This window comes from Cytobacillus sp. FSL R5-0377 (genome assembly GCF_038004385.1).
Taxonomy (GTDB): Bacteria; Bacillota; Bacilli; order Bacillales; family Cytobacillaceae; genus Cytobacillus.
Genome location: NZ_JBBORA010000001.1, coordinates 1,860,368 through 1,916,936, shown reverse-complemented (window position 1 = coordinate 1,916,936; position 56,569 = coordinate 1,860,368). Strand labels below are relative to the sequence as shown.

Sequence of the window (56,569 nt, the reverse complement as noted above, 5' to 3'; positions counted from 1 at the left end):
CAATCCCTCCCTTCTCACCGGTTTATCAGGATATCAAAGTCTGTCATAGCAAATCTTTACGCTATGAGTCACTTTGAGCCATCCTTTAACGGGACACTCTGTGTTCACTTTAAATCGGGAGAGAAGGAATATGCTTCACGCCATTATGTTGGACGGATAAAAGAAATTTTAAAAATGAACAGGAGGGAGAAGAAGTGAGGACATTTTTGTACAGAAGCATGCTTGGTATATTTTTTGGGGGATTCATCTCTACAGCCTCAGCTATAGCCTTAATTGGTTTCGGTGGCCAGACGACTTTGGACGGGCAGGCATTTATCCTAAACGCATTAGGTTTTATTATCAGCGGCTGGCTGTTTACGGTTACTCCGCTTTATTTTGAAATTCGCTCACTCCGTCTGCCCATGCAGACAGCCCTGCACTATCTTACCGTCACGATTGTTTATTTCACTTTAGGGCGTTGGATTGGCTGGATTCCGATTGGAACGAAAAACTTCATTATATATCTCGCAATCTCATTATTTATTTACGCGATTGCCTGGATCGGCTTTTATCTTTACTTCAAAAACGAATCGAAGAAGCTGAATAAGGATCTCGAATGTCTGGAGTAAGAATCGTCCGTGGTATACCGTCACGAGCGGATATAAAGACGGAATCTGCATATCATGGCTGTTTTGCAAATAGACATTAGGGAAAACTATTTAGGAGGTGAGAAATCATGAAGATGAAGACAATTTGTATCGCGGCTTTACTGATTGTTCTTACAGGATGCACCAGTGAACCGCCCGTTAAGGAACAAACAGATGAAGGAAAAGTCGAAAACAGCGATCAGGAAAATGAAAACGCGGAGGCTGAAAAGGAGGAGCCAGCTCAAGAGGAAGCATCAACTCCAGAGGAAGTAATAGCTGAAATAGAAAAGCAATTGAGCACAGATGTTCCAATTAAACTCCCTGAAACACTGAAGTTGAACGAGGGATATCATTTAACAGCCAAAACTGATTCTGATCAGGATTCTTATCAGGCTATCTTTTTCCAGACAGAAGAAGTAATTCCGATAAACGATGCTAAATTAGACCAGTTAAGTGATGACTCCATCCTTGCGGTTCTGACCGGACAGAATTATGAAAGTAAGGAAGCGGCCTCTGAACAAATTTCATACCAGAATTTTGAGCAAATTGGAGGAGAGCCGGTTGATCTTGGGTATTCCATCACAGGTTACCAGGATGCAGGGGCGGGTTCCGTTTTCCTTAGCTGGAATGAGGGAAGATGGGCATTTACATCGCGGGCACGGACAGAGGATTCTGATATCCTGCTGACCGAATCCAAGAAAATTGTAGAATTCTTAGAAAGCAACATGCTGCCGCCTCCTAAAATGTATGGATCCGGCAAATTTGACACAATCAGCGAGCATTCCCGCGATCAAATTCTTGCCTGGCAGGAGGATCAAACTGTCTATAAGATTGAAAAAGCTGAAGGAGCCCTCAAAACCCTGGAAATTGCAGTATCCATCAAATAGTAATAATGCCTGTTCACTTTATCATAAGTGATGCAGGCATTTTTTTTACACCATCACTGTCTGATTAAGAAATTGCAAGTCGGAAGCTGAAAAATGCATCTTACCATACTCATCCTGCGTGTCGTCAATTAGTTGGAGACAATTGGAAATATTGCCCCTATACTGAATATATAAAGATGAATGGAGGGTTCAGATGGAAAGTGTTATTACTGTAAACAATTTATCAAAAAATTTTGGCGCCACCCGGGCAGTAAGGAATCTTTCCTTCACCGTTTACAAAGGTGAAATCTTCGGGATTATCGGGCCGAACGGTGCAGGCAAAACGACAACACTTGAAATACTTGAGGGAATTACGACCCCGAGCGGAGGGGAGGTTGAAGTGCTTGGGCTGGTTCCAAGCAAGCAGCTTCGTGAGTTAAATAAAAGGATTGGCGTTCAATTCCAGGCCACTTCCATTCAGAAGAAAATGAAAGTGAAAGAAGCGCTGGATCTCTTTTCCTCCTTCTACGAAGGTCCAACCCAAAAAGACTATTTAATAGACTTACTTGGTTTAAGCGAAAAAATGAATGTAAGGTTCGACGACCTGTCCGGCGGCTGGCAGCAGCGGGTGACACTCGCTTTGGCGACCCTGCATGAACCGGAGATTCTTTTTCTTGATGAACCGAGCATGGGGCTGGATCCTTCAGCAAGGAGAGAAATGTGGTCATTGATCCGGCTGTTAAGGGAGCGGGGCAGCACCATTGTGGTAACCACACACTATATGGAAGAAGCTGAGCAGCTTTGTGATCGGGTCGCCATGATCTACAGCGGACAATTGAAAGCGCTGAATACACCACATGAACTGCTGAATGAAGGGACGGCAGACTGTCTGGCCTTTAAGAGTGCGGGCCTTAGCCGTGAATATTTATACTCCCTCCCTGGTGTTGAACGAGTGGAAAACAATATGGAGGAATTCAAAATATACTGTGAGGACCAGCAGACAACGGCTTATCACATTTTTACTCACTGCCAGGAAAAGGGGATCACTCTTTCTGAGTTCAAATTCGAGAAGGGATCCCTAGATGATTTGTTTGTCCAGTACTTAGAAAAGGAGAAAATCGGATGAATGCAATCGTAAAACTTGCCAATCTTGAGACGAAAATGTTTTTTAGAGACCGTCTGAGCGTGTTTTGGACGTTCCTTTTCCCGGTTGTGATGATTTGGCTGTTCGGTTCCATGTTTGTCGGGGACAACATGAGTCAAAAGACTTTCGCAGAATACTTTGTTCCTTCATGGATCGGCGTCAACATAGTGACCACTTCCTTTTTTACACTGGGAACCGTATTGACCAATTACCGGGAAACGGGTGTTTTAAGGAGATATCAGTCAACGCCGCTTCAGCCATGGAAAATCCTCGCCGCCCACACCTTTCAAGGGACTGTCATCTTTGCCATATCCGCCTTGCTTCTTATGGTCTTTGGCATGCTTCTGTATGATCTTACTCTGCCGGTTTATATGGGCAGTACGCTGTTATCCTTACTGATTAGCATCCTTGCCTTTTTTCCGTTTGCATTATTCCTGACATCTTTAGCTAAAAATGCTCAAGCTGCAGCAGCAATCAGTTCTCTTTTTCTGAATCTGATGCTTTTCCTCTCAGGAGCGACCTTTCCGCTTGAAATGATGCCGACAGTTCTTCAATACGCAGCAAAAGCTCTTCCACTTTATTACGTAATTCAACTACTGAGGGGAACTTGGACTGAAGCGCCTATTACGGAATATGGGTTTGAAGTGGCTATTTTGCTTGGAATTGCAATGGTGTCTGTATTCCTTGCAGTGCGGTTCTTTCGTTGGAGCGGAAAGTAAGCCCTAATATCTCAGGGCTTTTTTTATACATGAACACATTTTATTTACAAATATTTTTTAATATTTATATAATTGTTTCATCAAAGAGATAAAGGTGGCTATGAAAATGGAGATTTATCAAGCATCAATGGAGGATTTAGCAGGAGTTTCGGCATTATTTAATTTATACCGTGTATTTTACAGCCAGGCATCCGATTTGGAAGCTGCAGCAGGTTACATAAGAGAACGCTTAGAGAAGGAGGATTCTGTCATATTTGTGGTGAGAGAGGAAGGTAAATATCTTGGTTTCACTCAGCTGTACCCGACTTTTTCTTCCGTATCTATGAAAAAGGCATGGATACTAAATGACCTGTACGTGGACGCAGCAGCAAGGAAGGGGGGGATAGGGGAAAAACTTATAGATAAAGCGAAAGAGCTTGCAGCCGAAACAGGAGCGGTGAGCATCAGCCTCAGCACGGCTTCGGATAATTTTACTGCTCAGAGGCTGTATGAAAAAATGGGCTTTAAGCGTGATGAGCAATTTTATCATTATGAATTGGTAATTGGTTAATCTAGATACAATCGCACTCTTACACTCCGGTTTATCCGGAGTATTTTTATTAGGAATTCGGTTTAAGTGATCTAAAAAGTTAGAAGTGATATTGACTTTTTGAACTGTAAATATTATTATTACAGTATAAACAATCACAAATTATATTTTTTGCATAAACTGTAATCATTATTATTACATTTCATAAAATTAAACACAATAGAAGGAGTGTTCTAAATGGTGAATCTATTCTTATCATCCAGCTGCGGTTCCTGCAGGAAAGCCCGTGCATGGCTGGAGGAGCATCAAATTGAGTATGTGGAACGAAATATTGTAACCGATCCGCTTACCGTCGATGAAATCAAATCGATTCTTCGCCTGACTGAAAATGGAACTGAAGAGATTATCTCTACTAAATCAAAAGCATATCAGGAACTAAACGTGAATATTGATTCCATGCCGCTGAAAGAGTTATATCAATTAATCATTGATAACCCTCAAATGTTGAAGAGACCGATTATGGTGGATGAAAAAAGGCTTCAGGTCGGCTTTAACGAGGATGAAATCCGCAGCTTCCTTCCGCGAAAATTCCGTACGTTTTCGTTCAATGAACTGCAAAGATTGGCTAACTAGGAACTGCTTTGATTTCTTGACAAGCTAATCTGTAAATCATAACATGACAGTATACAGCACAATATAGGAGGCCGGCCATGAATAGCGATTTTACTCTTGCCATTCACAGTTTAACGTATCTCGCTCTGCAGCTGGATCGCATGTCAACAAGCGATGCAATTTCTGAAAGCGCATGTGTCCATCCGGTCCGCATCCGAAAAGTCCTGAGTCTATTAAAAAAACATGGATTTATTAAATCGAAAGAAGGAACGGGCGGCGGATTTATTTTTGCCCGGGATTTAAGTGAAGTGAATCTTTGGGATATTTATAAGATTACATCTGAAGGTGCTCTACAGCCCAAGTGTCCGGATTCAAATGAGGCGTGTGTAGTGGGTGCCAATATGCAAAGAGTCCTGATCAGCATTTTCTTAGGCGCAGAGGAACATCTCGGTGAATATTTGAAGCACTATACCATAAAAGATATCGTTGACTTAATCTATAAAGAAAATTAATTGGGAGCTAACAAGCTTTCCATCATTAAAATGTAACAAAAAATATTACAGATTAAAAAAGAGGTGGGAGAATATGATGTCCAGCCAGAATGCTATTTTAAAAGCAGGGGATTGGGTTAAAGGCAAATCCCGTGAAGGGGAGCTAATCATTGGCTATATCGAAAACCTGGAAGAAGGTATTATTAAGACAAAGGTGATTTCGAGTGATAATAAAACCATTGAAGGCAAAATTATTCCGCTGCAGAGCAAGCAGGTTAAAAAAATGCCGGCGGCGAAAGTAGCCAACAAGGAACAGATTCATTTCCTGATTGACCTTGCTCTTTCCACGGGAGATGAAGAATGGTTCTTTGAGCTGACCTCGAAGCTAAACTCAATGAGAGAGCTTGTGAAGGATGTTAATTAAATTCGGATAGGTGCCTGTGTCAGTCTGCTTAACAGCAGACAGATGCAGGCACTTTGTTTTGTTGTGCAGGCGGAATCAAATCAAGGAGACATTAAAGAGCCTGTCAATGGGAAAGCGGATTATCTATAGAAAATCCGCTTTCCTGGTGATGTCACCGAGGTCATTAGCGAAATTGTTAATATTTTCAAAAACGATCAAACGTGATATATATGAAGGAAAGGTAAATAGCGATAAAGGAAATTTTGTATTATGGCAGATTGGGAGGATAGCTGTTGCATTTTTTATGGTCTTTATAGTTTTTAATATTTGGTGAAAAGGTCACATGTATTATCCATGCAAATTCATAACGGGGAGTGATCTCTTATCAAACACAATATCAGTAAAATGCTTGCAAGAAAGATAATAGCTGCATCTATAACAGGATCGCTGTTCGCCGTTATGTTAGGCCTGATTATAGTGGATCCGTTTGGCGGAGAAGTTAATTCAGCCGGAGAGTACTTTCAGGGGGTGTTACTGTCTACTCCCTTCTATCTTATGTACAGCATTCCGATCATCCTGGTTTATGGCACAGTAACTTCTATCATTAGTGACTGCATAGCTTTATTTATTTCGAATCATACCAACAGGAAACTGGAATTTTCTATTTCATTACTACTTCACCTGCTTTTTGGATTAATTCTGCTTGGATACAGTTTAGCTGCAGCTTTATTATTTTTTGTTACGGATAATGTTTTACAGCGAAAACAAATCGGAGGCTGGAGGAATGCTTTGAAATCTTTCGGTTTGCCGGTTCTCATCTGGATAATGTTTATGGGTGGCGTATATGTTATGGATACCTTTATATGAAATGATCAGAATTAGCCGTTCTTCGGACAAGGGCGGCTTTTTTTAATAATGGGGTTACTTTCCAAAGTAATACATGATACCATTTGAAAAAGAGGTGGGAAAATGTACCTTTTTCTTTTTGTTATTATTCACATCGCAGTAGGGTGTGCGCTTATTTATACATATGGTAAATTACCAAAAATGTTATCCACATTTGCAGTCGTTTTTCTGGCTATAAGTTTTCTTTATTGGGGAGCAGTGTTAATCCATTTTATCAATTAGTTCAGCTGCCGGATGGCGGCTCTTTATTTTTGTAAAGGAAGTTACGGAGGAGGATCAAATGAAGAAAAGGAATATGAAAAAGTATCTTAAGAGAATGCTAATAACATTATTAGTCTCCTATTTTATATATAGTATTTTTATAAATCTCGGTTACAGAAATCATATTAAGCAAAGTCAGGAAAAAAATTATGAGCATTTGCGGACTATATCTGTAATTGGGGATAATTTGGCTCACCGGCTGGAGATATTTATGCAGATACCTATTGAACAAGAAGATGAAAAGAAAGACCAATTGTTTGACTCATGGAGGGTTGTCAGAGGTGAGAGCAGGAGTATTAAATCCTATTTGTCCAGTATGTACACAATACATATGGAGGATAAGATAAAGGAATGGAATTTGCTTCAATATAGCTTGTTTCACGCTGATATGTTTTTAGATGACATGACTAATAAGTTTCTGAAGAACAAGTCATATAGGATTAGCGATGAAGATAAAGAAAAAATGGAAGCAGTAATTTCTGTGTATCGAAATGTCAGCAAAGAAGCGGAACAGGAATCTGTCGATATAGAAAGGCTCCTGGAATCTATACAGGAACCCATGCTGGTTATAGATGATTATTATTCAGATGCCCTTCAAAAAACATATAATAAGGAAAAAGATCCCCCAATAATGGGGGTCTTGTTCACCAAGTATAGGCTCCTTCACATGTATTTGCTTTTGGTTCATAGTAGCAATGCTTTTTGAATTGTCCTGAGAAAGGCTGGTCGTACCAGGTTGGCGGACATGCAGCGTACGGATTGAAATACCAGAGAGCAAACTTGGAAGGATGCTGTCTCCAATAATCTAAGGTTTGTCTGGCCAATCTTTTTTCCACGCCTCTTGCTCTGTTATAAAAGACATTTCCTTTCTGAACAGCTTCAAAAGAATAATTCCCGCCCTGCACCTGGAAGATGACCTGTGGGATGGTCCTTAGGCCTTCAAAGTCGAGGCAATTCGCTTTCCGCCTATTGACGATTACATTTCCAACCATCAGCATCCCCAGTTTTCCTTCACCTTCGGCCTCAGCTCTCATCATCCTTGCCATTAATGCCACATCGCTGTCGGTATATTGTACTCTTGGCACTTTTTATCACCTCTAAAGGAATTGTATTAAGCTATTCTGTAAACATGTTAACAGGTTCAATATAAGTCGGGAAAATATCAATTGGGGGTGCATACCGCATCGCGTTGAGCACCCCCTTATCAGGTATAAGAATGTTGGTGTTAATGAGTTTGCTAATTTATATGCTATGTCCGTTAAGGAAATGCAGAAAAGTAAACATTTGGTGAAACTTTCTTATTGGGAGTTCGTACCATTAGTAAAAGAGGTGGATGTCTTGAAAACTCAAAAGGAAGTAAGCCTGAAAAAGTTATTATATGGTTTTGGCCTATTTATTTTCGGAGGTATGGTTTTAACCAATATGACAAATCCGCTGCCTTCAATGGATAAAACCATGGAATTCCTGTTGTTTATTTTTGGGAGTTTTCTAATCTATTATTTTTTAGTGCATGTCTATTTCAGGGGAGGATTATGGAGAAAAATATTTTACCTGATTTTAATTCTGCTATGGGGGATTAGCATCTGTATGGCTATTTATCTTGCAGGAAACTTAACAGCTCACTAAATGGTTAAGAAAGGCTGGGATGGCTTGAGAAGACTAATAAAAGTCAGCAACATTGTATTTTTGCTGTTTTTAATGGCTGGCTGCAGCGTGCCGAAACCTAATGTGGACAACTTCCAGGAACTGCATACTGTTTACGGAAAAACATTACAGCAGCTTGAAGATGAGTGGAGAGAGTTTGTTCAAGAGAAACCCGTCCCAAATGAAGAATTGCTTCATAGCAATAACTCTCAGCTTCCTGGGATTATTAATCACTTAGCAGTGAATAAAAGTTCCTTATTAAATGAATTTTATTGAGGCAAATGCCTAGTTGCACTGCCCATAGTACATAATATAAAGTATGCAAAGTGCCTGCCCCATTTATGGAACAGGCACTATTTTTTATCTTTGCTTAACTGGCTCCCTTAGGAACACAGGTGAAGATATCCCCATTTTTGTTTTTCCAGGCCTCTTTTTAAGTGCGGAGAATAAGAAACAACCCGCAATGACAATGATGCTTCCAATGGCTTGCAGCCAGTTCATGACTTCTCCTAAGAAGATAAAAGCCAATAGGGCTGTGAAAATGGGATTGAAGTTTAAAAACAGGCCGGAAGTGCTCGCTCCCACCTTGGAAATCCCAATGTTCCAAAGCACCATGCAAAGAACGGTTGAGATCAGTCCTGTATACAGAATGGATAATAGAAAGGAAACACTGACATCTGTAACGGTGAAGTCAGCCATGCCGAACGGAAGAAGCACAAGAAGGCCAAAGAAGCCTGAATATAAGATGGACATCATTGGTGAAACGAAAGACATGGCCCATTTACTGCAGACGGAATAGATGCCCCACATGCCCACCGCGGCCATCATGTACAGATCCCCGCTATTAAACTGCAGCGAAATCAGCAATTCCAGGTTTCCTTTTGAAAGAACCAGCAGGACGCCAAACAATGAAACAAACATGGAGAGGAGCTGCAGGGTGTTTAGTTTTTCTTTAAGAAAAATAAAAGAGAAGGCAGCAATGGAGAACATATTTAAAGTAGAGATTAAGCCAACGCTGGTGGCTGATGTTTTCTCCAGTGCCATGAATTGCAGTGCCTGAAACAAAGCTACGCCCGTAATGCCCATCAGCCATAATGGCAGAATGGCTTTTTTAGGCGGCAGCAGCCGTTTCTCTTTATGCCAGACAAGAGGAACGAGACAGATAATGGCGATGGCCCATCTCAAAATGGTCAGGGTAGTAGGAGATGCATGATCTACAAGCGTTTTTCCAACAATAAAATTTCCGCCCCAAAGTAAGCTGGTTAATAGAAGAAGCAGGTAATATTTCACGTCATTTAGCTCCTTTTCAGAGCCATTGTGCACAATGACATTGTTTATATGAATAATTTTAACATTTTTTATTAAAACCTAAAGATAATTTTGTATAATGATATTAATTAGAAATAATTAAAAGTTTATCAGAGAAATAGAATAAAAAATTCAGTTTACGCATTTGGTTTGAACTTAATTTGGAATAATTGAAAAGGGCGGATGGACAGTGGAATCAATTGTAAGCAAGGTATTGGATCACCTGGATATAAAAATCTTGGATTTGCTCCAAAAGGACGCGCGGATCAGCAATCTGGAACTGTCGAAAAGGGTGAATCTGTCGGCTCCGGCTGTACATGCAAGAATTAAGAGGCTGGAAACGGAAGGGTATATCCAGGAGCATGTCGCTATTCTCAACCATGAGAAGCTAGGATTTGATTTATTATGCTTCGTGTTTATGAGCACGAATATGCACCAGGCTGATAAACTGGAGTCCCTTGAAAAGACGCTGGAATCCATGAAGGAAGTTTTAGAATGTCATTGTTTAACAGGAGAGTATGATTATTTGCTGAAGGTCGCCTGCAAGGATCGCAAAGGGCTTGAGATGTTTATCAGGAAGCTCAATGAATTGGGGATTACGAAGATTCAGACCAGCCTGGCTTTGAGAGAGATCAAGGATTCAACAGTGCTGCCGATAATGAAGTAGTCTTTTGAATCTATAAAAGTACGTTCAGGGGTGGAAACCAATATTATTTGCTTTTGGCATGTGTTTAAAACAAACCTTATCAGGAAAAATACCTATTAGAACATGTACAAGGGAGGAAGCAAATAATGCCATACGATAAACTAAGTGATCTGCCGGACTCTGTCAAAGATAATCTTCCTCATCACGCCCAGGAAATATTTAAGGAAGCGTTTAATTCTGCAAGGGAAGAGTATGATGAGGAAGAAACGGCCTTTAAGGTAGCCTGGAGTGCAGTGAAGAAGAAATATGAGAAAAATGATAATGATAAGTGGGTTGAAAAAGAAGAGTAGATTGGTAAAAGGTGTCCGTTCGAGGACACCTTTTTTCAATCTTCTTCCGCTTCATTCTCTACATATCTCTTTAAATTCTCGTATTGCTCTTCTAACACAAATTTAGCCGTCCAGCCTAAAAGTTTGGCTGTCAGCTTATAAAAGAGGCTGCTCGGAATCAGGCTTGCCTCCACAATCAGGCGCGTCCCATCATGCTCCCTTGATAAGAGATACCTTGAAATGCTTAATCCCTCTTTGGAATGGGAGTGCATAACCACTTTATAGGGAGCCTCATATTCAATTAACTCGGAATTGATTTTGATGATTTTTTTATCCATTTTCTGAACGGTGACAAACTTAGTCCCGGGATGCGGGACTGGTTTATTTTCCTCATTATCATAAATGTTTTCGATCAGCATGGTATTCCAGAGCTTTATCTTTTCATCTTCATCCACGTATTTAAAAACCAGATCAATGGGGGCGTGAATAACATCTTCATATCTATAAACCAGTATTTCTTTCATGTTAAAATCCTCATTTTCTATTTAATCAAAAGCATCTTACTAGTTTTTTCGGCAAAGCTTGCTGGAGATTAATAAAGTCTTTTATTTTGTAAATTTTCTGAAACTAAATAAGCCGTCATCCGTATATTCAGATAAGGGGTGATTAACATGTCAGGAATAATTATTATGGGTTTTTTACTTGTTATTTTGATTGGTATTAGTGGTTCCAAACCATCGAAACGTACTTATGACAGCGGGGATTTCTCTTCCCATCATTTTATAGGAGATTATAGCAGCAGCTCGGATAGTTGTAGTAATTTCGGAGGAGATGGCGGCGGCTGCGGTGGAGGCGGTGACTGAAAAAGATAGAAGTCCGGAACAGAGCTGTTGTTCATAGAGTGCCCCTGATTAAGGGGGCACTTTGATTATTCTAGGCAGGTTAAAGGAAATGGCTGAAAGGGAGAGTCTAATATGGTTAAAGCTCGAATAAGAAGACCAAAGCCAGCGGATATAGATGAGCTGAACCAATTCTTTAGAACAGTGATTACCGATACATTTCATAAAGAAGGTATAGGGGAGCTGCACGAAGACATAGAAAAAGAGATAGAAGCCAAGAATAGTTATCTGCAGCATGATCTGTTAAGCGGCGGCAATGATAGATTTTTTTTAATTGCCTTAGCTGAGGAGAAGATTATCGGAACTATTGAATACGGACCTGCAAGTGAGCTCATAGACAAATGTACAGAGGGGGCACTCAGTGGTCTTTATGAAGTGGGAACAGTATTTGTACATCCTGACTATCAGAATTCAGGCATAGCCAATCAATTGCTAAATGAAATGTATTTGACTCTAAAGAATAAAGGTGTGGAAGAGTTCTGTCTGGATTCGGGCTATAAACATTCACAAAAGATATGGGAAAAGAAGTTTGAAGAACCTGATTATTTGTTTAAGGATTATTGGGGGGACGGGGCTCATCATATGATTTGGCGAGTCAGGGTTAATGAGTTGTTTTCTGTATAATGAGCTTATGTAAAAAAAAGAGCCTCATCATGAAGGCTCTTCTGCTGTTTCGGCACTGTGAGATGAATTTAATACAATGATACCGCCAATAATCAGCATGATGCCGGCTATCTTGAGGCTGCTGAAAGCTTCTCCCCAAATAATGGCGCCTATCAAAGCAGTTAACGCAGTCCCTGCCCCGGACCAAATGGCGTAAGCCAGACTTAATGGAACGGTTTTAAGACATAATGATAAGGAATAAAATGAAAGTGCATAGCCAATGGCAACTCCTGCAGATGGAAGCTGCACAGTAAAACCTTCCGACAGTTTGAGCATGGTAGTAGCAAAAACCTCTCCTGCGATTGAAATGATTAAGAATACATATCCCCTCATATTTAATGGCCCCCGCCGCTATTTAATAAGATGACCCCTCCAACTATTAAAACCAAGCCCAGAAACTTTTTGCGGTTTACCTTCTCTTTGTAAATAAAGATCCCGACTAAGGATGTAAGCACAGTTCCAAGGCCTGCCCAGATTGCATAGGCTACGCCGAGAGGAAGTGTTTTTAATGCAAGTGATAAGGCATAGAAAGCAGCAGCATATCCAATTATTACGCCAAGTGAGGGCAGCACTTTTCTAAATCCGTCTGATGCTTTGAGCATGGAACTGCCAAACACCTCGGTTACAATGGCCAATCCTAAAAGTAAATACGCATACATATTGTTTCCGGTTCCTTTCTAAAATGGATTCAATTTATTTTACCTCTCTGGACGTGCCCATTGCCAAATACTTGAGAGGGAAAGTGAAACCAATTCAATATCTAAACCGCACCTTAGGTAAACTACACTTGGGAGGGGTGTTTATATGTATGATTACAAATTTATAAAAATTAACGTTGGGGCTTTTAGCGGCAAACCAAAGGAAGACTATGAGGAAATTATTATTCAGCAGGCACAGGAAGGATGGCGCCTGCATACCTTCACTCCGCTTCCGTTTGCTTCAGGGGGACAGGCATTGGAAATACAACTCATTTTTGAGAGGGAGCTTAAATGATAAAGAAGATGTGCCTATGAATTTCCAGTCAGGCAAAACGAGGTCTCTATGGATCGATCAAATAACCAGCAAAAGGTGTGAAATAAAGGATCCTTCAGATTTCTCCTGTATGGACTTATGTTTCAGGTAAAAGGATTGTTCTGCTGGGAGAGACATCCATGAAATCATGACGGTAATGGTTTTGTTAATCTGACTAGAAATGGAGAGTACTCGGCGATTGCAAGCTGTCTTAAGGTTGCTTTATTTTTCATCGGAACTTTATTTTTTATTAATGCAAGGTCTTTCTTTTCCGATAAGTGGGTGCCGGGACGTCAATCCGGGATGAATAATGTGCCTCCATTCAGGCATTCTAATTAAGAATGCTTTGGAAAAGGAGATTGATGATCTATGTACTTTTATAAAGAAGACTTAATCAATATGATTGTACCCGATAAACCCGATCCGCATGCGGCGAAAGTGCTGCAGGAGGCATTGGGCGGACAGTTTGGCGAAATGCGGACCTTGATGCAGTTCTCATTCCAGAGTGCAAATTTTAGAGGCAAGGCGAAGCAATATCGCGACCTGATTAGAGGCGTATTTTTAGAAGAGCTTAGCCATGTGGAGCTCGTCCAATCCACGATTAATCAGCTTCTGAACGAAGCCGGAGGGGATATGCCTGGCAACCAGGCAGCAGATGGGGCTCCTTTGGATGATGTTATCCAGGGAGGCGCGAATCCGCATCATTTCATAATGGGGGCGAAGGCATCGCTTCCAGTTGATGCCGGCGGCAACCCGTGGAACGGTTCCTGGGTTTATGACCATGGAAACCTGGTGGCGAACCTTATCAATAATGTGATGCTTGAATCGACGGGTGTTCTGCAGAAATCAAGGATTTACGAGATGAGCAGCAATAAGACGCTGAGAGAGACGATTGCCTTCCTGATAGTCCGCGATAATGCCCATCAAAATGCGTTCGCAAAAGCGCTGGAAACGTTGGGAGTGGATTGGGGCAAAATATTCCCGGTTCCTAATTACGATTTAAATAAATACCCTGAGTGCCGAAAATATGTGGAAATGGGCTTCCATAATGCACAATTTAATTTCAGGCTGGATGATACCCGGATAGGAGAGGTATTCCAGGGTAAAACTCCAAGCCGAAATGGCGGAGATCTTGCTGTTGTGGAACCACCAAAAGGCTATCCTGTTCCTGAAATGCCAGACATGCCAAATGAGCATGCGCCGGGGCTTTTTGATTTGAATAATTAGTTTCCTTCTTCTGGCGTCCTGAGTACAGGACGCCGTTTTTTTATATATTTTTTTAGGTTTCCTCTAGCATTTTTGGGGAATCTATAGTTATCTAAATAATGAAGAACTGGTTGTTTCTGAAAGGAGTGCAGCGAATGGAGTCTATCTGGCTCGAGTACGCATGGGCATTATTGATATTAATTGGACTCGAAGGATTGCTGTCGGCTGACAATGCACTTGTCTTAGCTGTCATAGCAAAGCATTTACCGGAAGATCAGAAGAAAAGAGCGATAAATTATGGAATCATTATGGCGTTCGTTTTCCGGTTTGGTGCGTTATTTGCCATCTCATTTATTGCAAACGTCTGGCAGATTCAGGCAATCGGAGCTGCCTACTTATTGTATCTTGGCTTAAAGCATGTGATTAAGGCCAGGTTTGGGAAAGAAAATAAAAATATTCGCGAGGATGTGAAGGAAGAAGCTGCCGGGAAAGGATTTTGGCCAACAGTAGGAAAGATTGCATTAGCCGATCTTGCCTTTGCCATCGATTCGATTTTGGCTGCTGTTGCACTTGCACTTGGTTTGCCGGATTCACCGCTTGCCGATTTCGGCGGCATGGACGGCGGGCAGTTTATCGTAGTCGTGCTTGGCGGGATCGCCGGACTGATCCTGATTAAGTTCGCGGCAACCTGGTTTGTGCAACTGCTTGGCAAACGGCCGGCATTGGAAACAACGGCTTATGCCATTGTTGCCTGGGTTGGTGTAAAGCTTGCTGTTATCACGCTTGCCCATGAGGATATTGGTGTTCTTGATCACCATTTTCCTCATAGTACTGGCTGGACAATCGTCTTCTATGGAGTATTGGTGGCCATTGCACTGCTTGGGTGGTTTGCTCCGGGCAAAAAACAAACGGAAGGTGAAGCTTTATAAATATAAATGCGCTGATCTAAGGATTAGCGCATTTTTTTGTTCCTGAATATATCAGAATTTCAAGAAAATACAGAGGTATTTCAGTTGCCCAATCGGCTACAGCTGTTAATGGCTCTGGTATGGAAGCCTCCTCACTTGCGGCAGCAGGGAATAAGGCGGTAGCCAGTACTATTGAACAAATCAATTCCATTCAAGAGACTGTCAATACAGCAGCTTTGAAACAATTAGCCAGGGGGACAGAAGGAATTGCCCGTTCCATCGAAAGTTTGGCTATGATATCAAAGGAACTATCTGCAGCGTCGCAAAGTGTGGCTGCATCATCTGTAGAACAGTTATCTTCTATAGAAGAAATTGCTGCATTGGCCGAACATATTAGCCTGAGGGCTGAACAGCTGCAAAAACTGGTTGGCAGGCTGAAATCTTAATAGGTCAATAGGCTTGCACAGAGCCTTTTTATACAGGCAGCCCTTTGAGGGCTGCCATTTTTTTGTCTTAACAGGAGGAAGGAGCTTTTGTCTGAAAAAAAGGGATCCGCCAGTCAGTATCCATAAGGATAAACAGCGGTGTCCAGGATTAGTTGAAGAATAAAAATTTACAGATAATATTAAAAGAGTGCTATTGATAACGCTTTCATAGTCTAGTAATAAAGATATAATTTTCATGTAGGCAAGTAATTTTTATCCATTATAAAGGGGGAAAAAGAATGAAAAGAAAGTGGAAAGTTATTTCTCTTATGCTGACTGTTTTGATGTTTGCATTTATTGCGGCAGGATGCAGTGAAGGCACTGGCGGCAGCAGCAGTGAAGTAAGTGTGGGAATTGTGCTGCCAACCAAGGATGAGCCTAGATGGGTTCAGGATGAGCAAAGATTTAAAGACGCTTTAAAAGGTACAGAATATACAACTGAAATTTTGTTTAGCCAGGGATCTTCCGCCAAGGAAAAAGAAAATGTTGAGACTTTGCTGAACAAAGGAATTGATGTGCTGATCATCTGTCCGCAGGATGGAGATGCAGCTGCTGCAGCGGTTGAAGCTGCAAAAAAAGATGGGGTAAAAGTCATTTCTTATGACCGTTTAATTACGAATACAGATGCAATTGATTATTATGTAACATTTGACAGCCTTGCTGTAGGAGCTGCTCAGGCGCAATACCTGATCGACAATGCAAAGGGCAAGGATACGCCTTTATATCTGTACGCAGGAGCTGCTTCTGATAACAATGCTTTCTTATTCTTCCAGGGAGCATGGAGTGTGCTTCAGCCAAAGATTGCAGATGGGACATTCAAAATTGCGAACTCAAGCGAAGCTGAGGCTTTAAAAGATACAGCTGATCTGTCCCGTGACCAGCTGAGCAAAATTATTGGCCAGGTGACAACAAACTGGGATCCGAACGAAGCAAAGAATAAGGCTCAAACGCATTTGACAGCTGCATCTGATGATATGAAAGGCGATGTGGCTATTCTTGCTCCGAACGACGGAACTGCCCGCTCCATCGCAGATGTTTTTGGAACTGACAGTGCAGTATCCAGCTACCTTGTTACAGGTCAGGATGCTGAGAAAGCATCTATTCAGTATGTGATAGATGAAAAACAATCTATGACAGTATTTAAGGATGTTCGTACTCTTGTACAAGATGCAATGGGCATGGCAATTGAAATCCTTGAAAACAAGGACCCTGAGACAACAGGTTCTTACGATAACGGAAAGATTGAAGTGAAAGCAAAGCAAACAGATGTAATTGTTGTAGACAAGGACAATGTGAAGAAAGAACTGATTGATTCTGAATATTATAAAGCAGATGAATTTACAGGGCTTTAATTAATAATGGACGAGAAATAGTGATAGAAGCGTCTATCACTATTTCTCCTTCTGAATAGCTTTTGGGCTAAGGAGTGAGTCATAATGAGCGAAAATATTTTGGAGATGCACGGAATTTCCAAAGAATTCACAGGTGTTAAAGCGCTCAGCAATGTCAATTTCAAGGTGGAGAAAGGTGAAATTCACTGCTTGATTGGTGAAAATGGAGCGGGCAAATCCACTTTAATGAAAGTACTCAGCGGCGTTTATCCTTATGGCACCTATCAGGGAGATATTGTATTTGAAGGCAGTGTGCAGCAATTCAATACAATCAGCGACAGCGTAAAATCAGGAATCGTTATTATCTATCAGGAGCTGGCCTTATTTCCTGATCTCACAGTCTATGAAAATATTTTTGCAGGCAATGAAATTAAGCAAGGCGGAATTGTCGATTGGAACCGGACGATTGCAGAAGCTAAAAAAATGCTGGATAAAGTTAAGCTTGATGTGAATCCTGAAACGCTTGTAAAAGATCTGAGCGTTGGAAAACAGCAATTAGTCGAAATTGCAAAAGCATTAAGCAAGGACGTGAAACTGCTTATTCTCGATGAGCCGACTGCAGCATTGAATGAAGATGACAGCGAAAATCTGCTGGATCTGTTAGGTGAGCTTAAAGAGCAGGGAATTACCTGCATCATGATCTCCCATAAATTGAAAGAAGTCATCTCCATTGCAGACAAGGCGACGGTGCTTCGTGATGGCCAAACCATTTGTACCCTGGACGCAGCAAAAGGCGAAATCTCTGAAAATCTCATTATTAAAAACATGGTCGGCAGGGAGATTGAAGATATTTATCCGAAGAGGCCGAACAAAACATTTGGCGATCCTGTCCTTGAGCTTCGCGACTGGTCTGCGTATGCGGTGCACCTGGGCAGACAGGTTGTAAAAGATGTTAACTTCCATGTTAAGAAAGGAGAAATCGTCGGGATTGCGGGCTTGATGGGGTCAGGCAGGACAGAACTTGCCCTGAGTATTTTCGGAAATCCAAAATCGTATAAAGTACAAGGCGAGCTATTGGTGGATGGCGTTCCTAAAACGCTGAAGCATCCGAGTGACGCCATCAGGTCGGGGATTGCATATGTGACAGAAGACCGGAAAGGGGATGGGCTGTTTTTAATACAGGATATTAAAAACAACATCTCTGCAGCTAACCTTAATCGTATTGCTGTCAATGGAATTATTAACGATAACGAAGAAGTGAAGGAAACAGCGGAATATAAAAAGTCCATGTACATTAAGGCATCTTCCCTTGAACAGGTTGTCGGCGACTTGAGCGGGGGGAATCAGCAGAAAGTGTCGCTGGGCAAATGGCTATTTGTCGGACCGAAATTGCTGATCCTGGACGAGCCGACGAGGGGCATTGATGTCGGGGCTAAATTCGAAATTTATACGATTATGAATAAATTGATCGAGGAAGGCATGAGCATCATAATGATTTCTTCAGAACTGGGTGAAGTCCTGGGGATGAGCGATCGTGTCTATGTCATGGCGGAAGGACAAATAAAAGGCGAGCTGTCGATTGAGGAAGCAAATCAGGAAAGCATTATGCAGCTTGCTACGCAATAGGAGGTTAAACTAATGGAATTTATTAATGAAGCAAAAACGCTATTTAAAGATAATATCCGTGATTATGGCATGTACATTGCCTTATTCGTTATTATGCTTACCTTCACCATTATGACTGACGGGTTATTTATGTCTTCACGGAATATCAGCAATCTCCTTGATTCAACAGGATATATCGCAGTCCTTGCAGTGGGAATGACGCTTGTGATCGTGATTCGGCATATTGACCTTTCAGTCGGATTCGTCGCCGGCTTTTTGGGAGCCATTGCAGCGATTCTGTTAACGGGAATGGGAATCCCTTTTTATATCACCATCCCCATCATCCTTGTGCTTGGCATTGTAGTCGGGCTGTTCAACGGGCTCCTGGTTGCAAAATTCGGCATCCCTTCTTTCGTAGCAACTCTTGCAGGAATGCTGATCTTTAGAGGAGCGCTTCTTCAGGTAACGGAGAAAACAGGAACGATTATTATCAAGGACGACGGATTTAACGCTATCGGCAATGGGTTCATCCCTTCCCTTATGCAAGTGAATGGGCTTCACCTGCTTACCTTGATACTGGGATTATTAGCTATATTAATGTATATATACAGTGAAATTTCCACCCGCAAAAATAAAATTAAATATCAGTTTGAGGTAGTATCAAAAGGGATTTTTATCCTAAAATTAGTGTTTGTTTCTGCTATCATATCCTATATTACCTGGATCCTTGCAGGATACAACGGTTTTTCCTGGACAGTTGTCATTATGCTTCTGGTGGTTGTCATTTATCACTTCCTGACAACCAAAACAGTGCTAGGCAGGCATGTATATGCAGTCGGAAGCAATCCGGAAGCTGCGCATTTAAGCGGAATCAATGTAAATAAAATAACGTATATTGTATTCGGTTCAATGGGGATGCTGGCTGCACTTTCAGGCATTTTATTCACTTCAAGGCTTCAATCAGCGACCACTACAGCAGGGACTTTATTTGAACTTGATGCCATTGCAGCTGCTTATGTCGGAGGGGTTTCTTCTGCCGGAGGCGTAGGAAAAATCACCGGTGCTATTATCGGAGCTGTTGTTATGGCCTCTTTATCAAGCGGGATGAATCTTCTCGGTGTAGGCGTTTCTCTCCAGTATATGATTCGTGGAGGCGTATTGGCCGGAGCTGTAATTTTTGATGTCATGACCCGGAAGAAAAGAGGATAGATTTTCAGTTTTCTGGAATCATAGTATGACAGAATGGTTTGGGGCATCTGTTGGATCAGGATGCCCCAGCTGTGTGTTCAGGCAGCTTATCAACCACCTTTCATCCTGCTATTCTATCGAAAGTAAAAAGGTGATATGATTAAAAATATTCAGTCATTTATACTGTGGAAACGGAGATACTGCCTTGCGTAAAATAAGTATTTTAATAATTTGCATCACATGCATCGCCCTTGGCTATTTTACATTGGCACTTGCTAAGAAAGCGTTTACAACAGTAGAGGATCTCCCTGCTATTGCAGACGGAAAGGATATGAAATACCGGCTGGTCCTGATTACTCAGGAATTAGACACTCCTTTCTGGGACAAGGCAGGCATCGCAGCAAAGGAACAGGCGCGGAAGGATGGAGCAAGTCTTGAAGTCTGGGGAAGCTATGGAAAGAACCAGGAAGATTTTCTGAAGAAGCTGGAGATCGCGATTCAGTCAAAAGTGGACGGCATTATTGTTCAGGGTTTGGATGCTCAGGAATTTAAAGATTTAGTTAAGGTAAAAGCTGCTTTTTATGGCATTCCGATTATTACAGTGGCCAATGATGTACCAAAAGCTGAAAGTCTGAGAAAAACATATGTAGGCTCTGACCAATATCTGGCCGGGCAGTTAATTGCAGAGCAGCTTATCGACGACATGGGTCATGAGGGGAAAGTCATACTCATGGGCGACAAGCATAAGGAGTATTATCTGCAGCAGCGCTTAAACGGCATTCATGATGTCCTGAAAGCTTATCCCGGCATCCGCACCGTCTATGCTGAAACGGGGGATGTCAGGGAGGAAATTATTGCTTCGACTCAGAACATGTTAAATCTAAATCCGGATACTGATAGTTTTATAGCGATTAAAGCTAATATAGCCGAAGCAATGATTCAGGAAATTGGAAGGCGATCACAGGTTGAGCCTTATTACATTTATTCATTCGATGATGGTCCGGATTCACTGTCTTTACTTACACAGGGAAAGCTTGATGGAATCATTGAACAATCTCCTGAGAAAATGGGAAGTCTCAGTGCTGAGCTGATCTTAAAATGGCTTAAAGATGAGGAAGTGCCGCTAAAATCTGACGGCTATCTCACCGATATCAGGATCTTAAAGGCAATGGAAGAGCAATGAATAAAATTCATAAGAAGATCTGGGCACTTACAACGGTCATTCTATTGATTATGGCAGCCATTTGGGTCACACTGACCTACTATAATCAGAAAACTCAGAATCAGTACAACGACATTCTTCAGCGATACCTCAGGATGAACGAGGTGACAACAACCAGCCAGCAGGTAATCGCAGACTTGAATAACTACTTTATTACACCAACTCCGGAAAATTTGGAAAAACTGAACAGCAGCAAGGAAAAAATGAAAAAGGTGCAAAAGGAAGTTATTTATCTTCGAAATTCGGAAAATGAGTTTGCTTTGACCAATTATATAAATCTGATTGACAGCCTGGCAGAGACCGCAGACCGCTCCCTTCTGTTCTTTAATGAACATGAGAAAGAGGATTCTGCTAAAGAGTTTGCGGAAGCGACGCGCATCTCGATGTATATTTCCGAGATGACGCTTACTTTAATTGATAGTGAATTGAATACCTATGAACGTTTTTACAGGGGAATCATTGATCAATCCGGGGAAATTAAAAAACTCGGGATTTGGGTTATGCTGATGATCACCTGCCTCTTGATGCTTTTAACTTATGGATTTTCATTAAGCATTACCAAGCCTGTACAGAAGCTGACTCAAGCTGCAAATGATTTATCAAGAGGAAGATTTCACCTGCCGATAAAGGTCGATTCAAATGATGAAATTGCCTTCCTTGCTCAAACCTTTGACCGTATGAGGATTAATATAAATAATCTGATATCAGAGATACAGCATAAAGCACAGCTGGAGCATGAGCTGCAGGAAAGCAAGCTGCTGCTGAAGGAAAGCCAGCTATTAAATCTGCAAAGCCAGATCAATCCCCACTTTCTATTTAACACACTTAATACTCTTTCAAAGAAAGCCTATCTGGAAGGCTCTCATGAAACCAGCGACCTGCTTGTAAGTGTTGCGGGCATACTGCGCTATAACTTAAAAAGGCTTGACCGCCCTGTCACACTCAGGGAAGAGGTAATGGTCCTGCAGCAGTATATGGATATTCAAAAAGCAAGATTTACAGATCGCCTGCAGTTAAAGATGTCAATCGATGAATCCTGTCTCCATGTGGACATCCCTGGCCTCACACTGCAGCCGATCATCGAGAATGCTGTTAACTATGCAGTTGAACCAAGGGAAGAAGGCGGAGTCATTTGGTTTCGCATTCAGGATGGAAATGACTGTGTGATTATAGAGGTGGAAGACGATGGTCCGGGCATTGAGGAATCCAAAATTAAACAAATTCTTCAAGGGCAATTCACCCAAACGGATGGAAAAACAACGGGCATCGGATTTACCAATGTCGTCAGGCGGCTCCGGCTCCTTTATGGATATGAAGATATCATGAATATCGAAAGCAGCGCAGCCGGAACAAAAGTGGTGATGAGAATACCGAAAGATAGGAGGGGGCAGCATGACAAAACTTCTGATTGCGGATGATGAGCAAATTGAAAGGGAAGGCCTTGAAGTGATTCTGCAGAAGGCATTTCCGGATGTTGAGATCAGCCAGGCGAAAAATGGAAAGATGGCGGTTCAAATGGCTGAAGAGCTTCATCCTGATTTAATTATGATGGACATTCAAATGCCGGGGATGAACGGCCTCGAAGCGATTAAGCTGATCAGTGAAGAAGATCCGGAAATTAAGTTTATCATGATTACTGCATTCGATACTTTCGATTATGCCCGCCAGGCGATAAAGCTTGGGGTTAAGGACTATCTGCTGAAGCCGAGCAAGATCACTGAAATTGAGACAACAGTCGGGAAGGTGCTTGAAGAGATTGAAGAAGAGCGGAAATGCCGCGCATTGACGAAGATTCAAAAGGATGCGCTGCAAAAGGCACTTCCGGTGATTGAGACGGATGTCGTAACACAGCTGCTGTTCGATCACGTCCATGAAGTTCATTTGGACATGCTGGTGGAAATGCTTGAAATTCCTTCAACCCATGAACAATTTGTTATGAGCATTTTGCTTCCCGAAGGACATGAGCATCTTTATACCCCGGTAAAAGAGAAGGTAAGACAAGCAGGCAGTGCATGGGTAGGTGCTCTATATGGACGCCAGCTGCCGATCATTGTCTTTCGGGAAAAGCAGCAATCATTCCGCTCTCAGGCGATATCCATTGCGGGTGAAATCCTGTCCCTTCCGAAAAAGGATTCATTAGAAGGCTGGTTCATAGGAATTGGGAATGTTTGCGGATCATTGCAGACCATTCGTCAATCCTATCAGGAATCTCTCATTGCGACCATGGACTCCACTCTTCCTGTTAAATTCCGATTTTACTCTGATGTGCCGGCTCTCAGAACCGGGGAAGATCTGCAGCTGACTAAAGAGCGAGAAAAACAGTTTTTCGATCAGGTCAGGCTTGGCAAATGGGATCAGGTCTCTCTTAGTGTAATGGATATGATCCAGCGGTGTGAAAGAGAAAAGGAAGGGGTTGTTCAGGCTCAGCAGCGTGTTCTGCAGATGCTCTGGATTGCATCACGGGTAATGAGTGAAATTGGGTCAGAGAGTCCTGCACCATTTTTTGCTTATCAAACCCGGGATTTCCGCCAATTGCGCACGGAAGCCGAACAATTGATAAAATTAATGAAAAAATCCTATGGGGAGCATTACAACCGTTTGGAAGCAGACACCATACAGCAGCTGAAACACTATATAACCGAACATTCGCATGAGGATATTTCTCTTGAAGCACTGGGAAGGAAAGTGGGGCTCAGCCCGATTTACATCAGTAAAATGTTCAAAGAAAAGCTTGGGGTAAACTATATCGACTTCCTGACTGAATGCCGTATTGAAAAAGCAAAGAAGCTGATGGCTGATGCAGGGAAAAGCCTGAAAGAAATCACCTTTGAGGTAGGCTATCATGAGCCGAATTATTTCAGCAAGGTTTTCAAAAAAATGTGCGGCCAGTCACCGACAGAGTTCCGCAAAGCCCTTTTGGGCAAATAGGATTTATGAAAGAAAAAGGGGCAAGGAAGATGTATAGAATCCACTGGAAACTCATTTTGACTGCGCTGTTTCTGGCATGCACCCTGTCAGCCTGTGAAATAGGTACAGTGCGTGATGGGAATCCCGTTCCTGCTGCTGGTGAACAAATGAATGGCGGCGGGGAGGAAAAGTCAATTAAGATTGGCTTTTCAATGGATACACTATTGGAAGAGCGCTGGCTGAAGGACAGAGATCTGTTCAAGGAGGCTGTTGAAGAGCTTGGAGCCGAAGTGGCGATCATGGCGGCTAATGGGGATGACGCCGTTCAAATATCGCAGGCAGAAACCTTAATTAAACAAGGGGTGGACCTGTTGGTTGTTGTTCCCCATAATGCTGAAGCGACTGCTTCAATTGTCAAAAAGGCACACGAAGCGGGCATTAAGGTGATCTCATATGACAGGCTCGTAAAAAATGCGGATATTGACTTATATATATCTTTTGATAATGAAAAAGTTGGCGAACTGCAGGCAGAAGCAATCACAAGGCTGGTACCTAAAGGAAAGTATGTATACATTGGGGGAGCAGTCACCGACCATAATGCTCATTTATTCAAACGAGGAGTCTTTAATGTGCTCCAGCCCTTTATTGAAAGAGGGGATATACAGGTTGTATATGATCAGTGGTCCAGAGATTGGACGCCGGCTAATGCATTTGTGAACATGGAAGAAGCACTTAACGCCAATCAGGGTCAAATAGACGCAGTGATTGCAGCTAACGATGCAACCGCGGGTGGAGCCATCCAGGCGCTCGCTGTGCAAGGGCTGGCAGGGAAGATCCCAGTAGCCGGACAGGATGCCGAGCTTGCTGCTGCCCAGCGGATCATCAGAGGCACGCAGACGATGACAGTATACAAACCTATCGGCACACTAACCAAAGAAGCTGCTGAACTTGCGGTCAGAATGGCAAAGGGAGAGTCTGTTGAAGCAAACCAAAAAATCAACAATGGCAAAATCGAGGTCCCTGCCGTCCTTCTTCCGCCAATTGCCGTAGATAAAGATAATATGGATCGGACTATTATTGCTGATGGGTTCCATTCCCGGGAAGATGTTTATAAGTAAGGACTTTACCTCTCCAGGTATTGCTTCAACCGGTCTTTACTGGTAAAATTAATGTAATTATAATGAAATGGAGGTTTTCCTTTTGACAGCATCAATGAGACTAAGAAGCCCGCTTTTCAATCGTTAACTGAATACGTTTGAAGGCTCTGCCTATGTTCAGAGCAAAGGGATTGGTCTGTCTATTTAAGGAAACCTATATTTAACGGTATCTTTTAAAGAGGGGATGAGTTTCCCCTCTTTTTTGCTGTCTTTAGAAATAGAATGTATTGGACGGAATTGATCAGCTGAATATAGGCAAAGCTTGTTTTTATTAAATGGCTTTTTCGTAAAGGTTGTTGCTATTCGGATTTTATTTACTGAGTTGATTGTAGTGGAAGGTGCGAGACTCCTGCAGGAGTAGCGGGACAGGTGAGACCCCGCAGATGCGCAGCATCGAGGAGGCTCAGCGCCCGGCCCGCGGAAAGCGAGCACCTGGAGCGGAAATCAACGGGCAGCATTTATAAGCGGAACATCATAATTTCTAGGAAAAGAGCCTATTAAATATAGAAATGAGTGGTTATTATATGAATACCGTAAATCCAAATCTGCAGGAAAATTGGCTGAAAAATATTATTCTATTTTTAAGCAGCCAGACGGTCTCCCTTTTTGGATCGTCGCTCGTTCAATACGCCATTATGTGGCATATTACTTTAACAACCGAATCCGGTTTGATGATGACTCTCTATATCATTTGCGGGTTCATTCCAACCTTCTTTTTATCACCGGTTGCGGGTGTCTGGGCAGACCGGTACAACCGGAAAATGCTGATTATTTTAGCGGATGGCCTCATTGCCTTTTCAACACTGATACTTGCCATTCTCTTTTTAATGGGATATGAATCCATCTGGCTGCTGTTTGTCATGGCTGGGATTCGTGCCCTGGGAACAGGGATTCAGACTCCTGCAGTCGGGGCTATTTTGCCGCAGATCGTTCCTAAGGATAAGCTCACAAAGGTGAATGGCGTAAATGGGAGCATACAGGCTGTCATTATGTTTGTTTCACCGATGGTCAGCGCCGCTTTAATCGCAATGGCGTCACTTGAAGTCATCTTCTTCATCGATGTCGCCACAGCAGCGATTGCCATAATAACTCTGATGGCTTTTGTTAAAGTCGCTGTGCACGAAAAAGCAGCAGCTGAACAGACAACGAGCTACTTCAGCGACTTTAAACAGGGGCTCCAATATGTCAATAGCAGCCCGTTTCTGAAAAAATTCTTTCTGTTCTTTGCGATCTTCTTCGTCCTAATGGCACCTGCTGCCTTCCTGACGCCGCTGCAGGTTACCCGGACCTTTGGCGGAGATGTGTGGCTTTTGACCGCCATTGAAATTGCCTTTTCAGTTGGCATGATGGCAGGAGGGGCAATCATTGCTTCCTGGGGCGGATATCCAAATAAAATTAAATCCATGACCCTTGCCAGTCTCATCATGGGGATCTGCACCCTGGCGCTTGGCATCGTGCCGGTTTTCTGGATTTATTTAGTGTTCATGGCCTTGTTCGGGATTGCCATGCCAATTTTCAATACACCTGTAACCGTATTGCTGCAGGAAAAAATTGAAGAGAATTATTTAGGCAGAGTGTTTGGTGTCATGGGGATGATTTCCACCTCTATGATGCCGATTGGCATGCTGATATTTGGCCCAATCGCAGACTTCATAGCCATCGAATGGCTTCTTGTGGGAACGGGGGCATTCATTATCCTGTTAGCTGTTATTTTAGGCCGGGATCAGGTGCTTCTTGAAGCAGGAAAGCCTGCGCTAAGTGAATAGTAAGAGGTCTTTGTAAAGTGGAGCTGTCAAAAGTGGCAGCTCCATTTTTTTATGTAAAAACAAGGAACAACAGTACTGAAGGAGAATATTTATACGTAATGTCATTTGAAGGGAAGTAGAAAGATGAGGCAAATTATTGCACTCGGAGGAGGAGGGTTCTCCATGGAGCCCGAGAATCCATTGCTGGATGAATATATTTTATCTCAGTCAGGTAAAGAAAATCCTAAAGTCTGTTATGTGCCTACTGCAACAGGTGATTCCGATATCTGCATTAAATGGTTTTATGACTTTTTTGAAAAACAGAAATGCCAGCCGTTCCACTTATCTTTATTTAAGCCGCCAACAAGGGATATAGAGGGGTTTATTTTAGATAAAGATATCATCTATGTTGGAGGCGGAAATACGAAGAATTTATTGGCATTATGGAAAGAATGGGAATTAGATAAGATTCTAAGAAAGGCATGGGATCAAGGGATCGTATTAGCCGGCATCAGCGCAGGATCCATTTGCTGGTTTGAAGAAGGGGTTACGGATTCTTATGGAGATAAATTGGAGCCTTTAACATGCCTGGGGTTCTTAAAAGGAAGCAATTGTCCTCATTACGATGGCGAAGCGGAAAGAAGGCCTGCCTACCATGAGCTTTTGGCTTCTGATAAAATAAAGCCTGGAATTGCAGCGGATGATGGAGTGGCTATCCACTTTATTGAGGAGGAGGTCAGCCGAATCGTAAGCTCTAGACCCGGCGCAAGGGCCTATAAGGTCTATTGCGATAAGGAAGTAAAAGAGATTGAACTGAAAACAGAATACTTGGGTTCTTGAGGCGCACAAGAGAACTTAACATTAATAATGGAAGGAAGTGCTTAAAGTGGATTTGCAGACGGTTATGCAGGAGCTCGAAGCTCTTGGCAAGGAACGGACCAAGAAAATGTACATATCAAATGGCGCGCATGAGCCGCTTTTTGGAGTGGCAACAGGTGCAATGAAGCCAATTGCTAAAAAAATAAAAAGGAATCAGCCTTTGGCAGAGGAGCTATACGCTACAGGAAACTACGATGCCATGTACTTTGCAGGTGTCATTGCAGATCCTGAAGCTATGACGGAAGCGGATTTTGACCGCTGGATGGATAAAGCCTATTTTTATATGCTGTCCGATTATGTGGTTGCTGTTACATTAGCTGAAAGTGATATTGCACAGGAAGTTGCAGATAAATGGATCGAAAGCGGGGAAGAACTGCGGATGTCTGGTGGCTGGAGCTGCTACTGCTGGCTTTTGGGAAATCGTCCGGACGCTGAATTTTCAGAAGAGAAGCTGGCTAAAATGCTTGATAAAGTGAAAGACACTATTCACGATTCTCCCGAGCGAACCAAATCCGCAATGAATAATTTCGTATATACTGTGGGTGTTTCATTTGTGCCGCTCCATGAAAAGGCAGTTGAAATTGCAAAAACCATTGGGCCGGTCGAAATGAAAAGGGGTAAGAAAAAAAGTGCCATCCTGAAGGCCTCAGATAATATCCAGAAGGAAGTAGACAGAGGAAAGATTGGCTTTAAACGGAAATATGTAAGATGCTAACTTATTGGACATGATAATGAACTTGCCCCTTTGTGTTATAATGAGGAACTTAAGAATTATAAATAAGCACTCATAGTGAAACGGATGCCGAGAAAGCCTCCGCTCTGAGTATAAATATGGAGGGTCATGTAATGAATAAACGATGGACCATCAGCAAAATTAACGAGTTCGTTGAGAAGAACTCGGATAGTAAACTGCTATCGACGGAATATCATGGTTTTTCTCAAAAGCTGCTTTTTCAATGTGCATGCGGAAGCCAGTTTGAAAAAACATTTACGAAATTCAAAAATAATCACCAGCGCAAATGTGACGTTTGCCAGCCGCCTAAAGCGTCGCGCTAAGGTAACAGGGGACAGGAATACTGTCCTTTTTTCAGTTCTTTATCTGAATATTTTCTGGAAAGCAGGTCATTAAATGAAAACAGAAAAAGAAAAAATGCTGGCCGGAGAAATGTATGATCCTGCCGATCCGGTATTATTAAAGGAACGCGGGGAAGCAAGACGAAAGGTCAGAATGTACAATCAGACTCTGGAGACAGAAGGAGAAAAGCGGACAAAGTTATTAAAGGAGCTGCTTGGGTCTACCGGGGAAAATGTATATATGGAGCCCAATATCCGATTTGATTACGGCTATAATACCCATGTAGGAGAAAACTTTTTTGCGAATTTTGACTGTACCATCCTGGATGTTTGTGAAGTGCGTTTTGGAGATAATTGCATGCTTGCACCCGGCGTACATATCTATACGGCAACTCATCCGCTTCACCCTGCTGAACGCAATTCAGGCAGGGAATATGCAAAACCGATTACGATTGGAAACAATGTATGGATTGGGGGAAGTGCTGTCATTAATCCAGGTGTAACAATTGGGGACAATGCAGTGATCGCGTCAGGTGCGGTCGTTAACAAAGACGTCCCGGCTAATACGGTAGTGGGCGGAAACCCGGCAAAAGTCATTAAGCAGATTGAGCTGTAGATCGATTCCAAGTGTTAGGCTTTTTTATGCTCAGCGTAAGGAGGGAGAGCTGTGCTGCGAAGTTACAGTATAACTCTGCAATACACATCCCAAGAATTCCTCTGCATGAATAACCTGAATCCTCTAAGAGAAAACTTCTTATAAAAAGGGCGGAGGTAAACTCATGAGAGAAAATAAAGAAGAGCAGGGTAAGGAATTAAGCAGCACCATACATGATCAGGGTTCTAAGGATATCAGCACTACAGAGTATGGCCTTGAATCAGTTGCAGAAGGCTGCGATTTTGCTGAAGGAGAAAAGGAAAAACCTCCTGAATGTGGCGGGCTATGATACAAAAACTTGAGTTTGAGTTTAAGCTGGAAATGATCCATTGCAGCCAACCATTTTAACGATGGAGGGCAGTCATTCATGCTGACGGAAAAATATCCAAGTCAAAGGCTCCTTGCCGAAGGGGTCTTTTTTTTATTGGAGGGATTCTTACGGACTAACAAATCCTCCTGGCTGTTCTTGTTTTTCACCTTGACAAATAGGGCTAAAGATACAAAATTTAGCATTTAGACGAGCGGGCGTTCATAGGCTTATAAAGGTATGACAAAGATAAAGGAGGACTCCTATGTTTTATCACATCAAAGAGCTTCAATATCATGCCAAGCCTGAGAGACCGGACCCGATTTTTGCTAAGAAGCTGCAGGAAGTACTTGGAGGACAATTCGGGGAAATTTCGGTTGCCATGCAATACTTATTTCAAGGATGGAATACCCGCGGGGATGGAAAGTACCGCGACTTATTAATGGACACAGGGACGGAAGAACTGGCACATATAGAGATGCTTTGTACGATGATAGCACGACTGCTCGATGGGGCGCCGGTTGGAGCACAGGATGAGGCTGCTAAGGATCCTGTAATGGAGGCCATATTGGGAGGAATGAATCCTCAGCATGTAATCGTTTCTGGACTGGGAGCAATGCCGGCGGATAGTGTCGGCAATCGATGGAAGGCGGATTATATTGCTGCAAGCGGAAACCTCCTGGCTGATTTCCGGGCGAATCTTACAGCAGAATCTCAGGGACGTCTTCAGGTAGCCAGGCTTTATAACGAAACAAATGACCGTGGAGTAAGAGATATGCTCTCCTGGCTGCTGGCGAGGGATACGATGCACCAAAATCAGTGGATTGCAGCGATTCAGGAATTAGAATCGAAAGAAAATATTGTGGTTCCGAGTACTTTCCCTAAAAACTTGGAAAAGCAGGAAGTCTCCTATGTTTTATTCAATTTTTCAGATGGAGATCAAAGTGCCAAAGGACGCTGGGCCAGCGGGCCGAGCATGGATGGAATGGGTACGTTCCAGTATGTTCAGAATCCGCAGCCATTTGCGAAAAAACCGAAATTAAAGCCGGCACCTCCGTATATTTATAATACGCCGCCTTCAGTTATGCGGCAGGAACAAATTCCTCCAAGCCTTTCTTAATGAAAACACCCTGCTAATCAAAGCGGGGTGTTTTCTATTTCTATTGTGTTACTGTTAATTTTCCCTCCCTTCTTCCGGATTAAGAGGAGTAATCTCTTCAGATGCTTCTGTGCTATAACGCAGGCTTACATGCTGTGCACCCTTATTCTCTGATGATGCTTCAGTCATAACCTTTGCCAAATATTTATGGAAGAAGTATTCGAATAAAGCAGTACCTATTGCAGCAATTATGGACATGGCCAAGAGGTTTTCCCCATCCGTTAAGATGGAACTTAGAAACCATATTAAGACGAAACTGAGGCCGGAATCGGCAGCTGCGGCAAAGGTGTTGCCGGTTCTTGGAAGGATCAGCATATCCCCGAGAGTATAAGATATGATGCACAGTAAAGCAGTTATAAGAAATACGTTAATAAAGCTCATTCTAAATATCATGCCAAGTATGATATATAGGAGCACCAAGCTTCCTATAAATTTAAGTGCCAATGCTTTTCCATGAGGCATATTCATTCCTCCTTTTTCCTTATTCTGTATGTACTAGAGGAAAATATGCCCGCGCACCTATTCATTGATTCAAAATGGAATAAGTAGAATGCGAAAATATTAAAGGACATTTAACTGGACTTCTGCTGTTGAAATTAGTGCTTTCACCGCACTAGTCGCAACTTTTGGAGGCTCGGCAAAGAAGTGAACGCAAAAAACCCTCACAATTGCAGAGGGTTTCGCTGTAAGTTAATGATCCTTCTTTTGTTTTTTTGCCAAAATTGTCCGGAGTTCGTTAATTTCCTCCTCAGTCAGGGAGTCTTCCTGGATGAATTGGACCAGCATGGATTTGACTGTTCCTCCATAGATTCGCTTAATAAAGGATTGAGCTTCTGCCCGCTGGCATTGATCCTGTGAATAGAGCGGGAAAAAGGTATAGATTCTCTGATTTTTATTTACGCCAACTACATTTTTATGGACAAGCCTGTCCAGAAGAGTCCGGATTGTTTTGGGCTTCCAGTCTGTACGCTCTTGCAAGGATTGAATGACTTCATTAGCTGTTTTAGGTGCACCATGCCAAAGAACCGTCATGACTTCCCACTCGGATTCTGAAATGCTGGGAATCCTTTCAGTCATATGACCACCCTCCTTAATTAATGAGATAAACGAATTAATAAATGCCTTTCTGCTTCAATATAGATAATGTGATTTCAGCTGCTTTACTTCCACTAGAGTTATTATCATTCTGGATATTCGTTGCAAAAAAGTATGTGTTATGCTCTGACTCAACATATCCGATGAACCATCCATTAATGTTTTTTCCATTTACAGTGCCTGTACCTGTTTTTCCTGAAAGGAGGGCACCCTCTTTTCTTTCTAGTTTAATGGAATCTTTCACTGCTTGGATATTGTTTTCTTTAAATCCAAATTGATTTGCATAAAAGTTTTTAAGCAGCTGAACTTGCTCCACAGGAGAAATTTTAAGGGAGGATTCCAGCCAATATTCCTCTATTCCACCAGATAAATCACGATTCCCGTAATTGATTTGGTCTATAAAAGTTTGAATCGTACCCGGCTGCATCTGCTTGTCTAACATCTGAAAGTACCATGTTACGGAATTTCTCATGGCAGAAGTTAAATCCTGATCCGCATTCCAGGACTCAATCGGATACGTAAATCCGTTCCATTTTGCCGATGAATTTTCAACCGTAATGGTGCCTGACTCTAAACCAAGCAGTGCACTATAAATCTTATAAGTGGAATTTGGTGAAACCCTTAATGTGCTTTGATTTTTATTATGAATAAGATATTGATCTGCTTCTTTATCATACAATACAAAGCTTCCATCATATCCTTCAAAATAATTGCCTAAATCCTCATAACTAATGTTTTCATCCTTCAAGTTATAGCTGCTATTATCACGACCCATAGCAGAGATAAATGGAGCTTGGCCAGCAATAAATATCCCTGCCAAAATGAGTACAGCCGCACTTTTCCATCTCAGCCGTTTTGATTCCGGTTTAAAACAGGCAATTTTTTCGATTCTCGTTTTGATTTGTTTCTTTGACCCGTTTAAATGGTTTGCCAAATCGACTGTCACTGCCCTTGAGGTTTTATGGGCAAAATGAATAATGCTGTTTCCATACTCAGTATAATCAGGCTCATCCAGGGTATTTAAAACCGCTGCATCACAGGCAATTTCGCGATCCAGCCTCATCCTCCTTAAAGCAAGCCAAACTAGGGGACTAAACCAATATATAATTTGCAGAATCACCATTAAATAGTTGACTGCAAAATCTTTATTTTTATAGTGGTTCAGTTCATGTAAAAAAATATATTCTATCTCCTTTTCAGAAAGCCACTGGTCAAAATGACGGGGGAGAACCACATATGTCTTAAAAAGTCCAAACGTCATGGGGGTTTTAACGAGAGATGATTCTCCGACAATAATGCATTTTGAAATCTTCAGTTTGTGTTTGCAGTGTTCGAATAAGGATAAAATCTCTTTATTTCTAAGACAATTGGTGTGTTTCTTTACTTTATTGATTTTAAGCATTGCGATCAGCATAAATACAGTCAGAATAGCCACTCCGGAAATCCAAGTGTAGAAGACAGCATTACTTAAGAAGGCTAAATCATAGCGTTCTACCGAAACGGTCAGGTCCTCCATCCAATTATTTTGCCTTAAAGAAGTATCAGCAGCAGGAGCAGTTTGGGAATGAAGGCTGCTATTGTTATTCCAAAAAGATAATGAATCCGCAAATGACATGAAATGTAATGGGATAAAAGGCAGCGGCAGAGCAAGCAATAATAGAAACCAAAGATTATAGTGGGTTTGTGCTGTTAAATGCTTCCTGAAAATATTTTTAAAAAGAAAAACGACTCCGATTGTAAAGGAAGACACCAGCAGACATTCCAAAAAAACAGCTAAAGACTGTGAGCTTGTGATCATTCTCATACCTTCCTCGCAATTTTTGACATCCAGTTTCAATTCCATAGATAAAATGAATCCCAACCATTCTAGCATCCTATTTTTAATTTAACAAATTAGGGAGATCAAAGAATCTCTGATTATAATAGGGTTTGACAATCGAGGATTACATATGTAGTATTAGATTACACTTGTAGTCCTTAATGCTGTTTAAAAAATGGCTGGAGAAAATTTTTTTGAGGAAAGAGGTTATAAAAATGAGGAAATACGATAGTAAGAATAGGTTAATAGGAGCCCGGCTAGTCTGTTTGGTTCTGCTTTTGCTTCTTGCCCTGACTGGCTGTGCAAATGGCAATTCTCAATCAGATGCCAGTGCGGCAGAAAACTCTAAAGAAACTTCTATAAATACAAACCAAAAGTTCAAACAGCTGGAGAAGAAGTTTGACGCACGGCTTGGCGTTTATGCATATGACACAGGAACAAAAAAGAAAATTGCTTACAGATCTAACGAAAGATTTGCTTACGCATCTACATTCAAGCCGCTGGCAGCAGCCATATTGCTGGAGAGAAAGTCACTGGAGGAAATGGATGAAATCATTACATACACAAGTGATGACCTGGTTACATATTCTCCGGTTACAGAAAAGCATGTAGATACTGGCATGACTTTAAGAGAACTTTGTGAAGCTGCAATCCGGTACAGCGACAATACCGCAGGCAACATAATATTAGAGGAATTAGGTGGCCCTGAAGGATTCAAAGCAGCCTTAAAGGAAATGGGGGATACTGTCACAAGGCCTGAGCGTTTCGAGACAGATTTGAATGAGGCAAAGCCGGGGGACATCCAGGATACTAGTACATCAAAAGCACTTGCAGCAAGCCTTCAGAAAGTTTTAATTGGCGATTTTCTAACTGAGGAAAAGAGGAACATCTTAACCGATTGGATGCGGGGGAACGCTACTGGGGATCCATTAATCCGTGCCGGTGTGCCAAGCGGCTGGGAGGTGGCTGATAAGAGCGGTGCAGCAGGATATGGCACACGTAATGACATTGCGATTATCTGGCCTCCGGACAGAGAACCGATTATCATGACAATCCTTTCTAGCAGGAAGACAAAGGATGCTGAATTTGATAACGCTCTGATTGCAGAGGCAGCGGAGATGACCATAAAGGCTTTGGATTAAAACATATGAAAGGGGAGAAATATTCATTTGTTTTGTAAAAAATCATAAGGAAAATGGCTGGTTTTTGTTAACATGATCTTAATTTAGCCATAAAAATAATCACATACCTCTTCAACAATCCTTATCTAGAATATGGTTGAATACATATTTTAGATAGGAGATGGAGTGCGTGAGCAAAAAGTTATTAATTGGTACAGGTGTGGCTTTGTCGCTGCTGTTCAGCCCAATCACTCAGACGCTGGCAGCAGAACCGGGAACTGGGGAAAGGAAACAAGTGGATAATATCGCTCACCGCGGTGCGACAGGGTATGCGCCGGAAAATACAATCGCCGCATTTGATCTTGCCGTTGACATGAAAGCCGATTTTATCGAAATTGATGTTCAAAGGAGCCAAGATGGAGAATTAGTGGTCATCCACGATACAACTGTGGATCGAACAACAGATGGCACCGGAAAAGTGGGGGACTTGCCGTTTGATTATTTAAGAAGTCTTGATGCCGGCAGCTGGAAAGGGGAACAATTTACGGGGGAACAAATCCCGACATTTGAAGAGGTTCTGGATCGTTACCGCGGAAAGGTTGGAATCTTAATAGAATTGAAGGCCCCAGAGCTTTATCCCGGCATTGAAAAACAGGTTGCTGATGCGTTAAAAGAACGAAATCTTGGTAAACCGCAAAATGAAAAAATCATTATCCAGTCTTTTAACTTTGAATCTATGAAAACAATGAATCAGCTTTTGCCTAAAATTCCGATTGGGGTACTGACGTCTAACCCTGCAGATACTACCGCGGAAGCTTTAAAGGATTTTTCAGCTTATGCAGATTGGTTTAATCCAAGCTATGGAATTGTTACCGAAGAATTAGTGAATCAGGTTCACTCTCTTGACATGCAAATTGGATCATGGACTGTGCGCAGCCAGGAAGCCGCTGATTTCCTATTCGAAATGAAGGTTGACGCCATTATTACCGATTATCCGGATTATGTAGATCCCAGAAACTAGGCTTAATCTATATCAAAAATGGAGTAGACTCGTCATTAATGGCGGGTTTTTTTCAGTTTTAATAGACATTTAAAATAATAATATTATTTTGCTAAATTGATTCAAGAGATATTGTCATACAGAAGACAGATTGATAACGGTTACAAAAAAATTAAAAATAATTTAAATTGACTGAATAGTATAATTGTATTATTATTCTAACAATATATATTTTCGCAACACGAATGAATAGGTATTCAACTAAGAGGGGGAAGGATTTATGTCACAGATGTTAGCGTTAGTCATTCTTTTGTTTATTTTATTCATAGGAGATTTGGTTGCAGTCCGGACCAAGGCATGGGTGCCATCCATATTTGTCTGTGCCGTTCTGTTCCTTGCAGGATATTGGACATTCTTTCCACAGGATATCGTGGCATTGGCAGGGGTTCCGCCGGTTGTTGCCACAATGATGATGTACTTATTGATAACCAATATGGGCACATTGCTTTCCATTAAGGAATTGAAAAATCAGTGGAAGACGATTGTAATTGCTTTGTCAGGAATTATAGGGATTATTGCCATTTTATTTGGAATTGGAACATTTATTTTTGGATATCAAACTATGGTTGTAGCTGTTCCTCCTTTAGTCGGCGGTGTAGTTTCTGCCTTGATCATGTCTGAAGGTGCGAAAGAAGCGGGTCTTGCTTCATTATCTGTCTTTGCGATTGTGATATATGTGATGCAGGGATTTGCGGGATACCCGCTTACATCCATCGTCCTGAAAAAAGAAGGAAAACGGCTTTTGAAGCAGTACCGAAGCGGACAGCTTGTTTTTAAGGCGCAGAACAAGGCCGCTGAAGAGACGGCTGCAGCAGCGGAGACTGTTAGGCCTGGACTGAAGCTCATAGAAAAAGTACCGGAGAAATATAATACAGACTTCTTCAAATTTTTAAGATTGGCTATTGTATCCTATCTTGCTTACCTGACTTCAACACTGCTTGCACCTGTTGCCAATGTCAGTCCATTTGTCCTTTGTCTATTATTCGGGGTTATTGCTGCAAGCCTTGGCTTTCTTGAAAAGCAGGTGCTCCAAAAAGCAAATGGCTTTGGTTTTGCGATCATGGCCCTCATGCTCTTTATTTTTGACGGCTTAAAGCAGGCTACCCCAGGGATGATGCTTGAAATTATTTATCCGCTTGCCGGTACGATTATTCTAGGCGTAATCGGAATGTATATCTTCTCATTTATCGCAGGGAAAATTTTAAAAGTGAGCAAGGAAATGGCTTTCGCTGTTTCCCTGACAGCACTATATGGTTTCCCGGCTGATTACATTATTACAAATGAAGTCATAAAATCATTGACAGAAGATGAAAAAGAGAGGGAAATGCTGACCAGTAATATGCTTCCGCCTATGCTTGTCGGGGGATTCATCACCGTTACCATTGTGTCGGTAGTCTTGGCTGGAATATTTGTCGGATTATTATAAGAAAGGGATTGAATCGAAATGAGCAAAGTTCAAACAGGGAAAAATGTGAATCTGGAAAAAGTTCAGACGAGAATCGAAAACCATATTGACACCTTAAGCACATATACAGCGACACCAGGCAGAGGAACAACCAGATTAACATATAGCCAGGAGGATCTGCTTGCACGGCAGTATATTAAGGAGAAAATGAAGGAAGCAGGCTTGAGTGTCCGTGAAGATGGATTGGGCAATATTTTTGGAAAGCTTGAAGGATCCTTGAAAGATGCACCGAGTGTTCTGGTCGGATCTCACTTTGATTCAGTGCCGAATGGAGGGGCCTATGATGGGCCAGCAGGAGTAGTGGCGGGGCTTGAAGTGGCTAAGCTTTTTGCTGAAAATGGATTAGCGCCAAAATATCCTTTAGAGGTTGTCGCTCTTATCGAGGAGGAAGGCTCCAGATTCGGCGGCGGTCTAATGGGGTCACGTGGGATGGCTGGTTTGCTGACCGAGGAAGACTTCAAAACATTGAAGGATAAAGATGGCATTACGACCGTTGAAGCTATGGAGAAAATTGGCCTAGATCCTTCTCTCCCGAAAGCAAGAGACCAGAAGTCAGTCAAGGCTTATCTGGAATTGCATATTGAACAGGGTCCTATTTTAGAAGAAAAGAATATTCCAATTGGGATCGTCGAAGCAATTGTCGGATTGACGCAATTGGAGGTAACTGTAAAAGGACAAGCCGGCCACGCAGGGACCACACCAATGGATAGAAGATCAGACGCGCTGGTTGCGGCAGCCGGGATGATTGCCCATTTTCCTGGGCTTGCAGCAGCTGAAGGAGATGGGACGGTTGTGACAACGGGACGATTGCAGGTATATCCAAACGGAGCCAATGTGATTCCCGATCAGACAGTTTTTTCTGTAGATATACGCTCCGGCAAGGAGGAGCATGTCCAGAATGTCATTCGGAGAGTGAAGGAATTAGCCGAGTCCTATCATGATAGCGGTGTCGAAATAACCATTGAACAGCCTTTATATATTCAGCCAAAAGAGATGAATAAAGAGATTGTCAGTCTTTTAAAAGAGAAAAGCAGTAAACTGGGATACCCTTCATATCCTATGAATAGCGGTGCAGGACACGATGCCATGGTTTTCGCTGACTACACAAGTACCGGAATGCTATTCATTCCGAGTAAAAACGGACTTAGTCATTGTCCGGAGGAATGGTCAGATTCCCGGCATATTGCAGAAGCAGTTCAGATTCTTTTTGAGGCAGCAGCAGAGTTAACGGAGGCGGAATAAGTCATGATTCATAACAGATTAAAAGAATTGATTGCGGCATATAGCGATGAATTAACAGAACTGCGCAGAACATTGCATCGTAAACCGGAAGTATCATGGGAGGAATTTGAAACCACTCAATTTATCTGTGAGTACCTGGATGGACTGGGCATCGATTATAGAAGAACGGAACCAACGGGTGTCATTGCTGAAATTACAGGAGGGAAGCCTGGAAAGACGGTAGCTTTAAGGGGAGACATGGATGCGCTGCAGGTGGAAGAATTAAATATAGATCTTCCTTATGCATCCACAGAAAACGGCAAAATGCATGCATGCGGACATGATGCTCATACTGCCATGCTGCTGATTGCCGCCAAGGCATTAAATGAAATTAAAGAAGATCTGCCGGGGAGTGTCCGTCTTCTGTTCCAGCCAGCCGAAGAAGTGGCGGAAGGGGCGAGGATGATGGTGGAACAGGGTGCAATGGAAGATGTGGACAATGTCTTTGGTATTCATATCTGGTCGCAAATGCCGACACATAAAGTGTCCTGTACACCCGGGCCATCCTTCGCATCAGCCGATATATTCAAAGTGACATTCAAAGGGAAAGGCGGGCATGGGGCAATGCCGCATGATTGCATTGATGCCGCTATTGTCGCCTCTTCCTTTGTTATGAATGTGCAGAGTGTGGTGTCGAGAACCATTGATGCCCAGCAGCCTGCCGTAGTCACCATTGGGAAAATGACAGTGGGTACAAGATTCAATATCATCGCTGAAAATGCAGTCATTGAGGGAACAGTGCGCTGCTTTGATCCTGAAACAAGAGATTATATTGAAAAACAGCTGCAGCATTATGCTGAAAACACGGCAGCTATCTATGGTGCTAAAGCAGAGGTAGAATATACTCAGGGTTCGCTGGCAGTAATCAATGATAAATCCAGTGCGCAGCTGGTCCAAAAGGTTGCCTCTGAAGCTTTCGGGGAAGATGTTTTATTTAATGAAAAGCCCACAATGGGGGCAGAAGATTTCAGTTTTTACCTGGAGAAAGCACCTGGCAGCTTCGCCCTCGTCGGCAGCGGCAATCCGGAGAAAGATACAGAGTGGGCACACCACCACGGTAAATTCAATATTGATGAAGACGCCTTATCAACTGGTGCAGAGCTATATGCACAATATGCATGGGCATACTTGAACGAAAAACCGTAAAGCTGTTCAATCCGCTCCTTGTATGAGGAGCGGATTTTTCTGTTTGAAGACACGAAAAAGGAAGCAGTCGATTAGATCTGCTTCCTATATATAAGTGATTTATAAAATTCCTTTGACGAAGGAGAATGGTTGATGGCTACTAATCATTAATAGTTTTGCAGATACCTTGGCGGAATGTAATTTAGAGGCAGTGGACGTAAGATGACTTTAATATCAGAGGGCATTTCAAAATCGTGCTGTGCCTGTTTTAGATAGTGGTACATGTCTTTCCCGGCGACTGAATTGGCTGAATGAACAGTTATGCGATCTGCGAATAACTGTTTTTGAACCATCATTTGAACAAGCATAAGACCATTTCTTGATTTGCTTACTAAATCATGGTCTAAAGACAAGTGGTCAATGTCATAGGTCTGAAGCAAAAGGATACATTCATCAATGGTCTCAACTAATACATGACCATCCGGCGCTTTCCTATAATCATCAAGAAATACGCTTATTTTCTCCACTTTTTAATCCCCTTTCGAAGGGGTGACTAAGAAAAGTCATGGTGACCCTAAGTTGTGTTACTTATTTCATTGTAACATACACATGGATGCAAAGATACGGGAGAGGGATTCATTGGAAGATATCAGCCGTTCCTTTCTCCATTAAAAACTGCAGGGTTTGGCTTTTAAGACCTGCAGCTTCGAGAAAGCTCATGGACTGCTGAACAGCATGGAGCGAAAATCAGCGGACAATACCGGTAAAACACCAATTAAAAAGACCACACTCCTCCTAGTGATGAGTGTGGCCGAAGTTTAGCTGCGGAAGGACTCTCCGATCATGAAATAATTCAAGGTGTAATTTTCAGAGCTTCAGTGGTATGGTAATCTCTGTTTGCATACATTTGAACCTAATGAAACAACCCTGATTCCTTCGATTTCTTCATCAGTGCTTTCGTTTTTCTGCTCAATGGCTCCTTCAGGAAAGTGCCAACTAATAGCGCAATGATGCCAAAAATCATGAGAACCAAGAGGTCTCTGTATACTTTTTCCCAAACTATGCCGCCTACAGCTTCTCTCATAATGTCAATTACATAAGAGAATGGCAGGAACGGATGAATGGTTTGGAAAAACTCAGGAAGCAGGGCAATCGGATAGGTTCCGCCAGCACCCGCAATCTGCAGTACCAGCAAGACAATCGCCATAGCTTTTCCTACATCTCCAAATACAGATACTAAGGTATAAACAATTAATATAAACACTAAACTGCTTACCAGTCCAAACAAGACAAACCATACTGGTTCTGCCACATCCACTCCCAGCAAGAAGATATCACCCAGAGTCACTATTAGGGTCTGTGCAAACCCAATGCTAAGGAAGGTGAGCAGTTTGCCAAAATAGATTTGTCTTTCTGTAAATTCTTCAGATTGATGAACATCTGTAGCCAATAAAGAAATTAATAGTAAAGCACCTACCCAGATCGAAAGTACGGTATAGAAAGGAGTCATACCTGTTCCATAATTTTGGATTGGAAATAGGCTGTTTTTATTGAGCTGAACAGGTTCTTCGAAGAAACCTTTCTCTGCTTCGGGATCATTTTGCAGCAGCTCAATGATCTCGTTGATGTCTGTCTCACCCTGGATTTCCCTAATCCTGTCTGCTAATTGATTAACCTTTTCGTTTACATAAGGAAACTCTCCTAATAGGTGCTTCAGCGTTTTTTCTCCTTCACCTAAGTTCCCCTCCGTATTAGCAAGGATTTTTTCAATCTCAGGTATGGCGGATTGAATATCGGTCAGGATATTCCGGGCGTTGTTTAATGTGTCCTTGGCGCTGGCCACTTCTTTTTTGATGGCTGGCCGAATGCTTTCGTTATATTCTTTCACAAATGTGTCGATCCTGTCTTCAGTTGCAGCTGAACGTTCCTGAAGCCGGGTGATGAACTCATCTGCTTCCTGCTGTTTGTCTGAAAGAAAGACAGTGACCTTTTGCCCGTTTTCCTGGATCGTCTGCAGTTCCTGTTTTAACAAGGCGACTTGTTCCAGAGCCCTGTTAATTTGCTCCTGATTTTGGTTTGATTCTTGTTCCTTATTTGTTTCCTGCAGCTGCTTTAGTGCTGCTTCAATAGTTTCTAGGTTCTGAAGAGAACCCGCTATCTGCTCATTGATTTGATTGCTTATTTCCTTTCCCTGGTCCAGGTTCAAGTCAGAGGATTGCACCGAAGAGACAAAATCGTTTATTTTTATCGCCATATTCTGGACACTCTCCAGGTTCTCCTGAATCTTGGGTTCCATTGTATTCAGGCGATTCTCTGCCTCATTTAGGAATGTCATCGTTTCATTAATGGTCCGCAGACCGTTGCCTGTTGCACTTTTGGCTTCAGGAACGAGTGCTTGTGCTTTATCAATCATTATTTTGGCGTTTTCAGCGTCTGATAGGGAGCTGCTTAATAAAGAATGAATTTCAGGAAGCTTTTCCTCTATTTGAAAAACATACTCTTCGAACCGCTTTATATCCGGAAGGTCCTTTTCAATTTCCAGACCCAATTCATTGAATCTCTCAAAAATAGTGCCGTTTACAGATGAGATGAAATTGCTTGTAACCGTATCGACAATCCCGCCAGCACCCTTTTCTGTGATTTTAGGTGCAATGGCATTGATTTTTTCATTCACATAATACTCAATTTTCGCTTTTTCGGGCTTGTCTTCCATGACGGTCCCCAGCTTCTGAGAGAAATTCTCCGGGATTACGATGACAGCAAAATAGTCACCGTATTCTACCTTTTCCATCGCGTCTTTGCGGTCATCAAAGTGCCAGTCCATATCATCGTTCTTCTTTAATTCCTTGATGATATCATCCCCTATATGGATGTTCTTATCACGAACCACTGCTCCGGCATCTTCATTCACGATTCCCACTGGAAGCTGATCCGTTTGACTATAGGGATCCCAGGAAGCCACAATGTTAAACCAGGCATATAAAGAAGGCAGCAGCGTCAAGCCTCCAATTAATACTGCCGCAACCCAATTAGTAAAAATACTTCTAATATCATTCTTATAAATTTTCCACATGCTTTTCAGTCCTATCTTCTCGTCTTCATATAGATTTTGTGAATAATCGTTTAAATATATTCAGAATCCCAGTGTACACAACAATACAACCTCTATACAAATACTAAGTGCTCACAGCAATGACAATAACATTTGGAGCTTCAATATGAAGGTTATGGATATATCGGATAAAGTTGGATGAGTGAAAAACGGATTTAACGGTCCGGTTGCTGCCATAAGAGGATGAGTATTTTTTGAGTGACCGCCGCATGGGGAAAATATTAGCGGATTGTAAGCATATATAATGAATATGTATACTAAAACAAAATATAGAGGGCATGTGCTGCTCGTTCTCTTGTGTAAAAATGTATTCTAGAATGTAAAGGTTTAGGTGTAAGGCGGATATGGCTGCATTTTTCTAAGGCTGGCTACCCGCTTTATAAGAAAATAGGGTTTATAGATAAGTCTTCCGGGATGGAGTTACTATTATGAAATCTGCTGTCTGTGCAGGCGTTTTGCTTTTTCATAAGAGTGCAAAAAGGTAAATATGTTAATAAACATAAGCTACTGCCTTTTTTTCCTTTTCTCTATATAAAGCCAAGAGTAGTAAATCACCCAAAAAGTGAAGGGAATTATATATATTAAATAAAATTTATTATATGGAATGATAAAGGCTGAAGCTATAAAAATCACAAGAGCTGGAATTAATAGAATAAAGTATTTTCTCCAGTGCACATTCATTCCTCCTTGGTGTTTAATCAATAATAGTATCATAGGATAATAATACCAACTATAGGATTGTAATCAAGCTTTTATTTTTTCTGAGGATTGCAGTGTGGGTTATTGACAAACTTTTCAAAAAAATATATGATGAAAATCCTGCCAATTTTTCCTTTGGCCTAAGGGGACTGTGAAAAGTTCATTCTTCTTTGTAAAGGATGGGTAACGATGAATAAAGAGCAATTGATGGAAAGTGCACGCAGTATGAAGGAGAGAGCTTATGCTCCCTATTCCAAGTTTCCAGTTGGAGCTGCTTTATTACTGAAAGACGGCACTGTCATTAATGGAGTGAACGTGGAAAATGTCTCGTTAGGTGCAACGAATTGCGCCGAACGAACAGCCATTTTCACTGCAATTGCTAACGGTTACAAAAAAGGTGATTTTCAAGCTATAGCTGTAGCTGGTGATACGGCAGATTTTCTTCCGCCATGCAGCATATGCAGGCAGGTATTAGCGGAGTTTTGTTTGCCTGATATGCCAGTCTACTTAACAAATGAGAAGAAAGAAATATTAGAACTGACATTAAAGGATTTATTGCCTTATGCATTTACGGATTTAGAGATGTAGCATAAATAGGGGACAAGCTTTAGAGCTTGTCCCTTTTGTTTTTATAGAAGGAATTTCCAATTCAGCATAGAATATTGTAATGATGGATTCATACATTTTTTTACAGGTGCATGAAATATAGAGCAGCATTTTTTGTCATGAAAGCTACTGTCCATTCTATAGGGAGGTACTGATCTTGGGTGAAAAGAATAAAAAGCAAGTGAATAGAAAAGCTGTATGGGCATTGTTTGGGTTAGGATTTGGATCAGGTGTGGGGGCACTCTTAGGTATTTTAGCTTACAATTGTCAGTGGCTTGGATAGAATCATAGTTCGGCAGATTTGACGGTAATAGGAATGCTAGTGGTACCCGCGGCCAGGAAGCGAGGGTACCATTTTTATTCTCTATCCATATCAATCGCAAAGGTATCCTTAAGTCCCTTCAATCCAGAAGGGGTTATTTTGATAGCCCGGGTTTTGGGGATACGCTGGATCCAATTTCGTTCCAGGAGTATCTCCAGGATGGCATTCCCCAGTGCACCTGCAAGATGATGGCGTCTTTCGCTCCAGTCCAGACATTTATGGGAAAAAGAGCGGCGTTTCTTTTTTAATGAGGCCAGGTCTATTTGCATGGTGTGGAAAAATTCTTTTCCCTCTTCCGTAACACTGAATGTGTCATTTACTTCAGCAATAAATCCTCTTTTTTTTAGCGATTCAGTTATTTGCACCCCTAAATTTCCAGCGAGATGATCATAGCATGTTCTGGCAAAGCGGATTGCTTTATCTTCAGAGGCATGTTTAAAAGATTTAATTTCTGCTGCAGGGGCAATGGATAGAAAGGATTCCATCACTCTGGCAACTTCTTGATTCATGATTCCATAATACCGGTGCCTTCCCTGTTTTTCTGCTGTCACTACTTGAGCATCCAGCATTTTTTTGAGGTGGAAGCTGGCCGTTTGCGGCTTAACCCGTGCCATATGGGCGAGCTCGTTTACAGTGTGAAAGCGGCCATCCAATAAGGCGGTCAGTATAGCTGCCCGACTGGGTTCACTGATTAGAGAAGCGACTTTTGCAACGTTAGAATTCACTATCATATCCCATTCCTCCATGTAATCCATATTTCGATGATAATTGAAATAATTAGCCCTTACAATGATAATTGAAAAAATATTCAGGAGGAACAAGTTATGAAAAAGGAAGAAATAAGAACTAAACCCATTCACCCCAAAATTTTATACTATGGAACACCAGTGGTCTTATTAACAACACTTAATGAAGATGGAACATCCAACATCAGCCCGTTATCCTCGTCATGGGCGTTAGGGGAATGTATTGTTCTTGGAATCGGGGAAGGGGGAAAGGCATTGGAAAACCTTCGTAATCATCCTGAGTGCGTGGTGAACGTTCCCGGCCCCGGCCTCTGGAGGAATGTAGAGGCTTTGGCACCGCTGACAGGCAAGAATCCAGTACCGGAATACAAACGGGATAATTCATTTCGTTTTGAGAGGGATAAATTCTCGGCAGCCTCCCTTAGTAAGCAGGAAGCAGAAATCGTGAAGCCCCTTAGAATCCTGGAATGTCCCCTGCAAATTGAGAGCAGGGTGGAACATATCAGGATTCCGGAGCATGACCCAAGCTTTGCTATCGTAGAAGTAAAAGCATTAAAAGTTCATGCCCATACATCCATCATTATGGAGGATCATCATGTGAACCCCTATGAATGGAGTCCGCTTATTTATAATTTCAGACACTATTACGGACTGGGCGGACATCTTGGGAAGACCTTCAGGGCTTAATCTATTTGAATAGACGAAATCCTTTTTCATATAATGAAGGGCTATTAAAAAAAGAAAGCGCAAAAAGAAACGAAACAATATACTCTGAAGAGCAGGGGGATTCCATGTCAAAATATATATTAGTATTTTCTTCTTATCAGTACTAGTAAGTGCCTTGCTCATTATTATAATGGGTCAGTAAATATGGTCGGAAGCGATTCGGCAGAAGAAGCGGTAAACACATTCGGAATAATTATTGTCTTACTGCTGTCATTAATAATTTCGCAAATGTGTTATTTAATAGAATTGATTAAAAAGAAAAAGTAACTTTCTTTCATAGCTATTTAAGCGAGACCGGCTCCCCAAGTTCATTGAACGGATGCTTAAAGTCAAATGCGAAAGAATCAGGTCCATGCTGGATATAAGTATCATATCTTTTGAAAGCTTCCTTCCAGGAAACATCCGATAATTTATCTGTCCACCATACCACATAATTAGGCTGCCTTTCCGGAAGAGGACCAAACCACTTATTCCTGTCCTGCAATGCTTGCCTATGGCTGCCTGAATAGGTAAACCGGTATAAGGATTGCAGGTCTTGCCATACTGTTAAGGTAAGGATAGGAGTTCTATTGCCCTTAATTTTTTCTTCAGGGAGTTTCACTCTATTAGGATTGAATTCTTTTATAAGCTGCCCGGTTTTAGCGGCCTCTCTCATAACTTGATTTCCTGCTATAAAGAACTCCCTTGAGGCAGGGTGTTCTTCTGGATACTTTAGCTGACCAACTGTCAAAATTGCCGCAAATGCCACGAAATTCCCTCAATTTATTTCTTTTTTCTACCTATATTCCGGAAAGAATAGACTAATGCCTGAATGGAGGGATAAATAAATGGATGCTGCCATTTTTAAGAAAAGTATTCTAATAGAGGCTTACTTTACTTCCCTTAAACCCTGCCCTTCAAGAATATCCCGAATGCCTTCTTCACAGACTCCATAAGAGCGCCAGGAACAAGTTTCGCAGACAGTCTGTATATCTGAGGGAAGAGCATGCTTCCGGATGTTTAATTCAATGTCCTGCCAGTACAGAATTTGCCCGATATGAAGCCCTAATTTCTCTAGAATAACAGCATCTCTTTCGTAAATATTATCGTGTTCACAATGGTATTCACCTGAGTTGGGATACTTTTCACACAAATGATCCGGCCCTTTTACTAGCTGTATCCATGTCCTGGGATTGTCTCTCAAGGTTTTATGCATACGTGTCATATTTTCCGCGTATTCCCGGGAATAGCCCATTCCCCGATAGCCCAAAAGACAGAAGAGATGATGGCCGCGCAGCTTAAACATAAAATCCCCCCATAAAATATAAAGGTTAACTAAAATGGTTTGAAGGTTAACACATTTATTTATATTATCATATCAAACTATTTTTTCCAGATCGACTTTATGAACAATGATGGAAATGTTGAGAAATAGGAATATAAAACAGAGTAGAAGGTTAACTTTTAAATTAAGCTGACGCTCATTATTGTTCCGGTTGTGTATGGATTATTTTTCCTGAAGACGTCTAAGATAGAGAGAAGATCTGAGGGGAAATAGTTGGAAGGGACGGTTAGGCAGGAATTTATTTCTGCCTGTATTGAATTACTCATCACAAGTTGGTATATTATCATATATATGTAATCAATGATGTGATCAAGTAAATAAGGATTGTGAAACAGAAAATATAGCCTGGGCTGAGAGCTATATCACCCCTCCTTATTGAAACCTGCCACGGAGATGTTAGGAAAAAGCTAACCGGGTCGTTTCGTTATTAACGATTAGAGGGCTTTAAATTTTGTAAAGCCGAACTAAGGTGGTACCGCGTCTATCAGCATAAAGACGTCCTTTTGAAGGACTCTTTATGCTTTTTTTATTCTAAAAAAATACTTTCAGGAGGAAAAGAAGATGTCTCAAAACACCAATAATTTTTCAAAGTGGTATCTGGAAACGATACAAAAAGCAGATTTATTTGATTACACCCCTGTTCGCGGGTGTATCGCCTTTAAGCCTGATGGCTATGAAATTTGGGAGCATATTCAGGCAGAGATGGATAAGCGTTTTAAGGAAACCGGCCACCGCAATGCCTATTTTCCGATGCTGATTCCGGAGAACTTTTTTCAAAAGGAAAAGGATCACATTGAAGGATTCTCGCCTGAGCTTCCTTGGATCACAGAAGCGGCTGGAGAAAAGCTGGAGGAGCGTCTGGCACTGCGTCCAACTTCTGAAACGATGATTGGACATTTATATTCCGATTGGATTAAAAGCTACCGGGATCTGCCGGTCTTAATCAATCAATGGGCAAATGTATTCCGCTGGGAGAAGAAAACTCTTCCTTTCATCCGCACATCTGAATTTTTATGGCAAGAAGGCCATACAGCACATGTGGACGAAGAAGATGCGCGCAAGGAAACAATGCAGATGCTTGAAATCTATAAAGAAGTGGTTGAAGGTTTGCTAGCGATTCCGGTTTATGATGGACAAAAAACTCCATCCGAGCGCTTTGCCGGTGCAGTTGATACGTTTAGCATTGAAGCAATGATGAAGGATGGAAAAGCCGTGCAGGCGGGGACTTCCCACTACCTGGGCACAAAATTTGCCGAAGCCTTTGATATCAAATATTTGAACAAAGAAAATAAACATACGTTTGTTCACACCACATCATGGGGTACATCGACACGGTTAATCGGCTCTGTCATCATGGTTCATGGTGATGAACAAGGTCTTGTGCTGCCTCCAAGAATAGCACCGACTCAAGTGGTGCTGATTCCAGTTGGCCCATGGAAAAAGAACCCTGCGATTATGGAGAAATTGGATGAAATCTTTGCTGCATTAAAGGCAGAAGGAATCCGCGTACGCCTTGATGACTCCGATCAATCACCAGGCTATAAATTTAATGAGTGGGAGCTAAAAGGCGTACCTGTCCGCATCGAGCTTGGTCCTCGTGATTTAGACCAGAATCAAGGCTTAATGAAGGCACGAGATCTTGGGGATAAAGTGGCTGTATCGCTTGATTCGGTTATCGAAAGCATCAAAAAAGAGCTTGAAACCATGCAAACTCGTTTATTAGAAAAAGCTAAAGCATTCCGTGCAGAGCATTCGCACACACATATTGATACAATCGAGCAATTAGAACAGCACATTGCCCAATCAGAACAAAATGATGCCATCCCAGGCTGGATCTTAGCCGGATGGTGCGGTGATGACGCCTGTGAAGAAAGTGTAAAAGAAAAAACAAAATTCACAACACGAAACATTCCGTTCAACCCGCCGTCCACTAAGGATACATGCATCCATTGTGGAAAAGAAGCGAAGCATACCGTATGGTTTGCCCGGGCTTACTAAGCTGGGAATTGGAATATTGAACTTAGGCCGCCTTACTCAGGCGGCCTATTTTTTTTGATTCATAGCTTACGAAATTCATTTTTTTGCTTTGGTTATTCTGTTATAATCAAATATATCTAAAAATTTAGATAATTTTAGCTGTATTGAGGAGGAAGATAATATGAGAAATAAATATATTGGCGTGAAAGCACTAGGAGAATATTTCTGAGAAAAATTTAAAGGTGTTGAAAGGGGAAAATTAATTGAATCAAACCTTATTGATTATTGATGCTCAGCAGGAGTTAATTGATGGGAACCTGGAAGAGAGTGCTGTTTTTAATAAAGAGAACCTTATCGGGAATATCAATACAGTGATCGAAAAAGCAAAACAATCAGGTGTTCCAGTTGTCGCTGTAAGGGATCTGGAAGTTGCGGAAGGGAAAGGAAAAGGATTTCAGGTTCACGGAGATATTAAATTGCCTGCAGAAACAAAGTGCTTTGATAAAACAGCAACCAATTCATTTCATGGAACAGGACTGCTGGATCACCTGAAATCTCAAGAGGTCAGGCATGTTGTTATAATGGGCTGTAAAACTCAGCATTGTATAGACAGTGCTGTTAGAACCGCAACAATCAGCGGATTGGATGTTACATTAGTAGGTGATGGGCATTCAACAACGGACAGCGATGCTTTAACTGCTGAGCAAATTATTAAGCATCATAATGAAACACTTCACGGCCATTACAATGTGGAACACTTTTCAGTTGTCAGAAATGCAGAGGAAGATCTGTTCCATCCGATACATGATTCTTATAGGTAAAATGAAATTATAGCCAAGAGATATTTCACCTTAACGTCCAAAAAAATTGGATGTTAAGGTGAAAATCCATATCTTCAAATGTAGAAGTGTGAAGGAATCTCCTGAATATCAAGGAGCCTATCCCCGAATTTTTTCCTCTTTTTTTGCTTTTAGTATCCAGTCTATGAATTGTTCCCGGTCGAATAAGCGGATCTTGTTTGCTTTAGCAAATTCAATTGCTTGAGTGGTGAAACGCTCGTTTGTGATAACCCAGCATTCAGAAGCCTCATAAGTATCCATTTGTTTTAAAGTTTTTTGGACAAGGCGAATACCGATTTCTCTTTTATGGCTTTTGACTTTTACAATCGCTTGGCTGCCTGTTGGGAGGGTTAGTAAAAAACTGATATCCGGGTTCTCATCACTCGGCTTTGTAATGGGATATCCTAATTTAGTTAACAGAGGGAGGGTGAAATCCTCTAATTGTTCATCCGAAAGCTTGCTGATCATCGAGATGTCGGAATCCTCTTGCCTTTTCAGATCGCGGTGCAAACTAAACAATCCGTAAATGCCATAAAAGATCACTCCCCCCAGTAAAGCCGTAATCGCATTTTCCCAATTGTGCGTTTTTAAAAATACAATTATTGGCATCAGAATGATCATAATTAAAAGTATTAGATAATAACGGTCTTTCAAGCTAAAAACACATCCTCCATAAGTTTAACCTTTAAGGCTCATACAACAGCTGACTCTGAAATAAATCTTCTCCGTTTCTAGTAAAGATTTTTATCACTGTAAGCTCATTAAAAGGCAGCTCAGTTTTAGTTATATAAGTATCTGTATTAACTGCAAACTTTTCTACACGGCCTCTTTTGTATGTAATTCAAAATATCCTGCCTTTTGAGGTCTTTTCAAACTTTACTCCAACATAATTATTGTACTTACCCTTAAGACGAAGAACGTAAAAATCTAATTTCTCTTCCTCTCCCATTTCGGTTTTCATTTCTCCATTCTCCCGAGATTCTATTAAACCAACAGTATTAGCAGCTGCATTTTCATATAGAGAAAATATATATTCTTCCCCAGGGTGGACTTCAAGATTTCATAACCATTGTAATTCATAAAAATATTATATTCGTTTAAAGGGTGTTTTCAGGTGCCTCTTTTTCCTTGGAAAATTCATATAAGAATAGTTCTAATACAGTTAATCCCAAAAATAGTAATGGATATAGATGTTTTTTTTCATTAGTGCCCCTTCCAGCTCTCCTTAAACAATTATATAAGAAAACAGCAAAAGGCGTATGATTCATTAGAAGGTAAATGATTTTCCGTATGGAATAAGTACTATGAAGGTTTCAACGGAGGTTTTTTGAGTGAAGATTCGACTAACTGAATTAGCGATAGATGGGCCCTTATGCATCAAAGAGAAGCTGGATTTTTAAAAGCCATTTTTAAAGATGAAATCATTGAGTGTGAACATTTTGGGATCACTGCAGTCCGGGGGGATGAAGCAAAGCCTGTAATCGATATGATGTGTATCGTGAAAAACATCGGGAAGATTGATCCATTTAATGAACAGATGAAAAAGCTTAGGTACGAACCTGCAGGGGAATGGGGCATTACAGGGCGAAGATTATTTCGAAAAGGCGGGGAAAACCGATCCCACCATATCCATTTCTATCAATTTGATAACCCTCAAATAGAACGGCATCTTATCTTGAGAGATTATCTGAGGTCCCGCCCGGATGAAGCAGCAAGGTATTCATAATTTAAGGAAGAACTGGCCAGAAGGTTGAAGACACGAGTGATTATAGCCAGGCAAAAATGTTGTTTGTGAAAGAGATGGAGAAGAAGGCGATTGCTTGGTTAGCGGAAGAAAAGAATCTATGAAGTGTGGCAGCAGTTTGCCTTCTTTCCTTATCTTAATTGTAACCAGTGTGTTTTTGGAACTTTTGAAAGGCTTTTGCAGTAATCGCTGAAATCCAGTAAATGCTTATGAACGATATGCAGAATACGAAGGGGATATATATTATTGTATAGAGTTTAAGACTATCGATATTGAATAAGGCAACGATTGTTATTAATAGGGAAATTCCTATAGCTTTTGATGTGTGTTTATTTTGAGTGCTCATAAAATTCTCCTTTCGTTTATCTTATTGTTTTATTTTTTCTCTCTAGAAGGATAGGTGTTATATTCAACAGGATTGAAACCGCTGTTAATACCCACAATGCTTTTTCCATAGCAGGAACCACATCCATTAATGCTCCCCAATCTTCTCCATCCACCCAATTGGCCACAGTGCTGTGCTCTGCACATAGTGTCAGGGCAGTGAAGGATAATCCTATTGCCAGTGCCAGTTTATAATCTTTTCCTGCTTTATACTTATAAAGGTTCATGATCGTTGCAGCTATGGCAATGAATCCAAATATAATCCACATATATTCCGTCCTTGAATGTTTTAAATACCATTTTATGAAATGCTGAAAAGCGTGCCCTCCACCCATTTATATTAACATAAAATTCCAAAAATAATAAAGGATTTATTTCCAAATTGGCGAATAGTCTTAGGGAAGTCTTAAGTATAGGAGATTGTTATGGGGTATGTTATGGATTTAAGAAAGATAGTTGGAAGCCGTCCTCTTGTAATTACTGGAGCGAGTGTCATCATTTTGGATAAGAATAATAGACTATTATTACAGTTAAGGAAGGATAATAACTGCTGGGGGCTGGCGGGAGGTTCTCTGGAGCCCGGTGAAACACTGGAAGATGTGGCAAAGAGAGAGATGCTTGAAGAAACAGGGCTAACAGCGAAAGACCTGCAATTGTTTAATATCTATTCAGGTGAAGAGTTTTACTATAAATACCCTCACGGTGATGAAGTATATAATGTCGTTGCCGCCTATATCTGCAATAACTTTGATGGAGAACTTGATATAGGTGAAGATGAGGTAAGCGAATTGCGATTTTTTCATGTTCAGGAGATTCCCTCGAATATTAGTCCTCCTGACCAAAGAGTGATTAAGGATTATGTTCAATCTATCTAGAAAGGAGTTCCGAAGCGGAGCTCCTTTTTTCGTCCTTGATTTTTAATTGGGATAATTTTCTATAAAAAATGATAAGATTGGTTTGGACGAATGAATACAGACATTTTTTCAAAAAGAGAAAGGGAGTTAGAACATTGAAAAACAATAAAAGGTTTTTGGCAGTACTGTTAACAGTAGCCTTGTCAGGAGTATTGGCTGCTTGTGGGAACTCATCTGAAGTATCGAGCAGTGAGCCAACCAGTAACAGCTCTGTTCAAGAAGAAGATATCGAAACAACGGAAAAGGAGCCTAAAGGATCACAGGGAATGGAGGAAGAAAAATCTGACGGCAGCAGTAATACTGCACAGTCCCATGACAAAGACAATTCAGCTGAAGCCTCAAATGATGTTGATGCAGTTGATAAAAATGAAAGTCCCGGGAGCAGTAAAGATGAATATCTTAAGAAGCTAAACAAAATGGAAGAAGCGGACAGAAACGCAGAAGCCAAGACAACGACCACAGAAATGGTGGAACAGGAGGAAGAAAGATATAGAACGTGGGTTGACGAATTAAACAAAATCTATGGGTTGCTGGAAGAACAGCTTGAAAATGATCAGATGGATCAACTAAGAGAAGAACAGCGAAAATGGGTCCAGCAAAGAGATGAAACGGCTAAAAATTCTTTCCTAAAATATAAAGGGGGTTCAATGGAGCAATTAGAATATGTGGCTGCCCTGGCAAGTCTGACAAGAGAAAGGTGTTATTTGTTAGTTGCGAAGTATATGAAGTAGGGTACAGCTTTTTTTAGGCCGTTTTCGCAAAGTTTGTTGGTATTTATATAATATTTACTGAGTTGATTATAGTGGAAGGTGCGAGACTCCTACGGGAGTAGCAGGACAGGTGAGACCCCACAGACGCGCAGCGTCGAGGAGGCTCACCGCCCGCCCCGTGGAAAGCGAGCATCCTCTCGCTGCAATCAGCGGACAACATTGATAAGCGAAAAACAACAATTTATTCGAAAAGAGCCTTAGTAAAGAAAAAGCTATCTCCAGATATTTAAATAGAGATAGCTTGTATTTGTTTTTACTCTGAAAAGGCTTTTGAATACCGGACTGTACCAGCTGAATTTTTGAGAGCATTATCCGTCAATTCGAGAGCCATGAATGCTTCGTCAGGCACTTCGAAGGGGGCTTTGATATTCCAAAGACTGGCCGGTTTAAAGCCAAACTTAGGATAGAAATCTTTATGGCCCAGAACAATTACAGAATGATAACCGGCTTCTTTGGCCGTGTTAAGTGCAGTACGAATTAATTGGCTCCCGATGCCTTTCCCTTGAAAACCGGGAGCAACAGAAACAGGGGCAAGTGCAAGAGAATCTGCCTCTCTTTCACCATCCAATATTTTAATTTTGGATAAGAGAATATGACCCGCAATCTCTTTAGCCGGAGCGGCTGCGACTAAAGAAAGCTCCGGAATGAAAGCTTCGGAACTCCTTAGCCTTTTGACAAGGTAATGTTCTTTTTTATCGCTGTATTCTTCATTTAAAAAAGCTTCTTTTACCATTTCTTCAGTCGAATGATAGTCTGACGGGAGTTCTTGACGAATTAAGATATCCATTTATAGTCTCCTGTTCTTTATGTGATGATAAAGTTTCAATATAAATGGCACTTTCTCATGCTGTTATGCAGCCAGAAAGTGTTTCTCCTCCAGCTCTACACATAAGTTCAACAAACAAAAACCTCCAATTTGAGATGCTTTCATTTTATTAAGATAGGCTGCAGCGGTCAACTGTATCAGCTCTATGTTTATAGTCAGAAGCAGTCTTTGCAAATTCATGAACATTCTGTGAATACCGTAAAAATACAACCTGATTTTAGTACCAGGTATTATGTTTATCACTATTCAATTAACTCCATTCGCACAATAATGGAGAAGAAATAAATTGGCGATGAAATGGGGTAGTTCTTTTGAAATTTCCACAATTAACAATCGGTCATATGACACCCGAGTTTCCCATTATGCAAGGTGGAATGGGCGTAGGGATTTCGTTAAGCGGCTTGGCATCCGCTGTGGCGAATGCCGGGGGGATTGGCATTATTTCAGGAACAGGCATTAGCATAGAAGAGTTAAGGCTGCACATACGAAAGGCCAGGGCATCTATCAAGGGTGAGGGCTATATTGGGGTGAATGTTCTATTTGCCATGAATGATTTCGCTGAAAAAATGAAAGCCGCCATTGAGGAGAAGGTGGATTTCATTATTTCAGGTGCAGGAATATCAAGGGATATGTACAATTGGGGCAAAGAATCCGGTACACCGGTCATTTCGATTGTGTCATCTGCAAGGCTGGCTAAAATGTCAGAAAGGCTGGGGGCTTCTGCTGTTGTCGTAGAAGGCAATGAGGCAGGAGGACATTTAGGCACCGAAAGGCCATTATTTGATATTTTACCGGAAGTTGTGGAAGCTGTTAAAATCCCTGTCATTGCAGCGGGGGGGATTTTGACAGGAGAAGATATGGCGCATGCCATTCGCTTCGGTGCTTCCGGTGTTCAAATGGGAACACGGTTTGTCGCAAGTCATGAATGTGATGCACCTTTATCTTTCAAGGAAAAATATGTACATGCCCAACAGGAAGATATCGTTATGGTGAAAACTACCGTAGGATTGGAAGGCCGTGCCATTAAGAACCACTTTACGGAACAAATATCTGACAATAAAAAGGTGAAAATCAAGAAATGCATCGATTGCCTGAAAAACTGCTCATACCGCTTTTGCACTATGGATTCCCTGGTCACATCCATGGAAGGGGATTGTGAGAATGGTCTCGTATTTGCGGGGGCAAGAGTCCATGACATTACCGAGATTCTGCCTGTTGAGACAATCATTCATAATATCACAAGGGAATATGAAGCGTGTGTTTAATTTTAAAAGGCAGTTTTGTCCCCGGACGAGACTGTCCTTTCTCATTCGGCAGATAGTTTTGCTGGACTTATGGCGGGATTTAATATGTTTTCCATTTTGTTTGCGTGATACTACATCAATTCATTTGCATATTCTCTTATAACGGTTCCTTCAATAACTTTGTGAAACTGTTTTGTACGTTATAGATTAAAAAGGGGTGTGTGTTGAATGATGTCTGATCCATTCTTTATGGATGATGTTCTGTTTCAAGTGGTTCCTGTTTTTATTGGCATCGTTTTTATTATTGTTTTTGGCAGTATTTTATTTTCAATTTTTAAAGGGATTGGGCAGTGGAAGAAAAACGAAGAGTCCCCAAATTTAAAAGTGCCGGCTATGATTACTTCAAAACGAGCAGATGTATCCAGAAGCTCAACTATTCATCATGATAACCATCACCACCATTCTTCCAGTACCCGCACACGGTA

The 56,569-nt window shown here is 41.5% G+C and carries 65 protein-coding genes, 1 pseudogene and 1 other annotated feature (2 of these 67 cut by a window edge); of the genes and pseudogenes, 50 read left to right on the top strand and 16 right to left on the bottom strand.

Features of this window, described 5'->3' with window-relative positions:
* The 11 genes from NSQ49_RS09720 to NSQ49_RS09670 form a co-directional block, all read left to right on the top strand.
* On the top strand, positions 1-198 hold the 3' portion of the coding sequence (locus NSQ49_RS09720; protein WP_251283563.1) for a LytTR family DNA-binding domain-containing protein. It extends 261 nt beyond the left edge of the window; 198 of the gene's 459 nt are visible here — the last part of the coding sequence; its start codon lies off the left edge, out of view; it ends in the stop codon at positions 196-198.
* The gene (locus NSQ49_RS09715) at positions 195-608 is read left to right on the top strand and encodes a DUF3021 domain-containing protein (RefSeq protein WP_251283561.1); all 414 of its coding nucleotides are present in this window, start codon (positions 195-197) and stop codon (positions 606-608) included. Before NSQ49_RS09720 ends, NSQ49_RS09715 begins: the two co-directional genes overlap by 4 nt.
* A gap of 107 nt (positions 609-715) precedes the next feature.
* Positions 716-1,513 carry a hypothetical protein gene (locus tag NSQ49_RS09710; protein ID WP_251283559.1) on the top strand — a complete coding sequence of 266 codons (798 nt, stop codon included), beginning with the start codon at positions 716-718 and terminating at the stop codon, positions 1,511-1,513.
* A 193-nt stretch (positions 1,514-1,706) separates the two neighbouring features.
* Complete coding sequence (locus NSQ49_RS09705) at positions 1,707-2,618, top strand: ABC transporter ATP-binding protein (protein ID WP_251283557.1); 912 nt, start codon at positions 1,707-1,709, stop codon at positions 2,616-2,618.
* Positions 2,615-3,355, top strand: a complete 741-nt coding sequence (locus NSQ49_RS09700; protein WP_159862356.1) for an ABC transporter permease — start codon at positions 2,615-2,617, stop codon at positions 3,353-3,355. Before NSQ49_RS09705 ends, NSQ49_RS09700 begins: the two co-directional genes overlap by 4 nt.
* 106 nt (positions 3,356-3,461) lie before the next feature.
* Positions 3,462-3,905 carry a GNAT family N-acetyltransferase gene (locus NSQ49_RS09695; RefSeq protein ID WP_159862355.1) on the top strand — a complete coding sequence of 148 codons (444 nt, stop codon included), beginning with the start codon at positions 3,462-3,464 and terminating at the stop codon, positions 3,903-3,905.
* Positions 3,906-4,121: 216 nt separating this feature from the next.
* Positions 4,122-4,517 carry a transcriptional regulator SpxA gene (spxA, locus tag NSQ49_RS09690; RefSeq protein WP_159862354.1) on the top strand — a complete coding sequence of 132 codons (396 nt, stop codon included), beginning with the start codon at positions 4,122-4,124 and terminating at the stop codon, positions 4,515-4,517.
* Positions 4,518-4,594: 77 nt separating this feature from the next.
* A complete protein-coding gene (locus NSQ49_RS09685; RefSeq protein ID WP_159862353.1) occupies positions 4,595-5,008 on the top strand; it encodes an RrF2 family transcriptional regulator in 414 nt (137 codons plus the stop codon).
* Positions 5,009-5,081: 73 nt separating this feature from the next.
* Entirely contained in the window at positions 5,082-5,411 is a 330-nt protein-coding gene (locus tag NSQ49_RS09680) for an IDEAL domain-containing protein (protein ID WP_159862352.1), read from the top strand.
* A gap of 384 nt (positions 5,412-5,795) precedes the next feature.
* On the top strand, positions 5,796-6,257 hold the full coding sequence (locus NSQ49_RS09675) for a hypothetical protein (RefSeq protein WP_251283555.1): 462 nt from the start codon (positions 5,796-5,798) through the stop codon (positions 6,255-6,257).
* 319 nt (positions 6,258-6,576) lie between these two features.
* Positions 6,577-7,263, top strand: a complete 687-nt coding sequence (locus tag NSQ49_RS09670; protein ID WP_201306456.1) for a hypothetical protein — start codon at positions 6,577-6,579, stop codon at positions 7,261-7,263.
* Here NSQ49_RS09670 and NSQ49_RS09665 read toward each other — a convergent pair.
* Positions 7,202-7,642 (bottom strand): cell wall hydrolase, encoded by a 441-nt coding sequence (locus NSQ49_RS09665; protein WP_159862350.1) that lies wholly within the window; start codon positions 7,640-7,642, stop codon positions 7,202-7,204. The two genes, NSQ49_RS09670 and NSQ49_RS09665, sit on opposite strands and share 62 nt — an antisense overlap.
* Before the next feature lie 253 nt (positions 7,643-7,895).
* On the opposite strand from NSQ49_RS09665, the gene NSQ49_RS09660 reads away from it, so the two are divergent.
* Positions 7,896-8,183, top strand: coding sequence for a hypothetical protein (locus tag NSQ49_RS09660; RefSeq protein ID WP_159862349.1), 288 nt, complete (start codon positions 7,896-7,898; stop codon positions 8,181-8,183).
* A complete protein-coding gene (locus tag NSQ49_RS09655) occupies positions 8,184-8,477 on the top strand; it encodes a hypothetical protein (RefSeq protein ID WP_236566118.1) in 294 nt (97 codons plus the stop codon).
* A gap of 84 nt (positions 8,478-8,561) precedes the next feature.
* Here NSQ49_RS09655 and NSQ49_RS09650 read toward each other — a convergent pair whose 3' ends face one another.
* Entirely contained in the window at positions 8,562-9,491 is a 930-nt protein-coding gene (locus NSQ49_RS09650) for a DMT family transporter (protein WP_159862348.1), read from the bottom strand.
* 208 nt (positions 9,492-9,699) lie between these two features.
* Between NSQ49_RS09650 and NSQ49_RS09645 the strand changes: the two genes are divergently transcribed.
* Positions 9,700-10,176 carry an Lrp/AsnC family transcriptional regulator gene (locus NSQ49_RS09645; protein ID WP_159862347.1) on the top strand — a complete coding sequence of 159 codons (477 nt, stop codon included), beginning with the start codon at positions 9,700-9,702 and terminating at the stop codon, positions 10,174-10,176.
* Positions 10,177-10,301: 125 nt separating this feature from the next.
* Positions 10,302-10,505: a ChaB family protein gene (locus NSQ49_RS09640; RefSeq protein WP_159862346.1), complete on the top strand. Its 204-nt coding sequence runs from the start codon at positions 10,302-10,304 to the stop codon at positions 10,503-10,505.
* Between the two features lie 35 nt (positions 10,506-10,540).
* On the opposite strand, the gene NSQ49_RS09635 is transcribed toward NSQ49_RS09640, so the two are convergent.
* Positions 10,541-11,008: an SRPBCC domain-containing protein gene (locus NSQ49_RS09635; RefSeq protein ID WP_159862345.1), complete on the bottom strand. Its 468-nt coding sequence runs from the start codon at positions 11,006-11,008 to the stop codon at positions 10,541-10,543.
* 147 nt (positions 11,009-11,155) lie between these two features.
* Here NSQ49_RS09635 and NSQ49_RS09630 point away from each other — a divergent pair, with 147 nt between their 5' ends.
* A complete protein-coding gene (locus tag NSQ49_RS09630) occupies positions 11,156-11,347 on the top strand; it encodes a hypothetical protein (protein WP_159862344.1) in 192 nt (63 codons plus the stop codon).
* Positions 11,348-11,458: 111 nt separating this feature from the next.
* Positions 11,459-12,007 (top strand): GNAT family N-acetyltransferase, encoded by a 549-nt coding sequence (locus NSQ49_RS09625; RefSeq protein WP_159862343.1) that lies wholly within the window; start codon positions 11,459-11,461, stop codon positions 12,005-12,007.
* 27 nt (positions 12,008-12,034) lie between these two features.
* On the opposite strand, the gene NSQ49_RS09620 is transcribed toward NSQ49_RS09625, so the two are convergent.
* Positions 12,035-12,379 (bottom strand): DMT family transporter, encoded by a 345-nt coding sequence (locus NSQ49_RS09620; RefSeq protein WP_159862342.1) that lies wholly within the window; start codon positions 12,377-12,379, stop codon positions 12,035-12,037.
* 2 nt (positions 12,380-12,381) lie between these two features.
* Positions 12,382-12,705 (bottom strand): DMT family transporter, encoded by a 324-nt coding sequence (locus NSQ49_RS09615; RefSeq protein WP_159862341.1) that lies wholly within the window; start codon positions 12,703-12,705, stop codon positions 12,382-12,384.
* 145 nt (positions 12,706-12,850) lie between these two features.
* Between NSQ49_RS09615 and NSQ49_RS09610 the strand changes: the two genes are divergently transcribed.
* The 18 genes from NSQ49_RS09610 (at position 12,851) to NSQ49_RS09525 (ending at position 30,846) form a co-directional block, all read left to right on the top strand.
* A complete protein-coding gene (locus NSQ49_RS09610; RefSeq protein ID WP_159862340.1) occupies positions 12,851-13,039 on the top strand; it encodes a DUF4177 domain-containing protein in 189 nt (62 codons plus the stop codon).
* A 387-nt stretch (positions 13,040-13,426) separates the two neighbouring features.
* Positions 13,427-14,284, top strand: coding sequence for a manganese catalase family protein (locus NSQ49_RS09605; protein ID WP_159862339.1), 858 nt, complete (start codon positions 13,427-13,429; stop codon positions 14,282-14,284).
* A gap of 134 nt (positions 14,285-14,418) precedes the next feature.
* On the top strand, positions 14,419-15,192 hold the full coding sequence (locus NSQ49_RS09600) for a TerC family protein (protein ID WP_159862338.1): 774 nt from the start codon (positions 14,419-14,421) through the stop codon (positions 15,190-15,192).
* A 119-nt stretch (positions 15,193-15,311) separates the two neighbouring features.
* On the top strand, positions 15,312-15,617 hold the full coding sequence (locus NSQ49_RS09595; RefSeq protein ID WP_159862337.1) for a hypothetical protein: 306 nt from the start codon (positions 15,312-15,314) through the stop codon (positions 15,615-15,617).
* A gap of 278 nt (positions 15,618-15,895) precedes the next feature.
* Positions 15,896-17,008 (top strand): sugar ABC transporter substrate-binding protein, encoded by a 1,113-nt coding sequence (locus NSQ49_RS09590; RefSeq protein ID WP_251283553.1) that lies wholly within the window; start codon positions 15,896-15,898, stop codon positions 17,006-17,008.
* An 84-nt stretch (positions 17,009-17,092) separates the two neighbouring features.
* Positions 17,093-18,613, top strand: a complete 1,521-nt coding sequence (locus tag NSQ49_RS09585) for a sugar ABC transporter ATP-binding protein (protein ID WP_251283552.1) — start codon at positions 17,093-17,095, stop codon at positions 18,611-18,613.
* Between the two features lie 12 nt (positions 18,614-18,625).
* Complete coding sequence (locus NSQ49_RS09580) at positions 18,626-19,801, top strand: sugar ABC transporter permease (protein ID WP_159862334.1); 1,176 nt, start codon at positions 18,626-18,628, stop codon at positions 19,799-19,801.
* 184 nt (positions 19,802-19,985) lie between these two features.
* Entirely contained in the window at positions 19,986-20,963 is a 978-nt protein-coding gene (locus tag NSQ49_RS09575) for a sugar ABC transporter substrate-binding protein (RefSeq protein ID WP_159862333.1), read from the top strand.
* Positions 20,960-22,420: a sensor histidine kinase gene (locus tag NSQ49_RS09570; RefSeq protein ID WP_159862332.1), complete on the top strand. Its 1,461-nt coding sequence runs from the start codon at positions 20,960-20,962 to the stop codon at positions 22,418-22,420. Before NSQ49_RS09575 ends, NSQ49_RS09570 begins: the two co-directional genes overlap by 4 nt.
* Positions 22,395-23,930 (top strand): response regulator transcription factor, encoded by a 1,536-nt coding sequence (locus tag NSQ49_RS09565; RefSeq protein ID WP_251283550.1) that lies wholly within the window; start codon positions 22,395-22,397, stop codon positions 23,928-23,930. The genes NSQ49_RS09570 and NSQ49_RS09565 overlap by 26 nt, the downstream gene beginning before the upstream one ends.
* Positions 23,931-23,959: 29 nt before the next feature.
* Entirely contained in the window at positions 23,960-25,027 is a 1,068-nt protein-coding gene (gene xylF, locus NSQ49_RS09560) for a D-xylose ABC transporter substrate-binding protein (protein WP_251283548.1), read from the top strand.
* Between the two features lie 563 nt (positions 25,028-25,590).
* Positions 25,591-26,832, top strand: coding sequence for an MFS transporter (locus NSQ49_RS09555; RefSeq protein ID WP_159862329.1), 1,242 nt, complete (start codon positions 25,591-25,593; stop codon positions 26,830-26,832).
* A gap of 123 nt (positions 26,833-26,955) precedes the next feature.
* Positions 26,956-27,651, top strand: a complete 696-nt coding sequence (locus tag NSQ49_RS09550) for a Type 1 glutamine amidotransferase-like domain-containing protein (protein ID WP_251283547.1) — start codon at positions 26,956-26,958, stop codon at positions 27,649-27,651.
* A gap of 46 nt (positions 27,652-27,697) precedes the next feature.
* Complete coding sequence (locus tag NSQ49_RS09545; protein ID WP_251283545.1) at positions 27,698-28,405, top strand: DNA alkylation repair protein; 708 nt, start codon at positions 27,698-27,700, stop codon at positions 28,403-28,405.
* 131 nt (positions 28,406-28,536) lie between these two features.
* Positions 28,537-28,746, top strand: a complete 210-nt coding sequence (locus NSQ49_RS09540) for a hypothetical protein (protein WP_035325521.1) — start codon at positions 28,537-28,539, stop codon at positions 28,744-28,746.
* Positions 28,747-28,819: 73 nt separating this feature from the next.
* Complete coding sequence (locus NSQ49_RS09535) at positions 28,820-29,380, top strand: sugar O-acetyltransferase (RefSeq protein ID WP_159862326.1); 561 nt, start codon at positions 28,820-28,822, stop codon at positions 29,378-29,380.
* Positions 29,381-29,543: 163 nt separating this feature from the next.
* Positions 29,544-29,708 (top strand): hypothetical protein, encoded by a 165-nt coding sequence (locus NSQ49_RS09530; protein ID WP_159862325.1) that lies wholly within the window; start codon positions 29,544-29,546, stop codon positions 29,706-29,708.
* 283 nt (positions 29,709-29,991) lie between these two features.
* Entirely contained in the window at positions 29,992-30,846 is an 855-nt protein-coding gene (locus tag NSQ49_RS09525; protein WP_159862324.1) for a manganese catalase family protein, read from the top strand.
* Between the two features lie 54 nt (positions 30,847-30,900).
* On the opposite strand, the gene NSQ49_RS09520 is transcribed toward NSQ49_RS09525, so the two are convergent.
* The 3 genes from NSQ49_RS09520 to NSQ49_RS09510 form a co-directional block, all read right to left on the bottom strand.
* Entirely contained in the window at positions 30,901-31,347 is a 447-nt protein-coding gene (locus NSQ49_RS09520) for a YndM family protein (protein WP_251283543.1), read from the bottom strand.
* A 228-nt stretch (positions 31,348-31,575) separates the two neighbouring features.
* A complete protein-coding gene (gene blaI, locus NSQ49_RS09515) occupies positions 31,576-31,962 on the bottom strand; it encodes a penicillinase repressor BlaI (RefSeq protein WP_159862322.1) in 387 nt (128 codons plus the stop codon).
* 34 nt (positions 31,963-31,996) lie between these two features.
* A complete protein-coding gene (locus tag NSQ49_RS09510; protein ID WP_251283542.1) occupies positions 31,997-33,778 on the bottom strand; it encodes a BlaR1 family beta-lactam sensor/signal transducer in 1,782 nt (593 codons plus the stop codon).
* A gap of 236 nt (positions 33,779-34,014) precedes the next feature.
* Here NSQ49_RS09510 and bla point away from each other — a divergent pair, with 236 nt between their 5' ends.
* The 5 genes from bla to NSQ49_RS09485 all read left to right on the top strand — a co-directional run bounded on the left by bla (position 34,015) and on the right by NSQ49_RS09485 (position 39,872).
* Entirely contained in the window at positions 34,015-34,941 is a 927-nt protein-coding gene (gene bla / locus NSQ49_RS09505) for a class A beta-lactamase (protein ID WP_251283540.1), read from the top strand.
* 169 nt (positions 34,942-35,110) lie between these two features.
* A complete protein-coding gene (locus tag NSQ49_RS09500) occupies positions 35,111-35,941 on the top strand; it encodes a glycerophosphodiester phosphodiesterase (protein ID WP_159862319.1) in 831 nt (276 codons plus the stop codon).
* A gap of 259 nt (positions 35,942-36,200) precedes the next feature.
* Positions 36,201-37,406, top strand: coding sequence for a hypothetical protein (locus NSQ49_RS09495; RefSeq protein WP_159862318.1), 1,206 nt, complete (start codon positions 36,201-36,203; stop codon positions 37,404-37,406).
* Positions 37,407-37,424: 18 nt separating this feature from the next.
* Positions 37,425-38,687 (top strand): Zn-dependent hydrolase, encoded by a 1,263-nt coding sequence (locus NSQ49_RS09490; protein ID WP_159862317.1) that lies wholly within the window; start codon positions 37,425-37,427, stop codon positions 38,685-38,687.
* 6 nt (positions 38,688-38,693) lie between these two features.
* Complete coding sequence (locus NSQ49_RS09485; RefSeq protein ID WP_251283592.1) at positions 38,694-39,872, top strand: M20 family metallopeptidase; 1,179 nt, start codon at positions 38,694-38,696, stop codon at positions 39,870-39,872.
* 146 nt (positions 39,873-40,018) lie between these two features.
* Here the strand turns inward: NSQ49_RS09485 and NSQ49_RS09480 are convergent, their stop codons facing one another.
* Both NSQ49_RS09480 and NSQ49_RS09475 read right to left on the bottom strand, forming a co-directional pair.
* Positions 40,019-40,378, bottom strand: coding sequence for a cyclic-phosphate processing receiver domain-containing protein (locus NSQ49_RS09480; RefSeq protein WP_251283538.1), 360 nt, complete (start codon positions 40,376-40,378; stop codon positions 40,019-40,021).
* Positions 40,379-40,764: 386 nt separating this feature from the next.
* Complete coding sequence (locus NSQ49_RS09475) at positions 40,765-42,924, bottom strand: YhgE/Pip domain-containing protein (protein WP_251283537.1); 2,160 nt, start codon at positions 42,922-42,924, stop codon at positions 40,765-40,767.
* A gap of 927 nt (positions 42,925-43,851) precedes the next feature.
* Between NSQ49_RS09475 and NSQ49_RS09470 the strand changes: the two genes are divergently transcribed.
* Positions 43,852-44,250, top strand: a complete 399-nt coding sequence (locus NSQ49_RS09470) for a cytidine deaminase (RefSeq protein WP_159862313.1) — start codon at positions 43,852-43,854, stop codon at positions 44,248-44,250.
* A gap of 175 nt (positions 44,251-44,425) precedes the next feature.
* Positions 44,426-44,551 carry a hypothetical protein gene (locus NSQ49_RS09465; RefSeq protein ID WP_268891635.1) on the top strand — a complete coding sequence of 42 codons (126 nt, stop codon included), beginning with the start codon at positions 44,426-44,428 and terminating at the stop codon, positions 44,549-44,551.
* 74 nt (positions 44,552-44,625) lie between these two features.
* Here NSQ49_RS09465 and NSQ49_RS09460 read toward each other — a convergent pair whose 3' ends face one another.
* Positions 44,626-45,321, bottom strand: a complete 696-nt coding sequence (locus NSQ49_RS09460; RefSeq protein ID WP_159862312.1) for an ArsR/SmtB family transcription factor — start codon at positions 45,319-45,321, stop codon at positions 44,626-44,628.
* 93 nt (positions 45,322-45,414) lie between these two features.
* Between NSQ49_RS09460 and NSQ49_RS09455 the strand changes: the two genes are divergently transcribed.
* Positions 45,415-46,023, top strand: coding sequence for a flavin reductase family protein (locus NSQ49_RS09455; protein ID WP_251283535.1), 609 nt, complete (start codon positions 45,415-45,417; stop codon positions 46,021-46,023).
* 319 nt (positions 46,024-46,342) lie between these two features.
* Here the strand turns inward: NSQ49_RS09455 and NSQ49_RS09450 are convergent, their stop codons facing one another.
* Positions 46,343-46,810 carry a DUF3291 domain-containing protein gene (locus tag NSQ49_RS09450; protein ID WP_159862310.1) on the bottom strand — a complete coding sequence of 156 codons (468 nt, stop codon included), beginning with the start codon at positions 46,808-46,810 and terminating at the stop codon, positions 46,343-46,345.
* Between the two features lie 120 nt (positions 46,811-46,930).
* A complete protein-coding gene (locus tag NSQ49_RS09445) occupies positions 46,931-47,347 on the bottom strand; it encodes a DUF1284 domain-containing protein (RefSeq protein ID WP_251283533.1) in 417 nt (138 codons plus the stop codon).
* A 330-nt stretch (positions 47,348-47,677) separates the two neighbouring features.
* Positions 47,678-47,892 (top strand) — a binding site (T-box leader).
* Between the two features lie 55 nt (positions 47,893-47,947).
* On the opposite strand from NSQ49_RS09445, the gene proS reads away from it, so the two are divergent.
* Both proS and NSQ49_RS09435 read left to right on the top strand, forming a co-directional pair.
* Positions 47,948-49,384, top strand: coding sequence for a proline--tRNA ligase (gene proS / locus NSQ49_RS09440; RefSeq protein ID WP_159862308.1), 1,437 nt, complete (start codon positions 47,948-47,950; stop codon positions 49,382-49,384).
* Between the two features lie 242 nt (positions 49,385-49,626).
* A complete protein-coding gene (locus NSQ49_RS09435) occupies positions 49,627-50,184 on the top strand; it encodes an isochorismatase family protein (protein ID WP_251283532.1) in 558 nt (185 codons plus the stop codon).
* 117 nt (positions 50,185-50,301) lie between these two features.
* On the opposite strand, the gene NSQ49_RS09430 is transcribed toward NSQ49_RS09435, so the two are convergent.
* Entirely contained in the window at positions 50,302-50,856 is a 555-nt protein-coding gene (locus NSQ49_RS09430) for a restriction endonuclease (protein WP_236566116.1), read from the bottom strand.
* A gap of 677 nt (positions 50,857-51,533) precedes the next feature.
* Here NSQ49_RS09430 and NSQ49_RS09425 point away from each other — a divergent pair.
* Positions 51,534-52,050, top strand: a pseudogene (locus tag NSQ49_RS09425) (GrpB family protein).
* Between the two features lie 258 nt (positions 52,051-52,308).
* On the opposite strand, the gene NSQ49_RS09420 reads toward NSQ49_RS09425, so the two are convergent.
* Positions 52,309-52,599, bottom strand: coding sequence for a hypothetical protein (locus tag NSQ49_RS09420; RefSeq protein ID WP_159862306.1), 291 nt, complete (start codon positions 52,597-52,599; stop codon positions 52,309-52,311).
* Positions 52,600-52,755: 156 nt separating this feature from the next.
* On the opposite strand from NSQ49_RS09420, the gene NSQ49_RS09415 reads away from it, so the two are divergent.
* Positions 52,756-53,205: an NUDIX hydrolase gene (locus NSQ49_RS09415; protein ID WP_251283530.1), complete on the top strand. Its 450-nt coding sequence runs from the start codon at positions 52,756-52,758 to the stop codon at positions 53,203-53,205.
* A 134-nt stretch (positions 53,206-53,339) separates the two neighbouring features.
* Positions 53,340-53,975 (top strand): lysozyme inhibitor LprI family protein, encoded by a 636-nt coding sequence (locus NSQ49_RS09410; protein ID WP_251283529.1) that lies wholly within the window; start codon positions 53,340-53,342, stop codon positions 53,973-53,975.
* A 292-nt stretch (positions 53,976-54,267) separates the two neighbouring features.
* Here NSQ49_RS09410 and NSQ49_RS09405 read toward each other — a convergent pair whose 3' ends face one another.
* A complete protein-coding gene (locus NSQ49_RS09405) occupies positions 54,268-54,801 on the bottom strand; it encodes a GNAT family N-acetyltransferase (protein ID WP_251283528.1) in 534 nt (177 codons plus the stop codon).
* A 350-nt stretch (positions 54,802-55,151) separates the two neighbouring features.
* Between NSQ49_RS09405 and NSQ49_RS09400 the strand changes: the two genes are divergently transcribed.
* Both NSQ49_RS09400 and NSQ49_RS09395 read left to right on the top strand, forming a co-directional pair.
* Positions 55,152-56,105, top strand: a complete 954-nt coding sequence (locus NSQ49_RS09400; protein ID WP_251283527.1) for an NAD(P)H-dependent flavin oxidoreductase — start codon at positions 55,152-55,154, stop codon at positions 56,103-56,105.
* A 207-nt stretch (positions 56,106-56,312) separates the two neighbouring features.
* Positions 56,313-56,569: the 5' portion of a DUF2500 domain-containing protein gene (locus NSQ49_RS09395; RefSeq protein WP_311315899.1), read on the top strand. It continues 160 nt past the right edge of the window; the window shows 257 of its 417 coding nt (coding positions 1-257); its start codon is at positions 56,313-56,315; its stop codon lies beyond the right edge, outside the window.

Bases quoted from the DNA above. Each gene is read 5' to 3' on its own strand.
- NSQ49_RS09710 (WP_251283559.1), top strand. From the start codon at position 716: ATGAAGATGAAGACAATTTGTATCGCGGCTTTACTGATTGTTCTTACA.
- NSQ49_RS09540 (WP_035325521.1), top strand. From the start codon at position 28,537: ATGAATAAACGATGGACCATCAGCAAAATTAACGAGTTCGTTGAGAAG.
- NSQ49_RS09520 (WP_251283543.1), bottom strand. From the start codon at position 31,347: ATGCCTCATGGAAAAGCATTGGCACTTAAATTTATAGGAAGCTTGGTG.
- NSQ49_RS09635 (WP_159862345.1), bottom strand. From the start codon at position 11,008: ATGAAAGAAATACTGGTTTATAGATATGAAGATGTTATTCACGCCCCC.
- NSQ49_RS09655 (WP_236566118.1), top strand. From the start codon at position 8,184: ATGGTTAAGAAAGGCTGGGATGGCTTGAGAAGACTAATAAAAGTCAGC.
- NSQ49_RS09420 (WP_159862306.1), bottom strand. From the start codon at position 52,599: ATGTGGATTATATTTGGATTCATTGCCATAGCTGCAACGATCATGAAC.
- NSQ49_RS09590 (WP_251283553.1), top strand. From the start codon at position 15,896: ATGAAAAGAAAGTGGAAAGTTATTTCTCTTATGCTGACTGTTTTGATG.
- NSQ49_RS09705 (WP_251283557.1), top strand. From the start codon at position 1,707: ATGGAAAGTGTTATTACTGTAAACAATTTATCAAAAAATTTTGGCGCC.
- NSQ49_RS09445 (WP_251283533.1), bottom strand. From the start codon at position 47,347: ATGTTTAAGCTGCGCGGCCATCATCTCTTCTGTCTTTTGGGCTATCGG.
- blaI (WP_159862322.1), bottom strand. From the start codon at position 31,962: ATGACTGAAAGGATTCCCAGCATTTCAGAATCCGAGTGGGAAGTCATG.
- NSQ49_RS09495 (WP_159862318.1), top strand. From the start codon at position 36,201: ATGTCACAGATGTTAGCGTTAGTCATTCTTTTGTTTATTTTATTCATA.
- NSQ49_RS09585 (WP_251283552.1), top strand. From the start codon at position 17,093: ATGAGCGAAAATATTTTGGAGATGCACGGAATTTCCAAAGAATTCACA.
- xylF (WP_251283548.1), top strand. From the start codon at position 23,960: ATGTATAGAATCCACTGGAAACTCATTTTGACTGCGCTGTTTCTGGCA.
- NSQ49_RS09620 (WP_159862342.1), bottom strand. From the start codon at position 12,379: ATGAGGGGATATGTATTCTTAATCATTTCAATCGCAGGAGAGGTTTTT.
- NSQ49_RS09630 (WP_159862344.1), top strand. From the start codon at position 11,156: ATGTCAGGAATAATTATTATGGGTTTTTTACTTGTTATTTTGATTGGT.
- bla (WP_251283540.1), top strand. From the start codon at position 34,015: ATGAGGAAATACGATAGTAAGAATAGGTTAATAGGAGCCCGGCTAGTC.
- NSQ49_RS09460 (WP_159862312.1), bottom strand. From the start codon at position 45,321: ATGATAGTGAATTCTAACGTTGCAAAAGTCGCTTCTCTAATCAGTGAA.
- NSQ49_RS09615 (WP_159862341.1), bottom strand. From the start codon at position 12,705: ATGTATGCGTATTTACTTTTAGGATTGGCCATTGTAACCGAGGTGTTT.
- NSQ49_RS09610 (WP_159862340.1), top strand. From the start codon at position 12,851: ATGTATGATTACAAATTTATAAAAATTAACGTTGGGGCTTTTAGCGGC.
- NSQ49_RS09455 (WP_251283535.1), top strand. From the start codon at position 45,415: ATGAAAAAGGAAGAAATAAGAACTAAACCCATTCACCCCAAAATTTTA.
- proS (WP_159862308.1), top strand. From the start codon at position 47,948: ATGTCTCAAAACACCAATAATTTTTCAAAGTGGTATCTGGAAACGATA.
- NSQ49_RS09600 (WP_159862338.1), top strand. From the start codon at position 14,419: ATGGAGTCTATCTGGCTCGAGTACGCATGGGCATTATTGATATTAATT.
- NSQ49_RS09490 (WP_159862317.1), top strand. From the start codon at position 37,425: ATGAGCAAAGTTCAAACAGGGAAAAATGTGAATCTGGAAAAAGTTCAG.
- NSQ49_RS09640 (WP_159862346.1), top strand. From the start codon at position 10,302: ATGCCATACGATAAACTAAGTGATCTGCCGGACTCTGTCAAAGATAAT.
- NSQ49_RS09570 (WP_159862332.1), top strand. From the start codon at position 20,960: ATGAATAAAATTCATAAGAAGATCTGGGCACTTACAACGGTCATTCTA.
- NSQ49_RS09470 (WP_159862313.1), top strand. From the start codon at position 43,852: ATGAATAAAGAGCAATTGATGGAAAGTGCACGCAGTATGAAGGAGAGA.
- NSQ49_RS09565 (WP_251283550.1), top strand. From the start codon at position 22,395: ATGACAAAACTTCTGATTGCGGATGATGAGCAAATTGAAAGGGAAGGC.
- NSQ49_RS09415 (WP_251283530.1), top strand. From the start codon at position 52,756: ATGGGGTATGTTATGGATTTAAGAAAGATAGTTGGAAGCCGTCCTCTT.
- NSQ49_RS09535 (WP_159862326.1), top strand. From the start codon at position 28,820: ATGAAAACAGAAAAAGAAAAAATGCTGGCCGGAGAAATGTATGATCCT.
- NSQ49_RS09530 (WP_159862325.1), top strand. From the start codon at position 29,544: ATGAGAGAAAATAAAGAAGAGCAGGGTAAGGAATTAAGCAGCACCATA.
- NSQ49_RS09510 (WP_251283542.1), bottom strand. From the start codon at position 33,778: ATGATCACAAGCTCACAGTCTTTAGCTGTTTTTTTGGAATGTCTGCTG.
- NSQ49_RS09625 (WP_159862343.1), top strand. From the start codon at position 11,459: ATGGTTAAAGCTCGAATAAGAAGACCAAAGCCAGCGGATATAGATGAG.
- NSQ49_RS09550 (WP_251283547.1), top strand. From the start codon at position 26,956: ATGAGGCAAATTATTGCACTCGGAGGAGGAGGGTTCTCCATGGAGCCC.
- NSQ49_RS09595 (WP_159862337.1), top strand. From the start codon at position 15,312: ATGGAAGCCTCCTCACTTGCGGCAGCAGGGAATAAGGCGGTAGCCAGT.
- NSQ49_RS09695 (WP_159862355.1), top strand. From the start codon at position 3,462: ATGGAGATTTATCAAGCATCAATGGAGGATTTAGCAGGAGTTTCGGCA.
- NSQ49_RS09670 (WP_201306456.1), top strand. From the start codon at position 6,577: ATGAAGAAAAGGAATATGAAAAAGTATCTTAAGAGAATGCTAATAACA.
- NSQ49_RS09555 (WP_159862329.1), top strand. From the start codon at position 25,591: ATGAATACCGTAAATCCAAATCTGCAGGAAAATTGGCTGAAAAATATT.
- spxA (WP_159862354.1), top strand. From the start codon at position 4,122: ATGGTGAATCTATTCTTATCATCCAGCTGCGGTTCCTGCAGGAAAGCC.
- NSQ49_RS09675 (WP_251283555.1), top strand. From the start codon at position 5,796: ATGCTTGCAAGAAAGATAATAGCTGCATCTATAACAGGATCGCTGTTC.
- NSQ49_RS09685 (WP_159862353.1), top strand. From the start codon at position 4,595: ATGAATAGCGATTTTACTCTTGCCATTCACAGTTTAACGTATCTCGCT.
- NSQ49_RS09580 (WP_159862334.1), top strand. From the start codon at position 18,626: ATGGAATTTATTAATGAAGCAAAAACGCTATTTAAAGATAATATCCGT.
- NSQ49_RS09700 (WP_159862356.1), top strand. From the start codon at position 2,615: ATGAATGCAATCGTAAAACTTGCCAATCTTGAGACGAAAATGTTTTTT.
- NSQ49_RS09680 (WP_159862352.1), top strand. From the start codon at position 5,082: ATGATGTCCAGCCAGAATGCTATTTTAAAAGCAGGGGATTGGGTTAAA.
- NSQ49_RS09405 (WP_251283528.1), bottom strand. From the start codon at position 54,801: ATGGATATCTTAATTCGTCAAGAACTCCCGTCAGACTATCATTCGACT.
- NSQ49_RS09525 (WP_159862324.1), top strand. From the start codon at position 29,992: ATGTTTTATCACATCAAAGAGCTTCAATATCATGCCAAGCCTGAGAGA.
- NSQ49_RS09475 (WP_251283537.1), bottom strand. From the start codon at position 42,924: ATGTGGAAAATTTATAAGAATGATATTAGAAGTATTTTTACTAATTGG.
- NSQ49_RS09605 (WP_159862339.1), top strand. From the start codon at position 13,427: ATGTACTTTTATAAAGAAGACTTAATCAATATGATTGTACCCGATAAA.